This is a genomic window from Formosa agariphila KMM 3901 (assembly GCF_000723205.1).
Taxonomy (GTDB): domain Bacteria; phylum Bacteroidota; class Bacteroidia; order Flavobacteriales; family Flavobacteriaceae; genus Formosa; species Formosa agariphila.
This window is the reverse complement of the sequence record NZ_HG315671.1, coordinates 124012-181682: the sequence shown is the minus strand read 5'-3', so window position 1 is coordinate 181682 and position 57671 is coordinate 124012. Positions and strand designations below refer to the sequence as shown.

Below are 57671 nucleotides of genomic sequence, written 5' to 3'. Positions count from 1 at the left end.
TTGTAGTATTAAAATTATGTCCTATATCATATAAACTTTCATCATTTAAAGTGGTAGAAATAACCTGTTGCGTCTTTGTACTAAACTCATTGTCCCATGGATCATTTTCTATATCGTAGTATAATAATTCATCATTTCTATCTATAAAAACTAAAGTAATAGCCAAATCACGCTCGTAAACTTCATTTACACGGTTTATAGTAATAGCCATTTGTGCCTGAATGTTAGCTTTCTTTTGCGCATCTGTTCCTGATCCGGCAAATAAAGCACCATAAGATGCGTTACAAGACAAGGCCAAACGAAACGTTCTTAGCGTACTATCATCAGTATTAGAACGCGATGTGCTTTGCTCGACTTTCAGAGATTTTAAATCTATATTCTCGTCGGTTAAACATTCAAAATCCTGGTTTCCAATTCCTAAATCAGATCTATTATACACCATATATTTATTACCATCAACGGTATAAGGATCTATAAATAACGATGTTCTTTGTCCCGACAATGAAAACACATGTAAACCGTTTTGGGTAATACTAAAACGCATTGTTGCTGTTTTATCATCTACTCCAATCCCTTTATAGGTTTTTATCATTGGAAATTTAGCCGCTAATTTTGGAGCCAATATTGAAGACTCTGTAACTTCGAACAATTGAAATGTACCATCAGACATTGGGAATTCCATAATAATTCCTGACGTATTTCTATTTTTATCACTTAACGGAGCTTGAGTTAAAGCCGCTTTAAAAGCCTCTAATTCTAAATGAAAAACTTGATAATTTTCCGGGTGTGTTTTACGTTCTAATGTTTTATTTGCAACACGCTCATTAGAAACATTTCTCCAAAATTTTGAAGTACTTTGTGCAAAAATAAAATTGAATTGAAGAGACACTAATAAAAGCAAAAGAAGCTTTTTTGTATACAGGTTTTTCATAAATTTAAATCTTTTTCAACATCAATGTAAACCGCATTTTAATGTCACAAAATCATGGTGGTTGTAAAAACATGACGTAGTTTTGCTTTAAATTGCGTATTACTTTATAAACGTTTACTTTAAGGTGAGCTAAAATAAACTTTTTAAACAATTACTTAACGATTACTTATTTATTAAATGGAAAAAGTCAGAAATTTTAACAATCTAGACTCCAAGATTTCTACAGTGGTAACTATAGGCACTTTTGACGGTGTACATTTAGGACATCAAAAAATATTAAAACGGCTGATTAATACTGCTAAGGAAACGCATTTAAAATCGGTTGTACTTACCTTTTTCCCTCACCCAAGAATGGTGCTCCAAAAGGATGCTAATATTAAATTAATTAATACTATTGAAGAGCGCAGCACTATACTAGAGCAATCGGGTTTAGATTATTTGTGTGTTCAAAAATTTAGCAAAGAGTTTTCTAGATTAACTGCTGAAGATTTTGTAAAAAAAATTCTTGTGAATCAACTTAGAGCAAAACGTGTTATAATTGGCTACGACCATCATTTTGGAAGAAATCGTTCGGCGAATATCGACGACTTACGCAAGTTTGGAGAACAGTTTAATTTTGAAGTTGAAGAAATTTCGGCTGAAGACGTAAACGAAGTTGCTGTAAGTTCTACTAAAATTAGAAAAGCACTTGAGGCTGGAGATATAGATAAAGCCAATGCCTATTTAGGCAATCCGTTTTGTTTAAACGGAACTGTTATTACAGGTAAAAAAATTGGAAAACAACTACAATATCCTACCGCAAATTTAAAGATTGAAGAGACTTACAAGCTCATTCCTAAACATGGGGTTTACGTTGTTAAATCTGAAATTGAAAACAAAACTGTTTTTGGAATGATGAATATTGGAAATAACCCAACAATCTCTGATGATTCTGAACAACATATAGAAATTCATTTTTTCGATTTTGATGCCGATTTATATGGCCAATCGTTACAAATAGATATGTTACACCGACTTAGAGACGAGAAAAAATTCGACTCTGTAGCCGATTTAAAATTACAATTACAACAAGACGAAAAAGATTCTTTACGATACATTTCTGAAGTAAATGGTTAATAAATTTCTATTTAAACATATTGACAATTCTGCTTTAATTGTCTTCCGAATTATTTTCGGACTTCTATGTTTTTTAGAAACTGTAGGCGCCATTTTTACTGGTTGGATTAGACGTGTACTTATAGAACCCGATTTTACTTTTTCGTTTATTGGACTAGAATGGCTACAACCACTTCCAGGAAATGGTATGTATATTTATTATGCCCTAATGGGACTTCTGGGCCTTTTCATCATGGTGGGTTATAAATACCGTTTTAGCGCCATTTCGTTTACCATCCTTTGGACTGGTTGTTATTTTATGCAAAAATCGTCGTACAATAACCACTACTATTTATTGATACTTCTTAGCGGAATTATGGCCGTACAACCCGCACATAAATATTTTTCTGTAGACGCCAAATTACATCCTGAAATTCAAAAAATTTCTATGCCTAGTTGGTGTAGCTGGCTATTTATTATACAAATGCTTATTGTATATACGTACGGTTCTATTAATAAAATATACCCAGACTGGTTAGACACTACGGTAATGGCTCATTTAATGAAGAGTAAAGCCAATTACTTTCTGGTTGGCGATTTGCTGCAACAAAAGACTGTACATTACTTTTTAGCTTATGGCGGCATTTTATTCGACGGCTTAATTATCCCGTTATTTTTATATAAACCAACACGAAAGTTGGCGTTTATGGCCTCGATTTTCTTTCATCTATTTAACTCGTTTGTCTTTCAAGTTGGAATATTCCCTTATTTATCCTTAGCTTTTGCATTGTTTTTTTACGAGCCAAAAATTATACATAAGCTCTTTTTTAAAAACAAAAAACCGTTTTACGATAAAGGAGAAGTTATTATACCAGAACACAGAAACCTTAGTGTTGGCGTTATGTTGGTATACTTTATAATTCAGCTTGTATTACCTATTCGTCATCATTTTATACAAGACAATGTACTATGGACAGAAGAAGGGCATCGCTTATCGTGGCGAATGATGTTACGAGCAAAAAGTGGGCACGCCACCTACACTATTAAAAACCACACCCAAAATAAGACTGAAATTGTAAAATTAAACGATTATTTATCTAGAAAGCAAGTCCGCTTAGCATCGAATAAACCAGATGTAATGTGGCAATTTTCGCAACGTTTAAAATCGGTTTATGCAGCCAAAGGCGATTCTATTTCTGTATATATTAGATCGCGAGTTAGCGTTAACGGAAAACAGTCGAAGCCATTTACAAACCCAGAGGTAGATATCGCGAATACAGAATGGTCTGCATGGAAGCATACCGATTGGATTCTACCATCAAAATAGGTTTATATTTTATTTCTTTCAACATAAAATCTTATTACTTTTGTTTTTAATTAAATTTTCACCCTGCGTTAAGGATTGTAGCGGCATCCTTTTTTACTTGTTTTAATTTTAGTACTCATATTCTAGACATAAACTATAGATCTAGAATGGTAGAGCACACCTATTTAAACGTGTAAAAAAGATATAGCGAAAAGCCTGGTCTTGTTGAAAAACAAGAAACGCCCAAATAAAAAAAAGATGTTACAAATACCTTTTATAAGAGATAATAAAGACCGCATTATTGCAAATTTAGCAAAGCGAAACATTGATGCTACAGATATGATTTCTGAAGTGCTTGACCTTGATGAAGCACGTAGAAGTACACAAGCTCAATTGGATAATACTTTAGCAGAAGCCAATACATTATCGAAAGAAATAGGGAATTTATTTAAAAGTGGTGAAGTACAAAAAGCGAACATTTTAAAAGAAAAAAGTGGCGCTTTAAAAGAGTTGTCTAAGGAATTAACTGAAAAATTATCGGAAACATCTGATGGTTTAAACCAATTGTTATATAAAATCCCGAACGTACCTAACGATACGGTTCCTGCAGGAAACTCTGAAGATGATAATGAAGAAATTTTTAGAGCTGGAGATATTCCTACCTTATACGATGGCGCAATGCCTCACTGGGAATTAGCGAAAAAATACGACATTATAGATTTTGAATTAGGAAACAAAATTGCAGGTGCTGGTTTCCCCGTTTACAAAGGGAAAGGTGCCCGCTTGCAACGTGCCTTAATTGCATACTTTTTAGATAAAAACACGGCTGCTGGTTATACCGAATACCAATTACCGCATTTAGTAAACGAAGCGTCTGGATTTGGAACAGGACAATTGCCAGATAAAGAGGGACAAATGTACCACGTTACTGCAGATAATTTATATTTAATCCCAACTGCAGAAGTTCCAGGAACTAACATTTTTAGAGATGTGGTTTTAAACGAAAGCGATTTACCAATCGGGATTACAGGTTATACGCCATGTTTTAGACGTGAAGCTGGAAGTTACGGTGCACACGTTAGAGGTTTAAACCGTTTACACCAATTCGATAAAGTTGAAATTTTACGCGTCGAGCATCCAGACAATTCTTACAAGGCTTTAGATGGTATGGTAGCGCACGTAAAAACCATACTTGAAGATTTAAAATTACCATATAGAATTTTAAGATTATGCGGTGGTGATTTAGGGTTTACATCGGCATTAACTTTCGATTTCGAGGTTTTCTCTACGGCTCAAGATCGTTGGTTAGAAATTTCATCTGTATCTAACTTTGAAACTTTTCAAGCTAACCGTTTAAAATTACGTTTTAAAAATAAAGATGGGAAGAATGAATTGGCACATACATTAAACGGAAGTTCGTTAGCTTTACCTCGAGTTTTGGCTGGAATTTTAGAAAATTGCCAAACAGAAAAAGGTATTGTTATTCCAGAAGTATTAGTACCATATACAGGTTTTTCTATTATTGACTAATGGTTTTTAAAATCAAATTTTTGTACAAAACTTTACGGTAAAACCGTAGTAGTTTCGATGAAATACTAAAAAAACATGTCGTTTAACGATTTTATTCTTGTAAATTTTGAATATTAGATATTTATTAGGAAGTTAGTATCTTCAAATTAAGATTTACAAAAAGTTTGCATTAAAACAGAGTTTAAAAATTGAGTTTTTTACACGCAAACAAAAAATATACACAGTATAAAAGTATCCAACGGAGTAATTGAATCATATTGGGTTGACAGTAGATTAATAGCACTTTTATTTTGGTTGGTATAAATGCCTGATTTTATCAGGCATTTTTTATGCCCTAGTTTTTCTGTTGTTACTACCCACTTTCCTATCTTTACCAGAATCTAAAAAACTATGAAATTTATAATTGTTTGCTGTATGCTTTTAAGTGTTTGCGTGTATTCGCAACAGGACATTATGGCCAAACAATACTTTAAAAATGGAGATTTCGAGAAAGCTCTACTCTCCTACCAAAAGCTATACGATAAGAATCCCACCAACATAAATTACATTAAAGCACTTGCTGAAACACAAATACAATTACAGCAATACAATGAGGCCGAGTTACTTTTAAAAACATCTATTGAACAGATGAAATACCCCTCGTTTTATGTCGATTTAGGCCATAATTACCAACTACAAGACAAGCAAATTCTAGCCGACGAAAATTACGAGAAAGCAATACAAAGTTTAGAAGAAAATACAAGTTATGTATATTCTGTTGCTAGACAATTTCAAGACTATTCGTTATGTGAGATTATGCCATTCGTGCTTATAAAAAAGCAATGTCTTTAAACGAAAGCTTAGATTTTAGCATGCAGTTATCTCAAATTTATGGCGAGCAAGGAAATGTTGAAAAAATGTTTGTAAGTTACATCGACTTCCTGGATAAAAACCCCATCTATATTAACGACTTAAAACGTTTATTTAGCGATTTTTTAAATGAAAATCCGAGTAACGAAAACAATACAATTCTAAGAAAAACCATACTTAAAAAGATTCAACAAAATCCAGATTTAATTTGGAACGAATTATTGAGTTGGTTATTTATTCAGCAAAAAGAATTCAATAAAGCATTTACGCAAGAAAAAGCAATTTATAACAGACTTCCAGAAAGTTTAAACCGCATGGCCGAATTAGGCTCTATAGCCACCGATGAAAAGGATTTCGATACTGCAACAGCCGTTTACAATTACATTATAGAAACGTCTCAAGATACAGACACAAAACTAAGAGCACATTATAATGTATTACAACTTGAAACAGAATTAGCTTCAGAAAAAGATTATAAATCTATTCAGTCGGAATACCTAAAACTTTTCGAGAATTACGGAACACAAACGCAAACCTTAAAACTCCAAATTGCTTACGGACATTTCCTAGCCTTTAATTTACATGAAATTCGCGATGCTGAAGTGTTTTTAAAGCAAATGCTAAATTTAAATTTAAATGAGAACCAAATTGCTGAAGTAAAATTAGAATTAGGTGATATTTTAGTGTTGCAAGAAAAATTTAACGAGGCTTTAATTTATTACACCCAAATACAACGTAGCTTAAAAAACAGTACCATATCTCAAGAGGCTAGATTTAGAGTAGCAAGAACAAGTTATTATAAAGGCGATTTTAAATGGGCAGAATCGCAATTAAATATTTTAAAACAATCGACTTCGCAATTAATTGCTAACGATGCCTTAGATTTAAAACTTTTAATTTCTGATAACAAATATGAAGACTCAACTCAAACCGCATTAAAACTATACGCTAAAGCCGATTTATTAGCCTACCAAAACAAACCTAAAGAAGCGATAGTCGTTTTAGACACCTTATTAAAAAATCATGCGTCCGAACCTATTTCGGAACAAGCCTTATACAAACAAGCGCAATTATTCGAGACACAAAAAGTATACGATAAAGCAGAAAACAATTACCTACTGCTTATAGCAAATCATAAAGACGGATTATTAACAGACGATGCCTATATTGCTTTGGCACAATTATACAACACCACTCTAAATTTACCTGAAAAAGCAAAACCGCTTTACGAATACATTATTTTTAATTTTGAAGGTAGCATCTATTTTGTAGAATCACGAGCGCAATATAGAAAATTGCGTGGCGACGATTTAAATCAATAACTCATGTATATATCTGCAACCAAAAGATTATATTTTGAAGAATTAAACACGTCTGACGCACCATTTATTCTAGAACTCATGAACACGCCTCATTGGCTAGAGCATATTGGAGACCGTAATATAAAAACGTTAGAGGATGCAAAAAACGTAATTACAAACACGCATCTTAAAAGTTATCGCGAGCATGGTTTTGGGTTTTATAAATTACTTTTAAAATCTGAAAACCTATCACCTATTGGTGTTTGCGGATTGATAAAACGTCCAGAGCTTGATGGTGTAGATATTGGATTTGCATTTTTACCAGCATACGAGCGCCAAGGTTTGGGATCAGAATCGGCTCTAGAAATTATAAAGCTAGCTGAGACAAAATTCAATTTAAAAGAAGTATTAGCTATTGTCTCTCCAGAGAATTCTGCTTCCATTAAATTACTCGAAAAACTAGGATTAACGTATCAGAAAAACGTCACACCTTTTTCAGACGGGAAAGAATTGTTGTTATTTTCTAAAACACTTAAGCCTTAACTTCATTTTTATAAGATAGGCGTTACACCTTTTTTAAGAATAATATTACCATATTTTGCTGTTTCACCTGTAACCACCACAGCATACGCTTTGATTGTACGTTCGTAAAATGCGAAACGTTCTATATGCTTTATTTCGGGAGCTTCTGGATAAATATGGTGTATACTGTTAAGATAACTGTTTTGTACATTCGCATCTAATGTATCTCCAGGAACAGCATCCATCATAATTAAGGGTGACGGATCGTAACTATCTAGCATAAAAAGCGGTAAAACACCCAACAATAAATCTGGTATTTTAACGCCATCTAACCTCAACACTTTTGTGTTATAGGTATAGGCAGGAAAATGCGCATCGGCAAAGACAATTTCCTCACCATGTCCCATTTCGGCTAATACTTTTAATAATTCTGGACTAATTAAAGGAGAAATACCTCTTAACATTGGTTTATTTTTTAGTTATTTTGATTCCGCCTACTCTAGTTAAAATGGTCACATTACTGTAAATTTTCACCTTTATAAGAATCGCGGTAAAATTAATTAAAAATCAGCTTTAATTTATCTAAACATAAGAATTCGTTTACACCTCTCAAATTCATGCACAACAAATAGTGATTGCGTTAAATTTCTTAAAAAATTAGGACTAACTTACCAAAAAACAGGAATTCATTTTGTTCGTGGCGATGAGTTGTTGTTATTTGCAAAAAATTCAATTAAATATGTATATCTATAACGTAACCTCTAATGTAAGCGATGCCGTACACGACACTTGGATCACATGGATGAAACAAGAACATATCCCGCAAGTACTTTCAGTTGGCACTTTTTACGAAGCTAAACTAACTCGCGTACTTATAGAAGAAGAAATGGGAGGCAAAACCTATTCTGTACAATACCGTGCAGAAACACGCGAAGATTTAGATAGATATTACAGCCAATTTGCAGAATTACTTCGCAAAGAAGCCTTTAATAAATTCGGTGAAAACGTATTAGCTTTTAGAACAGAACTAGAAGTTGTAGATGTTTACAGCGTAACAAAACAGTAATATACATGACGGTAAAAGCAAAAAAACATTTAGGTCAGCATTTCCTTAACGACGAATCTATTGCCGAAAAAATAGCAAATTCGCTATCTTTCGAAGGGTATAAAAATGTTCTGGAAATTGGCCCTGGAATGGGGGTTTTAACCAAATATTTGCTTGACAAGCCTACAAAAACCTATGTGGTAGAAATTGATTCTGAATCGGTAGAGTACTTAAAAGCTAACTATTTAAACTTAGCAGATCGTGTTATCGAGAAAGATTTCTTAAAGTACGATATTAACGAGGTTTTTAAAGGCGAATCGTTTGCTGTTATAGGAAATTACCCGTATAATATTTCTACCCAAATTGTATTTAAAACTTTAGAAATGCGGGATCAAATTCCTGAATTTTCTGGAATGTTTCAAAAAGAAGTGGCGCAACGTATTTGTGAAAAAGAAGGTAGTAAAGCCTACGGTATTTTATCGGTACTTACTCAAGCTTTTTACGATGCAGAATACTTGTTTACCGTACCACCACATGTATTTAATCCGCCACCAAAAGTAGATTCTGGTGTGTTGCGATTAACACGAAAAGAAGACTATAGTTTAGACTGTGACGAAGCCATGCTATTTAAGGTTGTAAAAGCCGCTTTTCAGCAACGCAGAAAAACACTTCGTAACAGTTTAAAAACATTCAATCTATCCGATAGTTTAAGAGAAGATAGTATCTTTGGGCAACGTCCGGAACAACTTTCGGTAGCACAATTTATCGCGTTAACTAAACGTATAGAAATCGATTTAAAGACACAAGAATAGTGGAAGAAAACGAAGACAATATTCAGTTTAAAATAAGTGATGAACTTATTGAAAATGTGGAACAGTTAATTGAGTCTAAAGATGATGCAAACATCTTAGAACTTTTAAGTGATTATCACCACGCTGATATTGCCGAAATTCTAGAAGAAACAGATATTAATCACGCCACTTATGTGATTAAACTTTTAGATAGTGAAAAAACTTCGGAAGTATTAATGGAATTAGACGAGGATACTCGTGAAAAAATTCTAGATACACTCTCTGCAAAAGAAATTGCCGAAGAAATTGACGAACTGGATACCGATGATGCGGTAGACATGATTTCTGAATTATCAGACGATCGTCAGCAACTCGTAATCGACCACATTGAAGATCAAGAACACGCACAACACATTAAAGACCTATTGCGTTACGACGATAATGTGGCAGGTGGATTAATGGCCAAAGAACTTGTAAAAGTTAACGAGAACTGGACCGTTACCCAATGTGTAAAAGAAATGCGTGCACAGGCCGAAGAGGTCACTCGCGTACATTCTATTTATGTGGTAGACGATAATCAAAAGCTTATTGGTCGCTTATCGTTAAAAGATCTTTTAATAGCGTCTCCAAGAGCACATATTTCAGATGTTTACATTCCTAAAGTAGATTATGTGTATGTTACTGAAGATGTAGAGGAAGTCGCTAATATCATGCAAAAATACGACTTGGAAGCCATTCCTGTAGTCGATAAAAACTTCATTCTTTTAGGTCGTATTACCATCGATGATATTGTAGATGTTATTCGAGAAGAAGCCGAAAAAGACTACCAACTTGCTGCCGGTATTACTCGAGATGTCGAGGCCGACGATAGCATTTGGAAACTAACCAAAGCCCGCTTACCATGGTTACTAATTGGTATGTTTGGGGGTTTAGGAGCCGCAAGCATTATAAACAGTTTTAGCGGCGCCATGGGCGACTATATTATTCTGCTAAGTTTTGTGCCACTAATACAAGCAACCGCTGGAAATGTAGGTGTACAATCGTCTGCCATAGTCGTTCAGGGCTTAGCCAACAACACCATGGATAGCAGTTTAGTCAGGCAATTATTTAAAGAATTCACCCTAGGTTTAGTCAACGGTTTGGCCATTGCCCTAATCGCTTTATGCGTTACACATTTCGCTTTTGGCACACCATATACCGTATCTATAACCATTGGTTTAGCACTAATTGCTGTAATTGTAATGGCGGCACTCATAGGTACATTTATTCCTATTATTTTAGATAAACGCGGCATAGATCCTGCTGTAGCCACAGGACCATTTATTACCACGAGTAACGATGTGTTTGGTATTCTAATTTACTTCTTAATTGCTAAAGCCATGCTCGGGTTTTAATTGGGGCGTTCCCGAAATGGGGTCAGGCTTTCACAACTCTCTTTTTTAGATTGAAAAACCTAAAAATGAAGATAAACAAATCGCTCAATCGGTAACGCAAAAGTTCGTAAATTTGAACTCTAATTTTTTCAGCACTATGAACATTCTTCATCTGGATAGTAATCATCCGCTTTTAAAACAACAACTCATCGATTTTGGATTCACCAATCACGACGACTTTACATCAACAAAATCAGAGGTAGAAGCTAAAATTCATCAATACGATGGTATTATTATAAGAAGTCGTTTTACTATCGATAAGCAATTTTTAGATGCTGCAAAAAACTTAAAATTTATTGGCCGTGTAGGGGCTGGTTTAGAAAATATAGATTGCGATTATGCCCAATCTAAAGGTGTATATCTTATTTCTGCTCCCGAAGGCAATAGGAATGCGGTTGGCGAACATACATTAGGTATGTTGCTTTCACTATTCAACAAACTCAATAAAGCTGACCACGAAGTTCGCGAAGGCAACTGGTTACGCGAAGCTAATCGCGGCATAGAACTCGACGGAAAAACAGTTGGGATTATTGGTTACGGAAACATGGGAAATGCATTTTCTAAAAAATTACGCGGTTTCGATGTCAACGTATTGTGTTACGACATTAAAGCTGGTGTTGGTAACGAAAATGCAAAACAAGTAGACCTAGAAACGTTCCAAAACCAAGTTGATGTAGTGAGTTTACATGTGCCACAAACACCACTTACTCAAAACATGATTAATGCAGAATTTATTAACGGCTTCAAAAAACCATTCTGGTTTTTCAATACAGCCAGAGGTAAAAGTGTAGTGACAACCGATTTGGTTTCAGCATTAAAATCGGGTCACATTCTAGGTGCTGGATTAGATGTTTTAGAATACGAAAAAACATCTTTCGAAAATTTATTTACTGCAGATAATATGCCTGAAGCTTTCAACCATTTAATTCAGTCTGAGAATGTATTACTTACACCACATGTTGCAGGATGGACTATTGAAAGCAAAGAAAAATTAGCGCAAACAATAGTCGATAAAATTCAAGAAAAATTTATGTAACTTTAAGCTACCTTAACGATAGCTTAACAATAACTTAATGACTCACATTGCTAAAACTCCTGAAGATTATATTAACAATCTTCCAGAGAGGCGCAAAGCTCCCATATCTAGATTACGACAAGTAATTCTAGACCACTTACCTAGTGGCTTTCAAGAAACCATAAGTTATGGCATGATTGGATACGTAGTACCACATGAACTCTACCCAAATGGGTATCATACAAATCCAAAACTACCATTACCATTTATAAATATTGCTTCTCAAAAAAATTATATTGCACTGTATCATAACGGCATTTATGCCAATGAAGCGCTTTTAAAATGGTTTACAGCCCAATACCCAAAACACTCTAAATACAAACTAGACATGGGGAGAATCTGTATCCGATTTAAAAAAATAGACGATATTCCTTACGAGCTTATTGGTGAGTTGGTGACAAAAATGACGCCTCAGCAATGGATCATCACTTACCGTAACACTTTAAGATAGTCATCGCGTAAGAGCAAATTTACCTACATATTCAACAGCGTAATACTAAAAAACAATAACATATATAATCTCATGAAAAAACGTGTAACAGGACTTGGTGGCATCTTTTTTAAAACTCAAAACCCAGATGCTACAAAAGCATGGTACGGCAAACATCTAGGCTTGCCTGTAGATGATTATGGCTGTACATTTTGGTGGAAAGATAAAGAAGGAAACGACTGCTCCACACAATGGTCTCCATTTAAGAACGACACCACTTATTTTAGTCCGAGCGACAAACCATTTATGATGAATTTTCGTGTAGAAAACTTAGTCGAGTTATTAGAGACATTAAAAGACGAAGGCGTTACAATTGTTGGTGACATTGAAGTTTACGAATACGGAAAGTTTGGTTGGATCCTAGACCCCGAAGGCAATAAAATTGAATTGTGGGAACCTATAGATTCAGCCTTCTTATAATTCAATTCATTTTTTTACTACCTTTATTTTACTAACCTTTTAAACACTAACACCTTATGCCTGACGAAAAGAAAAATTTAAACGAAGATGTAAAGAAAAACACAGATAATGCTTCAGAGCATATAGACAAGAAATCTGATGCATTTACTGATGATATCAACAAAGGTTTCGAAGATGCTAAAACCTCAGCATCAGAATTGAATAAAGACATTAAAGAAGCCGTAGACGACCTTAAAAATGAAGCTTCGGAATTTTCAGACGATATGAAAAAGAAGGCCGACGAATTCTCTAAAGACACCAAGGCTAAAACTGATAAATTCTCGGAAGATTCTAAAAAGACATTCAATGAATTCTCTGAGGATAGCAAAAAATCTTTTGAAGAAGCCAAAGAAAAAGCTTCAGACTTTGCTGACGATTCTAAAAAGAAAGCTGATGATTTTTCTGAAGAAGCTAAGAAAAAATTTAATGAGTTTACCAAAGACAGAAAGCAGACTGCTAACGAGTTTGCCGAAGATGCTAAAAAAACACTGAGCGACGGAAAAACAGTAGCTATAATTGCACATCTACACTTTTTAGGATGGATAATAGCTTACTTCTTAAATCGTAATAACAAAACAGAATTAGGCTCATTTTACTTGAGACAAACATTTGGGATTTTCTTAGTAAGCTTACTGTTTTTTATTCCTGTAATTGGATTTTTTATTTCACTTTTTGCTCTTGCATTATGGATTATGAGTCTTGTAAATGCCCTAGGAGGAAATACAAAACCTGTATTTGCGGTTGGCGATAAATTTCAAGAATGGTTCGCTTCTTTATAACGAAACAAAAACGCTGAAGATCTAAAATCTTCAGCGTTTTTTTATTTAATAGTATTTCGATTATAAAAATAGATTACTCTCTAAAACCGTTACTCTTTTTTACTTCCAAATAATCCGTTTAATAGCTTATCGGCTGCTTTCTTAATATTATCTGTGGTTACAGAATCTTTAGATTGGGTAGCAGAATTTGTGCTTGTAGAATCTTTAGATGTATTGCCGCCTAGAAAACTATTCAAAGCATCTGTAACTTTCTTACTGCCTTCATTTAATAACTTGTCCTTTTGCATCTCTACCAGCTTATTAGTTAAAGCTGTTGCTGTGGCACTTAAATCTGTAGTAATAGAAGGACTACCAACACTACCGCCTATCTTCGCGCTTACAGGCACAGTAATATTTTTTGACTCAGCATCGTCTAACTTGGCTAATAAGTTTTGTGCTTCTTTACCAAGATATTTTGCCGGGACATCGAACATGGCATTATAATTTATAGACTGGTCGAACCCATGACTTCCAGACACCTCAACAGAGATGTCTTTTACTTTAAAATCGAAAGGTTTCACCTGGACTTGCCCGTCTTTAAACGTTAGCGTTGTATTTAATTTCTTAGTTTCACCGGCATCAAAATTTAAAAATTCTAAACGGTTTACCAACGTACTTAACACTTTACTTTCTTCTGTAATAAAATTAGTTACCAAAACTTCTGCCAATGCAGTTCCTGAAATAGTATTTAAATTAGGTGTAAAATCGTTGCCTAAATCACCATGTATTTCAAAATTCGAATTTAAAACACCTTGCATGGCTTTAGCCACTGGAGCTAAGGCTTGTAATAACTCTAAACCGTTAAAAGATTCTGCGATATCGAAACTTTTCATGCCTAATTTCACATCAAAGGTCGGTGTGTCTGCTTTGGTAGACACCGCACCGTTTAAAGCGATTTGACCGCCAAATATATTCGATTTAAAATCTTTTAAGGTCACCGTTTCATCTTTTACAAATAAGGTAGCAGAAGCATCTTTAAGTGTCAAATTATCGTACAGCACCGTATTTGCATTTGCAACAATTGTCGCATCTAGAAATGCTGGAATTTTAATTTGCTCTACAGTTGCAACTTCAGCTTTTGTATTCTCTGTAGGTTCTACAGATTCTGTATTATCGGGAGTTTCATTTTCCGTCATAAAGTCGTTTACAGCAAAGGTGTTAGAGTTCAATGTAAAGTTTCCTTTAAGCATTTGGTCGTTAAACATGAAACCTAATAAATTATCTATTGTTCCTTTTGCCGATAAGTCTGTACGACCAGTTTTAGCATCAAACGTATTTAAAGTTACATTCTGAGTATTGAAGGTTAGACCCGCTTTAGAAATTTGAATGGGACTCTTCATATCTTCAGAATTAAACTCAAATCCACTTAATCCTAACGAACCACTGTTTTTAGTATCCTGATATCTCCCATCTTCAATCGCTTTCATATCGAAAGCCGTAGCAATGTTAGCATCTAAAATTCCTTGTAATTGTTGTTCCACTTCAAAGGGATAGGCTTGCGACAGATTTCCTAAATTAATACGCCCTTTTAAGTTGGCATTCACTAACGGATTACCCATTAATTCTTTAATAGTCGCATTGGCACTAAACACGTCTTGTGCAATTTTAAACGTCAAGGTATTTATATTAACATAGGTGTGTTCTAAAATTCCCGTGTCGTTAGCAATCTTAGTATCTATGGTAATATTAGATACCGATTGCGGTAAATCTGGATATTTAAACGAGGCGTTATTAGAGGTAATTCCAATATTAAAAGCCGGAATATGTGCTTCATCTATAGTTCCGTTTACTGTACCTTGCACTACAAAATCGCCTGTGGTTTCTACGTTTTCTATGTCTTTAGAATATGCCTCGGGAATTAATGCTAAGAAGTTTTTAAAATCTGAAGACGGCGTTTTAAATGTAAGGTCTACATCTTGACTCACTTCGTTAAGTTTTACCGAACCATCGAAAACCAATTCTAATTGATTGATTATGGCTTTGTTTTCTAAAAAGGTATAACTGTTCTGTTCTAAATCGATTCCTAATTTAGCATCTAATTGAATTGGTGTGTCTTTAAAATAATTGGTTTCATCCATATCAAAAGAAATCAATCCGCTAGTTTTGGTATCCAATTCAGATTTTACAGCAGAAAGGTCTCCTGTACCAGAATGATTAAAATCGTTTAATTCGAAATACATTTTCCCTTGCTCGTCGTGGTATTTAATTTGAGAATTCGTGATTTCATACTTCTGAATAGATAAAGAGACGTTACTCGCAGGTGCTTCTGAAACAGCTTCTGTAGTCTTTGTTCCATCCTTCTTAGCTATGTCGTAATTTACATTCCCGTCTTTGTCGATAAGGACATTAACAATAGCACCGTCAATACTAAACGTATTTATAGTATAACTTTCGTCTGCACTATTAAAAATCTGCATAAACGGGACACTAACATTTGCATTTTTTGCTGATACTAGAGTTTCGCCAGCAAAGGTTCCTGTATTTAAAATACTCATGTCGTTTATAGAAACAGAGACTTCTGGAAAGTTTCGAATAAAACTCACATCTGCATCTGCAAAATCGAATTCTGCATCTATATTTTTATTAACTGTACTTTTTACTATATCTAGTATTTTTCCTTCGAATAAAAAGGGAGCAGCAATCAGGAATACTAATAGTATTCCAATAACTATTCCTATTATTTTAAGCGTTTTTTTCATATTAAATATATTTTCGATTTGGTGTAGAGCCTTGAATGGTATTACAAAAGTGGTACTAATTCTAAACAACTAAACACACTTTAATAAAAGTTTAATGTTTGTAAATTGTATACGGCTAAACCCTAAACATAGTGTTCTATTTCTAGAGTTCATTTCTCTGAATTAGCACCCACAAAAAAACTTAAATAAATATTGATTTCAGTTCTTTTTTACTTAGATTTTTAACGCTATCCGAAGCCATGATTTCTATAATCTTAACCGCATAAAAAAAGACCATTTTTTAAATGGTCTTTAATGTGTTTTTAGATATTCTGAATATATATTTCTAAATCTCGTCGGTAGCACTTGACTGCTCGCCGGTTCCGTTAGCAGAGAATTTACGTTCTAATTCTTCTTGAAACTCTTCCATAACAGGACGCACAGTACTTTCTGGTAAGTCTTCAATTTTTATATACATTAAACCATCTACAGCATTGTTAAATAACGGGTCGACATTAAACGCCACCAATCTGGCATTTTGCTTAATGTATTTTTTTAGTAATACAGGCAACCTTAAATTTCCAGGCTCAACCTCATCAATAATTTTATCGAATTTATTTAAATCGGCTTCTGTAGCATCGAAAACAAAGTCTTTATCGGCGTCTTTCAGCTTTACTTTAAATTCTTTTTTAGGATGTACATATTGTGCCACATACGGATCGTAATAATGAGATTTCATAAACTCAATCATTAACGACTTTGAAAAGTTAGAAAACTGATTACTAATGCTTACACCTCCAATTAAATATTTATGATTAGGAAAACGTAAGGTGGTATGCACAATGCCTCGCCATAACAAAAAGAGCGGCATTGGTTTTTGCTGAAATTCTTTAATGATAAATGCGCGTCCTAACTCTATAGACTCGCTCATCATTTTATGTAATTCTGGCTCAAAACGGAATAAATCCTGAAGATAAAATCCGTCGATACCATATTGTTTAAAAATTTGAGATCCTAAGCCCATTCTATAGGCACCAGCTATCTTTTTTTGTTCATCATCCCATAAAAACATATGGTGATAATACCCATCAAACTTATCTAAATCTATAGATTCGTTAGTTCCTTCTCCAATCTCACGGAAGGTAATTTCTCGTAAACGGCCTATTTCTCTAAGAATGGTAGGAATATCGCGAGAAGATGCTAAAAAGACTTCGTAGTTTTTACTTTGTAATAATCTATAATCTAAAGCGCGTAACTGCTTCACTTCTTCTTCCATTAAGGCAGAATCTCCAGGAGTTACAATACGCTTTGGTGTTTTATTGGCTTTTAAATTTAATGTTGATGATAAACTGCTTAAAATTTTAGATTTCTCTTCGAAAGCATTGGCCAACATATATGTTTTCCGTCTTAAAAACTCTGAAAACTCAGGTAAAGTTGCATGTTCTTTTTGGTCTGCAACAGGAATTGGTTTTCCTATTCTAACCTTAATAACACGTCTTTTCTGAGTTAAAACTTCTGAAGGTAACTTCGCTGTTCTTATTGTATCACTAAGTTTAGAAAGCTCGTAAAACAACTTACTATTTTTAGCATGAAAGTAAATTGGAACAACAGGAACCTCTGCCCGCTTAACAAGTTTTAAAGCTGCTGCTTCCCATGGTTTATCGACCACTAATTTTCCTTCGCGATAGGTAGACACCTCTCCAGCCGGAAAAACCCCTAACGGATGACCTTCTTTTAAATGCATTAATGCATTTTTAAACGCGGCCACGCTCGATTTTACATCCTTTCTGTCTTCAAACGGATTGACAGGCATTATGTAGGGCTGTAAAGGTTCTATACGATTCAATAAAAAATTAGCCATGATTTTATAATCATCGCGCTGCTCAAGCATTAATTTTAATAACAAGACACCATCTATACCTCCAAGCGGATGATTAGATACCGTTATAAATGCGCCGCTTTTAGGAAGACGTTTTAAATCTTCTTCGGGAATTTCGAACTTAATTTCGTACTCTTCTAAGATTCGATTTAAAAAATCAAGGTCTTTCAAATGTTTATTGTCAAGATAAAAGTCATTGATTTTAGAAATTTTTAAAATCTTCATTAAACTCCACCCTACAAACGTACCTAGAAAACCTAATTTCTCTAGATTTATAGCACTTGCTACTTCGCCCGGTGTTACTAATCCCTTTTCGTCCTTTTTCGCCATGGTCGCAAATGTAGTGATTTGTTTATTTAGTTACTATTTGTAAAGTATCTTGAGTACGTTGTTGCACCAAAATGTGTTTACTCTTTTCGATTAAATGTATAGCTTCATCAGTATAGTGTCTAACCGTATATAATGAAACGTTGGGTATATAAGATATCTTATATTCGGCTTGAAATTGTTCTAAAATAGAGTTTAAATTACCAAATATATCTTCTACACAGATTGAAAAACTAATTGCAGAATTTTGAATTAGATTAACTTTCATCTTAGAGAGATGTAAAATATTAAATATTTCACTAATATTCTCTTCTACAATGTATGAAAAATCTAAAGAAGAAATATGTATTAAAATCTGATTCTTCTTTACAATAAAACAAGGTGTTTGCGGAACCATTATCTGTTCTGCACTAATTCTTGTCCCTTTTGCTACTGGATTTATAAAGGATTTTACAAACAGTGTAATCCCTTTTTGTTGTAGCGGCTGTAATGTTTTTGGATGAATAACACTTGCGCCATAAAACGCCAATTCGATAGCTTCTCTATAAGACAACTGCTCTAGCAATTGCGTTTCTTCAAAATAACGCGGGTCGGCATTAAGAACACCAGAAACATCTTTCCAGATAGTTACACTTTCGGCATCTAAAGCGTATGCAAAGATAGCTGCTGTATAATCACTTCCTTCGCGACCAAGTGTGGTTGTACAATTTGAATTGCTTGCTAAAAATCCTTGCGTTATATAAAGCGATGGATTATGTTTTAATGGTGTTATTAAAGTTTCGGTAGTGAGCCAATCTACATTAGCACGCCTATAATTAGAGTCGGTTTTAATGTATTCACGAACATCTAACCACGTGTTCTTCAATCCTGAATAATTTAAAAACTGACTTACAATTGTTGTGGATAGCAATTCCCCAAAACCTATAATTTGATCGTAAACAAAATTATAATCTGTAGCGGTATTTGTTTTTATAAGCAATTTTAAATCGTTGAAAAGGCTTTCGACAATTTTAAAAACAGGATGACTAATATCTAAAAACAGTTCAGAAATGATGCTAGTGTGGTAATCTTCAATAAAACCAATAGACGCATTTAAATCTGTTGGATTGTACAAATAGTTATGCACAACAGCTTCAAAAGCATTAGTCATTTTTCCCATCGCGGAAACAACCACTACAGTATCGTCCTCTGAAAATTGTTTTAAAATCTGAGTCAGATTTATAACACCTTCAGCATCTTTTACAGAAGCACCACCAAACTTAAAAACTTTCATTTACAGTTTTGCGATATAATTTTTTATACCAGCTTCGTCTAATTGCACAACATCCCAATCGCGTAATACGTTTGCACCTTTACTTTCGTAAAATGCAATTGCATGCTCGTTCCAATCTATCACTTCCCAATTAATGCGTTTTGCACCTTTACTGTGGCCATATTTTATAACCTCGTCTAGTAAAGCTGTTCCAACACCTGTTCCTCGATAAGCTTTATTTACAATTAAATCTTCAAGATGAATTATAGGACCTTTCCACGTAGAATATCGGTTATAAACCAAAGCAATACCTTTTATTCCGCCTTCAATTTCGGCTACAAAACATTTAAATAAAGGTGTGTCTCCAAACCCATCTCGTTCCAAATCGCTAACAGTAACTTCTACAGCTTCTGGCTCCTTTTCGTAAATAGCTAATTCATAAATTAACTCGAGTACGGCTGACATATCTTCAATTTTTGCCGGTCTTATTTTAATATCCATAATATTTTTTTGAGAGTTCAAATATATGGAAATTGAATGGATTATAATTTTGACTCAAACGTTATAGTTTAACAAAAAGTACGATATTTGTAAAAACAAACATTACTTTTAAATGTCAGGACAGAACAAAACATTAGGTGAATTTATTATCGAAAACCAAACCGCTTTTAAATACACCACAGGAGAATTAACCAGATTACTAAATTCATTACGATTAGCCGCTAAAGTTGTAAACCACGAAGTAAACAAAGCTGGATTGGTAGACATCATTGGAGCAGCAGGAGATGTAAACATACAAGGTGAAGACCAACAAAAATTAGATGTTTATGCGAACGAAGTATTTATACAGACACTTAAAAAACGAAATATTGTTTGTGGTATTGCTAGTGAAGAGGAAGATGATTTTATTTCAATTAACAGCCAGGATTCTAACCATCAAAACAAATACGTCGTTTTAATTGATCCTTTAGATGGGTCATCAAACATTGATGTAAATGTATCTGTAGGAACTATTTTCTCTGTATACAGACGTATTACACCTGTTGGATCTCCTGTTACTATTGAAGATTTCTTACAAGAAGGTCACCAACAAGTTGCCGCTGGATATATTGTTTACGGAACCTCAACTATGTTAGTATATACTACTGGAGCTGGTGTAAATGGATTTACATTAAACCCAGCAATTGGAACGTTCTATTTATCTCACCCTGACATGTCTTTCCCTGAAGATGGTCAAATTTACTCATGTAACGAAGGAAACTATATTCATTTCCCTCAAGGTATAAAAGACTATATTAAATATTGCCAGAAGGAAGAAGGCGACAGACCGTATACATCGAGATACATTGGATCTTTAGTTTCAGATTTCCATAGAAACATGATTAAAGGAGGTATTTATTTATACCCAAAAAGTTCTAAAAACGAAAAAGGAAAACTGCGTTTATTATACGAATGTAATCCTATGGCATTTTTAGCAGAACAAGCTAACGGAAAAGCAAGTGACGGTTTCCAACGTATTTTAGATATTAAACCTACAGAATTACACGAACGTGTTCCTTTTATCTGCGGTAGTAAAAATATGGTAGAAAAAGCTGAAGAGTTTGAACGAAACGCACTAAAAAAATAATATTAAAAACTAAAAAAGCGATCATTTAAAATGATCGCTTTTTTTTATTGTAAGACTACAAGGAAGGCTAATTATTAATCGACCTTCTTCATCATAGCATCTACAAAGTCATCCAAATCTACGCCTTCAGAAACTAAAGCTAAAGCCTTTTCTACTACAGCCGTTAAAACACCTGAAGAAAATCCTAAGCCTAAACATATTTTCCTTAGCAAAATAACTTCACTTTCGCCATTTATATGATCTAAATTTACCATACGCGCTAAATCGTATAAACGCTCTAGACGACGCGTATTTTCGTGAGGAGGATTTATTGGGTGCGATTTATAATCCAATAAAATCTGCTCATAATCGTGTTCGTTAATTTGTAAATTTCTAGCTAATCGATCTAAAAACGCTTTCTCATCTTCAGAGATTACACCATCATCCATAGCAACACGTACAATAGAAGCAAAATGATCTTTGTTACGTTCTTTAAATCCGTTATCGAACAATTTTGAATAAGACATATCTATTTTTTTTAAGGCGACTAATATAATCAAAGTTTAACTGTTAATTAATTTAATTATCAGTATTTTTCATTCTTAAATTTAGTAAAAATTCAATTATTATTGATTTTTAAATTCATAAATCGTTAACATTATTTATAAAGACATACCTTATATTTGCACAAAATAAATTGTCTTGAGCAAAAACAATCTCTTGCAAACATTTGCACAAACCTTGCAAACGCAAAGTTTGCAACTTGCCATTTCCGAAAGTGAAAGTAAAACGGTTTTAAAAGGTCTTGTTGGATCTTCGTTTTCTTTAGTTATCGCCGAAGTTTTTAAATATGCCGAAAAACCCTTCCTCCTTATTTTTAACGATAAAGAAGAAGCCGCTTATTATTTAAACGATTTAGAACAACTTTTAAACACTAAAGATGTACTGTTCTACCCTGGAAGTTATCGTAGACCATATCAAATTGAAGAAACCGATAATGCCAATGTATTATTACGTGCCGAAGTTTTAAACCGTATTAATTCGCGTAAAAAACCAGCCATAATAGTAACTTATACAGATGCTTTATTCGAGAAGGTAGTAACTAAAAAAGAACTTGAACGCAACACGCTTAAAGTTACAGTTAACGATAATTTATCTATAGATTTTGTAAACGAAATTTTATTCGAATACAAGTTTAAACGTGTCGATTTCGTTACAGAACCCGGCGAGTTTTCTGTCCGTGGAGGTATTGTAGATGTATTCTCCTTCTCTCACGACGAACCCTACAGAATTGAGTTTTTTGGAGACGATGTAGACAGCATTAGAACTTTCGATGTAGAAACGCAACTCTCTACAGAGCAAATCAAGAAAATTAGCATTATACCAAATGTAGAGAATAAATTTTTAGACGAAAGCCGTGAAAGTTTTCTAAAATACATGTCGTCTAAAACCGTGATTTTTTCTAAAAATAGTCAGTTACTATTTTCTGGTAGCGATATTCTTTTTGGCAAAGCTGTAGAGGCTTTCGAAAATTTAAATTCCGATTTAAAACACAATGCCCCAAGCGAATTATTTTGTAATGCTGAGCTGCTTAAAAAGCAACTTTTAAAATTTACTGTAGTCGAATTTGGAAGTGGTTACTATTTTACTAAAAGTATAGATACTGGCATTGTATTTAATACCACACCTCAGCCTTCATTTAATAAACAATTCGACCTTTTAATAGACGATTTAAATAGTAATCACAATAAAGGTTTTACAAATTATATTGCTTGCGTAAGTGAACAACAAGCTAAACGTTTTCACGATATATTCAACGATATTGAGCAAGGTGTTTCCTATCAAACCATAGTACTGTCTTTACATCAAGGATTTATAGACCACACCAACAAAGTGCTGTGCTACACCGATCATCAAATCTTTGAGCGTTATCATAAATTCAGTCTTAAAAACGGGTATGCTAAAAAGCAATCTATCACGCTAAAAGAGCTTACTAATCTGGAAATTGGAGATTATGTAACACATATCGATCATGGAGTTGGACGTTTTGGTGGTCTGCAAAAAATAGACGTAGAAGGCAAAAAACAAGAAGCAATAAAACTAATTTATGGCGAACGCGATATTTTATATTTAAGCATACACGCGCTACATAAAATTACCAAGTTTAATGGTAAAGATGGTAAGCCGCCTAAAATTCATAAACTGGGAAGTAACGCCTGGAAAGTTTTAAAACAAAAAACAAAAACGAGAGTTAAAGAAGTTGCCTTTAACTTGATAAAATTATACGCTAAAAGAAAGCTTGAAAAAGGATATCAATACAATCCAGATAGCCATTTACAGCACGAATTAGAAGCATCCTTTATTTACGAAGATACGCCAGACCAAAGTACTTCGACTGCCGATATTAAAAACGACATGGAAAGCGAGCGCCCCATGGACCGATTGGTTTGTGGAGACGTTGGATTCGGGAAAACAGAAGTTGCTATTCGTGCCGCCTTTAAAGCGGTAGATAACGGTAAACAAGTGGCCGTTTTGGTGCCTACAACCATTTTAGCCTATCAGCATCATAAAACCTTTAGCGAACGTTTAAAAGATTTTCCTGTCACGGTCGATTATGTGAACCGATTTAGAACAGCAAAGGAAAAACGTGACACTTTAGAACGTTTAGAAAAAGGGCATGTCGATATTATTATTGGGACGCATCAGCTCGCCAACAAAAGTGTAGTATTTAAAAATTTAGGATTATTAATTGTCGATGAAGAACAGAAATTTGGAGTCGCAGTGAAAGAAAAACTAAAGACCTTAAAAGATAATGTAGACGTGCTTACATTAACCGCTACACCTATCCCGAGAACGCTTCAATTTAGCTTAATGGCAGCGCGAGATTTATCGGTCATTACCACGCCACCGCCAAACCGTTATCCTATTGAAAGTAATGTAATTCGCTTTGAAGAAGAAACCATACGTGATGCTGTGAGTTACGAAATTCAGCGTGGCGGACAGATATATTTCATTCATAATCGTATTGAAAATATTAAGGAGGTTGCTGGTTTAATTCAGCGTCTAGTTCCCGATGCCAAAGTAGGTATTGGTCACGGACAAATGGATGGTAAAAAACTAGAAAATTTGATGTTAGCTTTTATGAATGGTGACTTCGATGTACTAGTCAGCACAACCATTGTGGAAAGCGGATTAGACGTACCAAATGCCAATACTATTTTTATAAATAACGCCAATAATTTTGGGTTGAGCGACTTGCACCAAATGCGTGGCCGTGTGGGTAGAAGTAATAAAAAAGCATTCTGTTATTTTATAACCCCTGATTATTCTGCCATGACTGCCGATGCGAGAAAACGTATTACAGCTCTGGAACAATTTACAGAATTAGGAAGCGGATTTAACATCGCGATGAAAGATTTAGAAATTCGTGGCGCTGGAGATTTATTAGGAGGAGAACAAAGTGGCTTTATAAACGATATTGGATTCGACACCTATCAGAAAATTTTAAATGAAGCGATTGAAGAACTTAAAGAAAATGAGTTTAAAGATTTATATCCAGACACGGAAGGCAAGCCTAAGGAATACGTTAAAGACATCACTATAGATACCGATTTCGAGTTGCTATTCCCTGACGATTATGTAAACAATATTGCCGAACGTTTAAACCTATATACACAACTAAATCAGTTAAAAACCGAAGACGAATTAAAAACTTTCGAAAAAGAATTAATCGACCGCTTTGGGGAATTACCAACACAAGTTGTAGATTTATTAAATAGTGTTCGCGTAAAATGGTTAGCGACAACTATTGGATTAGAAAAGCTAGTCATGAAACAAGGCAAAATGATTGGTTATTTTGTTAGCGACCAACAAAGCTCGTTCTACCAAAGTGCCAATTTTACAAACGTATTAAAGTTTGTACAATCTAATCCAAAAGCCTGTAAAATGAAAGAAAAACAAACACGTGCAGGATTGCGTTTACTTTTAACTTTCGACCACATTAAAACTGTAAAACAAGCCTTACTTGCTTTACAACCTATTTTAACATAAAACACATGAAAAATTTATTAATTGCCTTTTTTTTACTTCCAACGTTACTGTTGGCCCAACATAAAATATCGGGAACATTTTCACCCGCAGACCAATTTAAAGCTGCTATTTTGTACAAACTGGAGCCATCGAACAGCTTGTATATAGACAATGCAGATATTGTTAATGGTCATTTCGAATTAAATCTAGACGCATCATTAAAGCCAGGCATGTATCAATTAGTATATGCTTTACCACAAGACCAATACAACTTTAATTTTATTTACAATAACGAAGATATTGTATTTAAATACGACCTAGAACATGGAGCAACTTACAATCTTTCGAAGGAAAACAAACTGCTAAGCAATTACAGACGTGAGATGCTTGCAGCTAAAAATAAAATCAATACGTTTTATGGCAAATCTAACCAAGATAAAGCGGAATATGCAGAATGTATTTCTGAATTAAAAGCGATTCAAGATAAAGCCGAAGCAGATTCTAAAGGAATGTTAGCATATGAGTTTATTAAAGCTGAGAAACCATATATTCCAACCTCTTATGAAGATGCTCAAACATATTTCAACAATTATAAATCAAAGTATTTTGACTCCATCAATTTTAGTAATCCAACATTACAAAATTCTGATCTCTTAATAGATTCTGCTTTAAAATACATCTTCATTTTTGTTGATAAACGCAATGAAAACGCATCGTACAAAAGAAATATAGATGATGTTGTTCGTGTTACATCAAAAGAAAAGATGATTCAAAAATCCATTTTGGAAGTGTCATGGAATCAATTTAAAAACCGCAACAATGAAGAGGTTGCTAATTATATTGCTTCAGAATATTTAGAACAATTGCTAGACCCTGTAAAGGATGAGTTGTTAATATCAGATATGAAAGCATTTCAAAATACTGCAATTGGCGCTGTAGCTCCAGATTTCTCTTGGCCTTCTAAACTTGGTAGCACAAAACTTAGCCAGCTTAAAGGAAAGGATTATTATATAGTTACATTTTGGAGCAGCACGTGTTCGCACTGTTTAACAGAACTTCCTGTATTGAAATCGTATATGAGTGACAAAAACAACATACAAGTGCTAGCAATTGGACTGGAAGACGAACGCCCAAATTGGGAAAAAACAATAGCAGATTACCCAGAATTTACTCAGATTTACGGGTATGGGAAATGGGAAAATCCAATTCCAATTGCTTACGGTGTTGCAGGAACACCTTCGTTTTTTGTGTTAGATAAAGACAAAAAAATAATAGCGAAACCAGACGATGTTGAAGAATTGATTTCGTTTTTAAAAACTAAAAAATAAGAGAGTTATCTTTTAAATGTTGTGTCTAATTTAAGACACAACATTTACCAATTCGCCTTTTAAAAAGGCTTCAACATTATTTACAGCAATCTGCATACATCGTGTTCGTGCTTCAAGAGGAGCCCAAGCAATATGTGGAGTAATAATACAGTTTTTAGCTCCTAAAAGCGGATTATCTTTTGCAATAGGTTCGGCAGAAACAACATCTACTGCTGCACCAGCAATTTTATCAGAATTTAAAGCTTCAGCTAAATCTGCTTCCACAACCAATCCGCCACGAGATGTGTTAATGATAAATGCACTCGATTTCATTTTAGAAATTGTTTCAGCATCAATAAGTCCAGCTGTATCATCCGTCATAGGGCAATGTAAACTAACAACATCGGAGGTTTTCAATAATTCATTTAATTCAACAAACCGACAGGTTTCTGTTTCGTATTCCGGATAAACAGTTCTGTTAAAAACCAGGATATTTAAGCCAAAAGCCTGAGCTAAAGCGGCAGTTGCTTTTCCAATTTGCCCAAATCCGATGATACCCATAGTTTTTCCTTCTAATTCAATTAACGGACTATTCCAAAATGTAAAATCTTTAGAGTTTTGCCACTGTCCGGAATGCACAGCGGTACTGTGGTCTCCCACATGATGACAAAGCTCTAACAATAAAGCCATAGTAAATTGTGCAACAGAAGCTGTGCTATACGCAGGAACATTAGTAACTGTTACGTCCTGGTTTTTGGCTGCTTCTATATCTATAATATTATAACCTGTGGCAGTAACACCAATATATTTTAATTGAGGTAATTGATCAAGAACCGCCTTTTGTATTGGTACTTTGTTAGTAATTACAGCCTCGGCATCTCCTATGGCTTTAACTATCGCGTCTGTATCTGTGTCTGTGCGGTCGTAAATCGTTACATCTGTTAAGGCTTTTAATGCATCCCAACTTAAATCGCCAGGGTTTAACGTATATCCGTCTAATACAACAAGTTTCATATTTAATATTTTTTTTTATGAGCTAAATAATCTAATATATTTCATTGAATTTTATACTGAAGAATACACTTAAAAATGATAAAAAGCATCTTCTAAATGTTCAATTTTCAATCCATCTTTCGAGTTTATAATGGCTATAATATCGAAACGTACATCAACATCTAAGTTGTTCGACGTTACATAAGCATCTACTGCAGTAACCAAGCGCTGAATCTGTTTTGGTTTCACAAAATCTTGTGGATTTCCGAACACAGACGTTGATCGGGTTTTAACCTCAACTACAGCAAGTATATTTTCCTTCATCGCCAAGATATCAACCTCAGCTCTTTGGTAGCGGTAATTACGCTCTAAAATGTGATACCCTTTTTTCAACAAATAATGTACAGCTTCTTCCTCGCCTAACGTTCCTAATCTATTGTGGTCTGCCATGATAAAATTTTCTAATAGATTTCATCTTACAAGTTAATAATTTATCCTTTTGAATTATAATTTGCAAGAAGCAATCTATAATTTTAGTATTTCAAACATTAAGTAATACAACAGAGTAATCAGCAATACTATTATAGGTGAATCCATGCACTTTATATAAATTTAAGAGGTGAAACAGCCCTAAATCAGTATCTTTGGAGGTCTTAATTAGCAGTAAATGAAAAAAATAATTTTAATCTTATTAGTCTTGATTACAAGTAACTCATCAATTGCTCAGCAAGTCATGAACCCTGAATTACTGTGGAGCGTAAAACGTATTGGCGTTATAGGAATTTCTGAAGATGCCTCTCAAATTTTTTATAGTGTAAAAATTCCGAATATCGAAAACAATAATTTCGACACTACATATTATAAATTACCAATTAACGGCGGAACTGCAGTTAAAATTGAAAAAGATGATGTGGCTGTTTTAGATAAAAATATCTCGGCAGATGGTGCTTTTAAATTATTTCATAAGGCCGAGCATTTAGAAGATGTAAAAGCTAAAGATATATACAAAAATCTAGATAAAGCTGATGCTTATGTATTTACAGATTTAGACAATCGCCATTGGGATACTTGGAGCGATGGGACTTACGAACATGTATTTTATAAGAAAGTAGATACCGATGATGACACCGCAATCGACATTATGCCTAACGAACCTTATTATTCTCCACAACGTCCATTTGGTGGCGACGAAGATTATATCTGGGCACCAGACAGCAAAAGCATTTACTACGTTAGTAAAAAATTAAAAGGAAAAGCATACGCGACAAGTACCAATACCGATATTTACAAATACGATATTGCAACTAAAACCACAACAAATATTACTGAAGGAAACAAGGGATACGACACCAATCCTGCATTTGCAAAAACAGGAGGTTTAGCCTGGTTGCAAATGAAAACCGATGGTTACGAAAGCGACAAAAACGATATTATTGTTTTAGAACATGGCGTTAAACAAAATTTAACGCAACAATGGGACGGTACTGTAAATAGTTTTACTTGGAGTAACGATGGCTCTAGATTATATTTTACAGCTGCAGTAGATGGAACGATTCAGTTATTTACAGTGAATTATCCAGGTAAAAAACGAATTGCTCCACGAGTACAACAATTATCTGAAGGTGAATTTGATATCCGTGGCATTGTTGCCGAACTAGATGACAAACTTATTGTAACGCGTGGCGATATGAATCACGCTAGTGAAATTTATGAATTTCAGTTAAAAGACAAATCTTTTAAACAATTATCTACCGTAAACGATGATTTTTACAACAGTTTAGATTTACCGAAAGTTGAAAAACGTTACGTTACAACTACCGATAATAAGCAAATGTTAGTTTGGGTAATTTTACCTCCAAATTTCGATGCGACTAAAAAATATCCAACATTATTATACGCTCAAGGCGGACCACAATCTCCATTATCACAATTTTACTCGTACCGTTGGAATTTCCAACTTATGGCGTCTCAAGGCTATATTATTGTAGCGCCTAACCGAAGAGGAATGCCAGGACACGGTGTAGCATGGAACGAAGCCATTAGTAAAGATTGGGGTGGACAAGTTATGGACGATTACCTTTCGGCTATAGACGATGTTGCCAAAGAATCGTATGTAGATAATGATAGACTTGGCGCTATTGGTGCAAGTTATGGTGGCTATTCGGTGTTTTATTTAGCCGGAATTCACAACAAACGCTTTAAATCTTTTATCGCTCACGACGGTGTTTTCGACACACGATCAATGGCAGGAACTACAGAAGAATTATTCTTTGTAAACCATGATTTTGGTGGAAACTATTGGGACAAATCAAACACAACAGCTCAAAAAGCATTTAACGAATTTAACCCAGTAACGCATGTAGATAAATGGGACACGCCTATTTTAATTATCCAAGGTGGTAAAGATTACCGTGTACCAATCGAACAAGGTTTAGCAGCATTTCAAGCGGCGCAAATGAGAGATATTAAGAGTAAATTATTGTATTTGCCAGAAGAAAACCATTGGGTGTTACAACCTCAGAATGCTTTAGTTTGGCAACATGAGTTTTTTAAATGGCTAAAAGAAACACTATAAATTAAAACAAAATTATATGGGTGGTACTGTTCAAATAAAATGTCCGAATTGTGGTATATACAATACCAATGCAGACCATTGTTCGAACTGTGGCACCCTATTGTCTTATAAAAAACGTCGCGAACTGGCTCATGAAGCACAAGAAAAGAAACGAACAGAACGGGAAGAAACACGAAAGCAAACGTCGCCATCTTGGATAGAATCTGGTAAAAAGAGTGAAAACCCGTTAGTACGGGTAGGGGCTCATATTTCGAGTTCAATAGTTATAATTGTTATGGCAATTGGTGCATTTTTCGCTTGGTTATTTACGTTCCTAGCCGCATGAAAATAATAAAACATCCTGTGTTTTTAATGTTTTTGGCTGTTGCGAGTTTTATCTACCTCTCAAGCCTCTTCGACTTACACCTCCCAAAATGGATTCGTTTTTATGTGAATGATGCTTTGTGTATGCCGCTCGTTTTATCCTTTTGCTTGATTGGTGTTCGCTTTATAAAAGCAGATCAAAACATATACCTTCCAGTATTATCTATTGTTTTATTAACACTTTTCTATGCCGTAATATTTGAATGGTGGCTACCTCAATCAAACCCGAGATACACTGCAGATTGGATTGATGTTGGACTATATGTACTGGGGAGTTTTGTATTCTCTATTTTTCAGCGAAAGCTCTATTAACTATTCAAAGTGCTTTAGGAATGGAATGCGTTTGGGTTATCCAGAACCAAGTTAGTGAAAGAAACATGTTCTGAATCTTCTATAGCTGTTTTATTCATTCCGCTATCGGTCACCTCGTATATCGTTACTTCTAGATATACCATTAACATGGGAGAATACGTTGCAATAATAAATTGAGAATTGAATTTTGTATTTCTTTTCTAGAAATTATTTATATTTTTCAATACGTCATTCTGAACTCGTTTCAGAATCACATTAAAATTAGAAACAACTCTCTCGCATGAGATACCGAAAACCAATGCGGCATGACGACACCAATACATTCTAATTAAAGACTCAACCTAAGTGACGCTATAAGCTAGTTTCAAACCTATTCCTTAAACACTAAAGTCGATCCACTTTTTTCGACTTTTAATGTTACTGTACTTCCAAAAATTAAAGCACGGTTATCTTTTTCATGTCCAGCAGGCATATTAAACGCTACAGGAAAATCATATTCGGCAACCACATCAAGAATAATTTCATCAATTGTTCGTCCGAATTCGGTCGTGTTTTTTCGCACTTTACTCATATCTCCAACAACAATTCCCTTACAATGTTCAAAATATCCAGCACGTTTTAAACTTTGTAACATGCGATCTATATGGTAGGCATATTCTCCAATTTCTTCAATAAAGAGTATTTCTCCAGACGTATCAATACTCGTTTCTGAACCAAGCATCGTATGCAATAATGTTAAATTACCTCCAGCCATTGGAGCAGTAACCATCCCAGGTTTATTATAACTTGACCCTTTTAAAGTATAAGACAATGGTTTTCCGAAAATTGCATCTTTAAATGTCGAGATGGTTTCAGGAATATCCGATAAATTTTGAGGTAAACTCACGCACATCATGGCATGCATAGATTCGTAACCTAAATTATGAATCTGATTATGAATTGCTGTAATATCGGAATACCCAATTACCCATTTCGGATTTAATTTAAATTTCGAATAATCTAACAAATCAATCATTCTAACCGTACCGTAACCACCTCGTGCACACCAAATGGCTTTAATTTTAGGATCATCTAAAGCGATTTGAAAATCTGAAGCACGTTGTTTATCGGTACCTGCAAAATGTCCGTTTTGTGCAAATACATTTTCACCTACCACAGTATGCAAACCCCAACTTTCTAATAATTCTTTAGAACGTTCCAATTCGTCGTACCTGTTTTTTAAGACTCCCGAAGGCGCAACAATAGCTACAGTATCACCAGCTTTTAAAAATGGTGGTTTAATATATGTTTTAGGAGATTTCACTAAGGATTGACTTATAGATTTTTGAGCCATTACAGGACTAATATTTAAACTGAAAATAATAAAAGATAAGACTAAAAATACTCTGATATTCGACATAAAATGCGCTTTTTGTAAAAATACATTTTTTTTCTAAATGGTTAATGAAATGCGTACTTTTGTGCCTTTAAAACAAAAACGAAACATGTCTAAAAGATATACCATTACAGCAGCGTTGCCTTACACCAACGGACCAATACACATTGGCCATTTAGCCGGTGTTTATGTACCTGCCGATATTTACGCTCGATATTTACGATTAACAGGAAACGACGTTCTTTTTATTTGTGGAAGTGACGAACATGGTGTTCCAATCACTATTAAAGCGAAAAAAGAAGGTGTAACCCCTCAGGATATTGTAGATAAATATCATGCGATTATAAAAACATCGTTCGAAGATTTTGGTGTCTCTTTCGATAATTACTCTCGAACTTCAGCTAAAATTCATCACGATACCGCTTCAGAATTCTTTACTACCTTATATGATAAAGGTGAATTTACCGAAGAAATCACCGAGCAGTTATACGACGAAGAAGCGAATCAGTTTCTAGCAGACCGTTTTGTTACGGGTACTTGCCCAAAATGTGGCAACGAAGAAGCGTATGGCGATCAATGCGAAAAATGTGGAAGCAGCTTAAATGCAACAGATTTGATTAATCCGAAATCGGCTATTACAGGAAATGTACCGACTTTAAAACAAACGAAGCACTGGTTTTTACCTTTAGATAAGCACGAAGACTTTTTAAAAGAATGGATTTTAAAAGGTCATAAAAAAGATTGGAAACCTAATGTTTACGGTCAAGTAAAATCTTGGATCGACGATGGTTTACGTCCGCGTGCCGTAACTCGTGATTTAGATTGGGGTATTCCTGTTCCTGTAGAAGGTGCCGATGGAAAAGTACTTTACGTTTGGTTCGATGCTCCGATTGGATACATATCTTCAACCAAAGAATGGGCCGCTCGCGAGGGCAAAGATTGGGAACCGTATTGGAAAGATGAAGACACTACTTTAGTGCATTTTATTGGTAAAGATAATATTGTGTTTCACTGTATTATTTTCCCTGCAATGTTAAAAGCTGAAGGCTCATATATTCTTCCAGAAAATGTACCAGCAAACGAATTTTTAAACTTAGAGGGTAATAAATTATCGACTTCTAAAAACTGGGCCGTTTGGTTACCAGAGTATTTAGAAGATTTCCCTGGGCAGCAAGATGTGTTGCGTTATGCGTTAACAGCAAATGCTCCAGAAACTAAAGATAACGACTTTACATGGAAAGATTTCCAAGCTAGAAATAACAATGAATTGGTTGCTATTTTTGGAAATTTTATTAACCGCGTAGTTGTTTTAACTAATAAATATTACAACGGTGTGATTCCAACACCAGGCGAATTCTCTCAAGTAGACGAAGAAACATTAGCCGCGTTAAAAGCATATCCTTCTGTAATTTCAAGTTCTATAGAACGTTACAGATTCCGTGAAGGAAGTCAGGAATTAATGAATTTAGCTCGACTTGGAAACAAATATTTAGCCGACGAAGAGCCTTGGAAAATGATAAAGGTAGACGAAGCTCGTACACAAACCATTATGTTCGTTGCGCTTCAAATTGCTTCAGGATTAGCAACACTTTGCGAACCGTATTTACCATTTACTTCAGCTAAATTAAAGGGGATTTTAAATATTTCAGATGAAAATACTTGGGATAGTATTGCTACTAAAGAGGTATTACTTCCTGCTAATCATCAAATTGGAAAAGCTGAATTATTATTTGCTAAAATTGAAGACGACACCATACAGAAACAATTAGATAAATTAATCGCAAGTAAAAAAGCTAACGAAGCGGCAAACAAAGTCACTGAACCTCAAAAAGATACTATTACATTCGATGACTTCTCTAAATTAGATTTACGCGTTGGCACGATTTTAGAAGCAGAGAAAATGCCGAAAGCTAAAAAACTACTGGTTTTAAAAGTTGATACCGGTTTAGACGTAAGAACAATTGTTTCTGGAATTGCTGAAAGTTTTACCCCAGAAGAAGTTATTGGAAAACGTGTGACTGTATTGGTAAACTTAGCACCAAGAGCACTACGTGGTGTGGATAGTGAAGGTATGATTTTAATGACTGAAACTGCCGAAGGCAAATTAGTATTTGTTAATCCAGATGAAAAAGGAGTAACTAACGGATTACAAATTAGCTAGTTTTTTTCAGTATCGAACACTTTTAAATTTGAATAAAATGATGAAAAAAATATTACCAATAGTAATGATTGCGGTTCTAATTGTAAGTTGTAAAAGCAACAAAGAAACGTCTGTTAACGGGGATAATAGTATGACGAGTTTAGATTGGAATGGTACGTATGTAGGAACAACACCATGTGCAGATTGCGAAGGTATTAAAACCGTAATTTCCCTAAACGACGATTTAACCTTTACGAAGAAAACGCAGTATCTAGGTAAATCGACAGATGTTTACACCGAAAACGGTTCCTTTTCTTGGAATAAAGCGGGAAATACGGTGTCTTTAAAAACGGACGAAGCATCTCAGGATTATTTTGTTGGAGAACATACGCTTACACATTTAGATTTGAGTGGAAAGAAAATCACCGGAGATTTAGCCGATAAATACATTTTAAAACAACAAGGCGTAGACACTTTAAAAAACTTGCCTTGGAAGTTAGTTGAACTTAGAGGTAAATCTATTGAAAATGCACCTAAACAACCTTATTTAATATTGGGCACAGCAGACAATCGTGTTAGCGGAAACACAAGCTGTAATGGTTTTGGAGGCGAGTTCGAACTGTTAGAAGGTAACAGAATTAAATTCTCTAAAATGATGCACACCATGATGGCTTGTCCAAATATGGCTATTGAAAATGAATTTATGCAAGTTCTAGAAGTGGCAGATAATTACTCTGTAGTAAATGGCGTTCTAAATTTAAACAAAGGTCGTATGGCGACTATGGCAAAATTTGAAGTTGACTATTTTGTGAACTAAGCTTTTTTGTCCTAAATTATATTGTAAAAGACCTCTCAAGTTTATATTTGAGAGGTCTTTTTATTTCTAGTTATGACTCCCTTTTTCTAACGAACATCCTTATATTTACAATCCTTTTTAAAATCTAAACATGTCTATTTTACAATACATCATCTCCCAAACCCGACTTCCTGAAACTGCTATAAAAAACACTTTAAAACTGTTACAAGAAGATTGTACCATTCCGTTTATTTCGCGTTATAGAAAAGAACTCACCGGGAATTTAGATGAAGTACAAATTGCAGATATTGTAAAATATAAAGAGGTTTTCGAAACACTCGAAAAACGAAAAATAACCATTCTAAAAGCGCTTGAAGACCAAGCCGTTTTAACGTCTGAACTTCAGAAAAAAATTGAATCGACTACCGATTTAATTACACTCGAAGATATCTATCTACCATTCAAAAAAAGCAGAAAAACCAAAGCTGAAAAAGCAAGACAATTGGGCTTAGAACCTTTGGCTAAAATTATCATGAGCCAGAATGCGAACGATGTGGAATCTATCGCATTTAAGTATGTAAAAGGTGATGTAGTTTCTGTAGAAGATGCTCTGGAAGGCGCACGTCATATTATTGCTGAATGGATTAATGAACGTAGCGAAATTAGAAATAATATTCGTTATCAACTAGAACGCTATGCAACCATTTCAACGAAAGTTGTAAAAACAAAGGCTGATGCCTCGACTTCGCTCAGCACAAATGAAAAAGCTCAAAAGTATAAAGACTATTTTGACTGGACCGAAGCCTTAAGCCGTATTCCATCACACCGCTTATTAGCCATTTTAAGAGCTGAAAAAGAAGGTTTTATTCGTGTAAAAATTGCAATTGATGATGAAGCCGCTTTAAACAAAATGGAAGACCGTATTATACGTTCTAATAATGCTTGCTCAACTGAAATTGCTACAGCTATAAAAGATGCTTACAAGCGTTTATTGTTACCTGCATTAACTAATGAAGCACTTCAAAAAGCAAAAGATAAAGCAGACGAATCGGCTATACAGGTATTTGCAAAAAACTTAAAACAATTGCTTTTAGGTTCGCCTTTAGGACAAAAACGGGTATTAGCCATAGACCCGGGTTTTAGAACCGGTTGTAAAATTGTGTGTTTAGATGCTCAAGGTGATTTAAAATATAACGAAACCATTTATCCGCATCCGCCTAAAAACGATGCCGCTGGAGCTATAAAGAAAATCAGCACTATGGTTGAAGCCTATAAAATTGAAGCCATTGCGATTGGGAACGGAACAGCTTCTAGAGAAACAGAAACCTTAATTCGTCGTATTCATTTTAAAACCGATATTCAAGTGTTTGTAGTTAGCGAAGCTGGAGCCTCTATCTATTCCGCTTCTAAAATTGCACGAGACGAATTTCCAAATTACGATGTCACGGTAAGAGGTTCGGTTTCTATTGGTAGGCGTTTACAAGACCCTTTAGCCGAACTCGTTAAAATTGATGCTAAATCTATTGGTGTAGGGCAATATCAGCACGATGTCGACCAATCTAAACTAAAAAGTAGTTTAGATTTAGTGGTTGAAAACTGTGTGAATTCAGTTGGAGTAAATGTCAATACAGCAAGTACGTCCCTATTGAGTTATGTTTCAGGAATCGGACCAAAATTAGCCGAAAATATCGTGAATTATAGGACGGAACACGGTGCATTTTCAACACGAACAGCCATTAAAAAAGTACCGCGCTTAGGCGACAAAGCATTTGAACAAGGTGCTGGGTTTTTAAGAATTAAAGATGCTAAAAACCCGTTAGACGATTCTGCTGTACATCCAGAACGCTATGCTTTAATTCAGAACATGGCAAAAGATTCTGGTAAAAGCATTTCAGAATTAATTGGGAACTCGGCATTACTTCAAAAAATTAATCTTAAAAAATACTGTTCTGAAACTGTTGGTTTACCAACCTTACAAGACATTATTAAAGAATTAGAAAAACCTGGACTAGACATCAGGCAACAAGCCAAAGTCTTTACGTTTAATCAAGATATTAAAACCATTGCCGATGTAAGCGAAGGGCAATTACTTCCTGGAATTGTAAATAACATTACCAATTTCGGATGTTTTGTAGACATCGGAATTAAAGAAAGTGGCTTGATTCATATTTCGAATTTAGCCGATGCCTTTGTGAGCGATGTGAGTGAGCATGTTAGTTTGCATCAGCAAATTATAGTCAAGGTTCTAGAGGTTGATGTTTCAAGAAAACGCATACAATTAAAGCTTCATAAATAGTATGCTAAAGATTGCTTATCATCCGTATTACAATCATCCACTAAAAAAAGGGCATCGTTTTCCTATGGAAAAATATGAACTTTTACAATTGCAGTTAGTGTATGAAGGGACGTGTACAGCAGAAAATTTCTTTGAACCAGAACTATTGCAAAATCACAAGCAAATCTTAGAGGTTCATGATGCGGAATATTTTTACGATTTATTAAACCTAACACTCAATCATCAGGCTGCGCTTAAAATTGGTTTTTTATTAAGCAAACGTTTAATAGCACGTGAAATTTGTATTGCCTCGGGTACAATACAAGCCACAGCATATGCATTACAATATGGTATTGCCATGAACATTGCTGGAGGTACACATCACGCCTACTCGAATCGAGGCGAAGGCTTTTGCATGCTAAACGACCAAGCTATTGCTGCCAAACACTTATTGGACAAAAATTTAGCTAAACGTATATTAATTGTAGATTTAGATGTGCATCAAGGTAACGGAACTGCAGAAATTTTTCGAGACGAACCCCGTGTATTTACTTTTTCTATGCATGCCAAAAACAATTATCCGTTTGAGAAGGAACACAGCGATTTGGATATTGAATTAGAAGATAACACAAATGATTCTACCTATTTAAAAATTCTAAGACAAACGTTACCCAAACTGATTACTGAGCATCGACCAGATTTCATTTTTTATTTGTGTGGCGTAGATGTTATAGCTTCAGATAAATTAGGAAAACTAGCACTTACAACTGAAGGCTGTAAAACACGAGACCGCTTTGTATTAGAAACCTGTAAACACCATGCAATTCCTGTTATGTGTAGTATGGGTGGCGGATATTCGCCAGAAATTAAAACAATAGTAGAAGCACATACCAACACGTTTAGACTAGCGCAGGAACTTTATTTTTAGGAAAATTATTTAAGAGGTTATTTATATCCTTTTTCAATCCATTAATTGCCTATTTTTGCCGGTTTTTAAACTTGTTTTCATATGACAAAACCTAGAATTGCTCTCGTTGTAGGCATCATTTGTATTTCTATTTTCCCTGTTTTAGTGCGTTTAAGTTTAACTCCTGGGTTAATCTCTGCGTTTTATAGAATGGCCATTGCTTCAGCAATTATCTTGCCTTATGTTTTAATTACTAAACAGCTAAAAATTCCGTCTACCAAAATGCTATTATTAGCATCGCTCTGTGGTGTAGTTTTTGGCTTAGATGTGGGTGTTTGGAATATTGCTATTCAAGAATCAACGGCCACACAAGCAACACTTCTTACAAACTTATCGCCTGTTTGGGTAGGCATTGGAGCCTTTTTATTTTTGAAAGACAAACCCAGACGTAATTTTTGGATTGGAACAATAATCGCTATAATTGGAATGGTAACCTTAGTGGGCTTTCAATTTTTTATTAATCTCGATTTCGATATCGCCTTCTTTTTTGCTATCCTGTCAGGTATGCTGTATGCCGTATATATGCTAACCAGTAAGTTTGTTTTAGAAGAAACCGATGTATTAACGTTTATGACTATTAGTGTGGTGTCCTCTGCAATTGCATTAGGAATAATTAGTTTTGCTATGGGAGAACCTTTTTCTGGTTTTTCTAGTATGGGTTGGTTAGTTTTAGTGATTCAAGGCTTAGTGTGTCAACTTCTTGCTTGGTTACTTATTAGTTTCGCGACAAAGCATATGCGAGCAACTAGAGTATCGGTTAGTTTATTAGGTCAAGCCATTTTGGCTTCAATTTTAGCTTGGGTTTTTCTAGATGAAACCATTACACTACAGATGGTAATTGGCGGTATTATTTTACTATTTGGAATTCGTATAACCTTTTACACCAAGCAAATCAGCTTATTTAGAATGCCTAAAAAAGCAAAATATTAAGAATTTTAATTTAAAAATGACTTCATTTATCTATAACTTTGATAAAAAACAGAAAGCATATGTTATCAAAAAAAATAGAAGAAGTACTAAATAAGCAAATACGAATTGAAGCAGAATCTTCTCAAATATATTTAGCCATGGCTTGTTGGGCTGAAGTAAAAGGTTTAGAAGGAATATCTAATTTTATGTATAAGCAGTCTGATGAAGAGCGCGAACACATGCTAAAATTAGTCAAGTTTATTAACGAACGTGGTGGACACGCGTTTATCTCAGAACTGAAAGCACCTAATGTAACCTTCACATCATTTAAAGAAATGTTCGAAATGTTATTTAAGCATGAAGTTTTTGTAAGTGAAAGTATCAACGAACTTGTGCACATCTCTTTAGAACAAAAAGATTACGCAACTCACAACTTCTTACAATGGTATGTGTCTGAACAAATTGAGGAAGAAGCAATGGCTAGAACCATTTTAGATAAGATTAACTTAATTGGCGACGATAAAGGTGGTTTATATTTATTCGATAGAGATATAAATCAATTAACTGTAAGTACAGCCTCGACTATTAGTCCTGAGTAAATTTTAACAATTAATCTTATTTAGATTAAGTAAAAATAATTATTTTTGAAGCCTAAACCATTAGTTACATTTGTTTTGGGCAAGAAAAAAGACAAAAAATATAAAAAGAAAGAAGACAAAAAAGCAAAATCTATTTTGCTTAACTCAGGAATTAAAGTATCCAACAAGTGTAAAACCAAATGTTGCGATAAATATTTAAAGTCTGAAAAGAAACGCTGTAGTAAGTGTCCGTGTTTCGATTTACTTCAGAAAGTTGCATAATGGATATTAAAATATAAGAAAAGCCTCAAAATTAAAATTTTGAGGCTTTTCTGTTTTATATATAACAAAGCTTTTTAAGCCGAGTTTCTACTTGCATTAATATTTCCAAATAAAGAACGTGTTACTAAACTTTCGTAAATTTTAATTTGCTCTTCGTCTCTTACTTCTGCTTTTTCTAACTCTTGAATTTTTCTTAAAGCGAACTGCTGAATGGTTAATAAAGGCAATACCATAGATTCTCTAATTTCAATAGAAGCCTTACCTGCTGGCTCTTCTTGCATTAGTTTTTCATATCCAGTAAGCTGTAATAATAAACGTTTAGTTAGTAAATATTCAGCATGAATAATTTCCCAGAATTCTCCAAACTCAGGATCTTCTGCCATGTATTTAGTTAAATCGAAGAACGATTTAGATAAAGACATCATACTGTTTTCTATTAATGTTTTAAAGAAACTAGAAGAATTATAAAGTGCTTTTACTTTATCAAATTCACCTGCTTCGTCGTATTTCTTTAATGCTGTACCTACACCAAAAAATCCAGGAACATTTTGTTTTAACTGACTCCAAGATCCAACAAATGGAATGGCTCTTAAATCTTCAAAAACTAATCCCTCTGCTTTACCTCGTTTAGAAGGTCGGCTACCAATATTTGTTTTGGCGTAATATTTTAACGTACTCATACGTTCTAAATAAGGCACAAACATGGGGTGATTCTTAAAGTCTACATAAGTATTATAACTAATTTCGGCTAAATCGTCCATAACTTCTCTACAGTCAGACGTCATTGCTGTATTTGTATCGTTTAAGCGATTATAAATTCCTGAACTAATTAATTGTTCTAAATTATATTGAGAGGAATCTAAAGTTCCAAAATTAGAACTGATAGTTTGTCCTTGAACAGTAAGTTGAACTTCTTTATCTTCGATTGTTGGCCCTAGAGATGCATAAAACTGGTGTGTTTTTCCACCACCACGTGCAGGAGGTCCACCACGTCCATCAAAGAACAATACGGTTACATCATATTTTCTAGATATTTCTGTTAAACGTTCTTTTGCTTTAAAAATAGCCCAGTTTGCCATTAAGTATCCACCATCTTTAGTTCCGTCTGAGAACCCTAACATAATGGTTTGTTTATTTCCTCTAGATTTTAAGTGTGCACTGTACGCTGGATTTGTATATAACTCTTCCATTACTAAATGCGCATTTTCTAAATCTGTAATCGTTTCAAATAATGGACCGATATCTACTGTTAACTTATCATGGAAAGCCACAAGCTTTAACATGGCAAACAACTGCATAACGTTTAACGTTGTTTGGTTGTTACTAATAATGTAACGGTTAGCAGCAAGCTCTCCATTCGTTTCTTGGATATGCTTTATCGCTACCATAGAATTTAGCGTTTTCAAGACATCTTCCCCTTGGAAAATAGACATATCTACAGCGCCCTCAACTTTAGATAAAATTGCGACTTGTTCTGCTTCAGATAATTCGTTGTAATTCTTCGGAAAAATATCGCTTCCAGAAGCAATTAATGTATCTACCATATCTGTGAACACTTGATCGTGTGCACGACTATCTTGCCTGATATCTAAAGATGCAAAGTGGAATCCGAATAATTTTATCTTGTTAATAAAGCTCTTAACTTCTGTAGCATATAGAGATTGGTGCTTCTCTTCTAAGATTGATTTAATTGCTTCTAATTCCGATTTAAGCTCGTCTACAGTAATAATTGTATTGTCTGTTACATTTATCATGTGTCTGTATAGTTTTTCTTCTATAGAAGAAATACGTTCTTCAACACCAACAAATGTTAATCGACGTTTTAATCGACGGGCATCACGGTAATAATTTTTTAATACGGCTTGCTTTAAACGCTCAGACACTTTAAGTGTAATTTCTGGTGTTACAAAAGGGTTTCCGTCACGGTCTCCTCCTGGCCAAAATCCTATATTTAAAATATCGTTATCTATTTCTTTATTGTCGAATATATTTTGCTGAATATAATCGTAAATAGATCCAAAAGAATAATAAAACACATTTTCTAAATACCATATTAAGCTAATGGCTTCATCGTAAGGTGATGGTTTAGTATGTTTAAAAAACGGTGTTTTTCCTAACTGTGCTAACAAATCGTTTATTAACAACAAATCGTTTTCTTGGATTGCTTTTGTTAAATCGGTAATAATTCCTAATACAGAACCTGGGTAAAACTGTGTTGGGTGAGCAGTAAGTACAATACGTACTTTAAACTCTTCAAGATATTGTTTTAAAAGTTCTGTTCGGTTTTCTGAACTCGCTGTTTCTTTTAAACTACGGAGTGTTCCAATCCCGTCCATATTATTAACAACTGGGAAGGCTGCATCTTCAATAGCATCAAATAATACAACTTGTCTTTCTATATACTGAATGAATCTGAATAATAAATTCATTTGACTTTCATCTGAACGTCTGGCTTGATATTTTTCAAAAAACGACTCAACAATCGTTGTGGGATTATCACCATTCTGAAAACCTTTCTCACAAGTTTCATGAAAAAGAGGTAATAACACTCCCGTTTTCGTAATTGAATCAAACGGTAACGTCATGAAAATACTATTGTATATCTGATACTTAGATAATACATTTTGATTAAATCTGGTTAATTTAGGTTGTACTGACATGGTTTTCTAACTTCTATATTTTTCATAAAAATACTAAAGGTTAGCCAAAAGGCTATCATAGTTATACATATTTTGTGTAAATTTAAATTAAACGAATATTTAGGACCTTTTTTATGAAAGAATCAACTGTTTGTTCATTTTATTTAATATTTCATTAATTTAATGAATTTTATCTGCTAGATTATTCTATAATTTAAGACGCCTAGAAGTAGTAAAGTATAGTCATTACAATTGTAACAACGTGTTAAACACCATTACTAAAAACATAAATCATGAAAAAAAAATCATCTAAAATAATACTAGGTATATGTTGGCTTGCCTTTATTATATGGGAAATAATGGTCATGAATTGGGCGAGTACTCAAGAAGATGCATTTACTAGAATTGATTTAGTAATTATTCTACCCATTCTTATTTTGTTTACCATATACATGCTATTTCAAATTTATCGTGTGAAACGAAAAAAACGTAAGAAAAACATAAAATAAAAAAGAGGATGACCACTTAAATCATCCTCTTTGAAATATGTTTTATTTACTTAACATCACGATTTCGTTACAAACAACTTCTGTAATAAATCGTTTTTCTCCTTGTTTAGTATCGTAACTTTTAGAGGTTAGCTTTCCTTCTAAGGCCACTTCTTTTCCTTTGGTTAAATAATTCTCTACAACTTTAGCGGTTTTGCCCCAAGCTACAATATAATGCCATTGCGTATCGGTGACTTTTTCACCAGCCTTATTTCTATAACTTTCATTTGTGGCTAGAGTAAATTTTGCCAGCGTGTTCCCGGATTCTAAATTAATAATTTCTGGGTCATTTCCTAAATTACCAATCAACTGTACTTTGTTTCTAAGTGTGCTCATAATATTATATTTTAATGTTAAACAGTTAATACATGTCTTAGTGTTTTTAAGACGTTACAAAGTTGCATAAGCACTTAAATTACTGTCGGTTATTAACTATTTAAACACACTTACAACCGATTGTAGTCGTTTAAAAACGGTTATATTTGCGGTTAGATGATAAAAAATTAGTGCCTTTTTAGGATTGCACATTCAAATAATAGTTAACTTTATTCCAAAATCAACCAACCATGAAAAATATATTATTCTTTTTAATTCTTCTACAATTCGCAACATATAGCACTTACGCACAAGAACATGAAGCTGAGCACGAAACGGAGTTAGAATCTGAAGAAGGGGAATTTAAACATCATCAAATTGGAGCCATGATTGGACATGCTCATATTTACCAAGGCAGTCATGCAGAAGGTAAAAAATGGCTTGTTGTACCTATGGCAAGTTTAAATTATAATTATTGGATAAATAAAAAATGGGGTGTTGGTCTTCACACCGATTTTATCTTAGAATCTTATGAAGTACATGAAGAAACTGAAGATGGAGAAATAGAAATTTTAGAACGTGAATTACCAATTGCACCGGCATTAATGGCATTGTACAAGCCAGGAGAGCACTTTACATTTATGCTTGGAATTGGTGAAGAATTTGCAGCAGAAGAGGATTTATTTTTAATTAGAGGAGAAGTGGAATATGGTTTAGAGTTACCTAAAGAATTTGAGCTTGGTGCAGCTATAGGCTATGATCTTCGTTTTGATGCTTACGATTCTTGGGTATTAGCTATTGGAGTTTCAAAAGTATTTTAATTATGATGTATGGATAAAACGTGTTTAGAATGTGGTGAGAAAATTATAGGCCGATCGGACAAAAAATTTTGTGACGATTATTGCAGAAATGCCTATAATAACCAGATTAATAAAGATTCTAAAAACCTTATCCGGAATACAAATAATAAATTACGTAAGAATTGGCGGATTTTAGAACAACTAAATCCTGAACAAAAAACAAAAACCACTAAATTAAAGCTAGTTAATTTAGGGTTCGATTTTAATTTATTTACAAGTATATATGTTACAAAAGCGGGCACGACATATTACTTTGTTTACAATCAAGGGTATTTGCCTTTAGAAGGCGATTATTATGCTTTAGTAAAACGAGATGACTAAGCAATTTTTTATTTCCAATTATGCCCTTTTAATGTAAGTGCAGCTTTTAAAATATCTTTTTGACTAATTTGCCCAGCTAATTTACCATCTATTACGATTGGAAAACGACGACGTTTAGATTCTAAAAACTTGTTAGCAGCATCAAAAATATTCATATTACCATCTATGGTTTCAACATCTCTAATCATTCGTGTTTCCACTTTGTGTTGCTCCATTGGCATGTTGTAATATCTGCTATCACTAATTTGTTTCAAACAATCTCCTTCAGATATAATTCCAATTAATTCAAAATTGTCATTAACTACTGGACCTCCAGAAATCTTATGTGTAATTAATTTATCAATTACATCTTCTACTGTTTGCTCTGGTTTAAATGTAATTAATTCACGGCTCATGTAATCACTCACCCGAACTGCTACGTTTTCCACTTCTAGACTCTGCCTCTTTCGAGACCCTACAAAACTTTTAATACCCATAATAAATAATTTTAGATTAAACTTAAAGCTACTGAAAAATAACTAGTTAACCTAACTAAAATTTACAGATGTGATAATTTTAACGTTAAATATGTAAGAAATCGAAAACAAGATTTAAAGTAGACTATCTTGTAAATGCTTCACCAATTCTAAAATACACACCCCAATCGTCTCGACCAATTGCAGCATCGAAGCCAATATTAATATTCGCTTTTGGTATGGCCAAGTAACGTAACCCTGCGCCTATTGCAGGCAATGTATTATCTAAACTTATATCGCTAGCCGTATTTATGGCAGTCGCAACACCAGCAAAAGCAACATAACCCCACTTTTTATTTAGAGCATGTCTGTACTCGGTTTGCACATCGTAAACTTGATCTGCTCTAAATTTTCCGTTAGAATACCCTCTTAAATCGTCGCGACCAACAACATTCTGACCAGAAAATGGTACATCTCCAATTGCAATTTGCGCATACCCTCTTAACAATAATGTATTTGTTTCCTGCATAGGGTAATACTTATTATACTCCATGTTAATATTAGAATAATTAGCAGTACTTCCTAAACTTGTTAGAAAATGCATGGTATTCAGTTTTGCATTCATCCCGTTTAAGGGTCGCATTTGGTTATCTCGAGTATCGTAAACCGATGCTAAACCAAAACCAAATAGATTATTTTCTTCATCTTCTTTTAAGGGCACATCAAAATCTGTAAGATTATGAGAATACAATAAATGCCCTCCTACATATATTTTTTTATAAACTTCGGTGACAAACTCAGCAAAAGCAAACTGAAACGAATTATTATACCCTACAAATTCACCTTCAGGATTTATAGCATTAAAAATATCATCTGGTAAAAATTCTAAATAGTCACCCCAATCTACATAAGTTTGAAAATTTACAGATCCCACTCCCAATACAAATTTTAAACGCTGTTTATCTTCATTTAAATAAAAGGTATTTGGCATAATGGCCATCCAGGTTTTATTTGTACTATAAGTACCAATAAACATAGATTTCGAGATTGGAGAAATCGTGTCGGTGGCTTTCAATTTATAAAAACCAGATGCCATAGCTCCAAACATAGTTCCGAAACTATTATTATATGTAATGGTAGGAATAACTACAGTCTTAACTTTTTTATCTGCCTTAGATTTTTCTTCTAATTCAACTTCAGAATCTTGTGCATACAATGAGAATGACAGAAAAAATAGAATGAAAATAAAAGAAAAGTATTTCATGTAACTACTGTTAAGTTTTAAAATTAATCGGTAAACGATTTAATAATTTTGGCATCTTCAAGCGCTTTTAAAGGCACAACAGCATTCATTTTTTCGTTAGGAATTGTAGCAGACAATACATAATGAGCCACTTTCCATGTTCCATCCTCAAATCTCATTACACCAGAACCTCTACAAACTCCCATTTGGGTATTTAATAATTCATCGAACCAAGCTATCGAGTCGTTACCAATATAAATATGACGCTCTAAAGCCGAAAAACTCCACGCTTTACCAGCATCAAAATGAGGTTTACTATATGCCTTAAAATCTTCAAGTCTCCAATTTTCTGAAGCATCTGTACCAATAAATACAGCATCTGAAGTCATTAAATTAAAATACGTATTAAATTGGGCTTCAGAGGCAGCTTTATGCCAAGCATCCAGATTAGCGATTATATTTTTTTCAGCATCTTTATTTTGGGCTTGTATATTATTAATACTTCCAAAACATATAATTATAGCAACAACAAACTGTTTAAAGTACATCATGGTTTTTGAATATTTTGAGAGTCTTTTTCATACTTCTTATTAATTTGTAAATTCAAATTTGAATACGCAATTAACGTCTCTTTTATATTTTGTAATTGTTCTTCTTCAGGAATATTACGCATACTTAATACACTTTGTAATTTTAGCATTTTTGTTTCTAGTGTTACAAAACGAGCCTGTATAGACGGAGAGTTAACAGCATCTGGAATATTGCTTAAAATTTCTCGCATTAAAACCTCGATAGTTTTAGCATCCCCAAGAAAATAAGACATATCTCCAGTTTTTAATTTAGAGATAACAAATATTAATTCGGCATATTTATCCCAAGAATCAATATCGGCTTGTGCATCACTATCTAAAGTATAATCTGTATATTTTAGTTTAGAAATAGCATCTTTAAAGAGGTAAGGAGATACTTCTTCTTCTACAACTTCTTCTACTTTTTTTTCAGACGAGTTACATGTCCACAGACACAAACAAACGAGTATGATACTTATTTTTTTCATGTTTAATCTAATCTCAATTTTATAAAGAAAGGATAATCTATTCTAACCAAAAACGGAATGTAACTTCAATGTATTAATCGGTTTAAATGAGTTTAAACCGATAAAAAGATTACTACAGACAGAATTGGTTTAGTTAAACTAGTCTATAATTAATACAAAACTTATCAACTTAAAACAAATATATGGCGATGCTAACATAATTACTAACGTTATTAATCTTAATAATACCGAAAGTATAAATTATAGTATAAGATACTAGACATTATTTCTAGTAGGTTTATAATAACAAATGTGCTAGTACTAGTAGTCTAACTCTTATGTATTAGACACCGTAAACTCCCAAAAATTCATAATTAGTTGCCTTTTCCATTTAATAATCTTAATTTTAATCTTAAAACAACGATTAAATCGTTTAGAAAAATTAAAACTATGAAACATATTATAGCATTATTTTGCTTAGCCTTAGTATTTACCGCTTGTGAAGGCGATCAAGGACCAACAGGACCTCCAGGACAGGATGGTTTAGATGGTGAGGTGGGAGCTGCATTCGAAATTGAAGTCGATTTTAACGCAGCTAATAATTATACCATTTCCCAATTTTATGGATTCGACATTGTCCCTTCGGATGCTGTCTTAGTATACATTTCTTGGGAAACTATAGACGGACAAGAATATTGGAGATTAGTACCTCAAACACATTACTTTGAAAATGGAGGTATTTTAACCTATAACTACGATTTTACCGATGAAGATTTTGCTATTTTCTTAACTTCTCCTAATGTGGATTTAAACACCTTGGATAACGAATTTACGCAAAATCAACTTTTTAGAGTTGTTATTGTCCCTGCAGATTATATTGGAGGTGTAGATACAAGTAACTTAGACGCTGTTATTGAAGCTTCTAAAATTGAAAGCTTTGAGAGTCTTGAAACCATGTAAGTCACATAAATTCTTACTATATTAACTTCTTATAAAATCGGTTTGGATGATATTCAAACCGATTTTATTTTTTTACTGAATTACACTTGATATTATGAACGTAAAATTTAAAATATTTAAAGAAGTAGCTCTAAACTTAAGCTTCACAAAATCTGCAGAAATTTTAAATCTGTCTCAGCCTGCTGTCTCTAAAACCATCCGTACTCTAGAAGATACTTACAAGAAAACTTTCTTTATTCGTTTGGGAAATAATATTGAACTTACACCAGATGGACTAGACTTTTTAGAATATGCTGAGAAAATTCTAGCGCTTCATGCCGAATTAGACAATCATTTTTTAACGCTAGAACAAGACGAACAAAAACTCATAAAATTTGGAGCAAGTACCACACTCGCCGATTATATACTTCCGCAAATTTTAGCTAAATCTGAGAAAAACACCCCGAATACAACAGTTCAACTTATTAGTGGAAATACCGATTATATAGAGCATTTAATTACGGGTTTACAATTAGATTTTGGAATTATAGAAGGTAGTAGCCATAATAAACAATTACAATATGAAAAATTTATAAAAGATGAAATCGTATTGGTTACAAGTGCTAACAATCCTAAATTTAAAACCGGTATGTTACAACTAAAAGATTTAGAGCATTTACCCATGGTAGAACGTGAACATGGTTCTGGAACCCGAGAAATTATTTATAAAAAACTGAACGAATATGGTATAAAACAACTAAAATCGAATGTAACACTCCATAGTACAGTGGCGATTAAAAATTATTTATATCATTCTAAAAGTTATGCCCTACTCTCTATCCATTCGATTAGCGACGATTTACTAAACAATAAATTAAAAGTGATAGATATTCAGAATTTTAATTTCGAACGTTGGTTTTACTTTGTGTCGCGTCAAGGTTTTCAATCTAAAACTAAAGACTTTTTTGAAAAATTAATCAAACTTAACCATAACTAAAAGTTATTACGTATAACTTTTTTCGTTTCAAATTAATTATAACTGCGCTGTATATTTGTTTCAAAGTTAGAAACAATGAAAGCACATCTATCTAAAATATATTTTTTCTCAGTTATCGCACTAGCGTTAGCTGGACAAATTTCTAGTCCTCTAGCATTAGGTTTGGGTTTTGTTTTTACTTTATTTTTTAAACACCCATTTCTAGAAAAGAGTCAGAAAAGCATTCATTTTCTTCTAAAAATCGCTGTAATCGGTTTAGGTTTTGGAATGGCCATAGTAGAAACCATACAAACCAGTATTTCAAGTTTTGGACTTACTTTATTCTGTGTATTTTTAACCGTGAGTTTCGGGTTAATTTTATCTAAATATTTACATTTAGATAAATCGCTCGGACATTTAATAACCTCGGGGACTTCAATTTGTGGCGGAAGTGCCATTGCTGCCATCTCTCCAATAATAAAAGCAGATACCAAAACAATAACCATGTCTTTAGGTGTCGTTTTCTTTTTAAATGCTGTAGCATTAATTGTATTCCCTTACTTAGGTCATTTTTTTGGTTTAAATCAACATCAATTTGGGTTGTGGTGTGCAGTTGCAATTCACGATACAAGTTCTGTAGTTGGTGCTGCTCTTAATTATGGCGAGGAAGCCTTAAATATTGCTACCACTGTTAAACTATCTAGAACATTATGGATTATACCAATGTCTATACTATCTATGTTTTTATTTAAAAATAGTGGTCAGAAAATTAAATTCCCAATGTTTATCATCTTATTTATTGCAGCTATTTTAATACATAGTGCCAATCTGTTACCAGAAACCATAACCACATCTTTTGTTGCTATATCTAAACATTTATTAGTTGTGACTTTATTTTTAGTAGGAACTACAATGTCTATTTCAGATTTAAAAACAACAGGTTGGAAACCTATGGCTTTTGCTACTACATTATGGATATTTGTTTCCGCAATATCGCTATGCTATATTCTATATTTTTCAGTTTAAATTAACCAATTAGCTATTTATTAAGATTAAACTATTTCTCTTTATGAACAAAAAACTAAACCAACGTAAAACCTATCGCAAAGCAAAACTTATGGTTGTAAAACAAACCATAATAGATCCTATAGATCATTTATGGTCGTTTATTGGAGCCTTTACTGGTATTGCTTTAATTGGAAGCTTACAAACTTTAACCTTAACATCTTTAGACAATACGTTTCTAATTGGTTCGTTTGGTGCATCGGCTGTACTTATTTATGGAGAAACAAGTAGTCCGTTAGCACAACCTAGAAATTTAGTTGGCGGACATCTATTTAGTGCAATTATTGGGGTGTGTATTGCTAAATTAATTCCTAACCCGGACCTGAGTTGGTTAGCATGTGCTTTGGCAGTATCTATTGCTATTGTTGCCATGCAAATTACAAAAACAATGCATCCGCCTGGAGGAGCTACTGCACTTATTGCTGTAATAGGAAGTACTCAAATTAAAAATTTAGGATTTTTATATGTAATAAATCCTGTTTTTGTTGGCGTTTTAATTTTACTAGTTACGGCATACTTTACAAACAGATTTGCACGGCATAGGCAATACCCTTTTAAATCTAACTTGAAATAAGCTGTTGGATTAGAATTAATCTGTATTTTCGTTGCTGTAAATAGATTCATCTTTTTGAAAGCCCCATCAACTATAAAATTAATTGCTTTTCGAGGTATTATTCTTGCCATGGCATGTTGTTACATCATATCGCCTTTAAAGCATTCGCTTTTCGATATGATTCATGTTGTATCCCATTATGTTGAAGATCATATTCTATTAACGCATAAAAAGGATGCTTCAATTTTTAAAGTACATACTCAAAATTCTTATCAATATACAAATACACTTCCATTAGTAAATCATTCACATACAGCTACAGGAAAGGTTATTCCAAATCATTCGCATCAAGTCCTTGCCGTTTTAGATTACATTATTTCTACTTCTGAAGAACAAAACGATCATCAGAAATCAATTTTTAAAGCTGAAATAGATAAGCATCTCTTAACATCCGAATGCCGTTTCAAAAGCAAAATTATACACTTAACTACAAAAAAACGTGGTATACATCTTTATCGACTTACGCGTTAAAGTTACCAACGTACACGCCGCCTCCACAACACATTTCATAATTTATTCTAGTCAATTTAAAACCCTAATAGGATGTTTTGCGTAAGTATTCGTAAACCGTCTAAAATTAGAGTGCTTTTATATTTAAGAGTACCAATATATTGACTACAACCAAATATTAATTCCTCTTTACTAGAGGACCATTAAATTATGAAATAAATGAAATATTTTTTAACAGCAGGTTTAGTTCTGCTTACAGGTATTATTTATGCACAACAGATTTCGGGAAAAATAATTGATTCTAATAACACTCCCTTAGAAGATGTTAGCATATATAACAAAAACACAGAAACACATACACATTCCGCATTAACAGGAACGTTTACAATAAATAAAACACAAGAAAACGACACTTTATACATATCCCGTTTAGGATATACTCCTAAAACGATTCGTTTATCTCAAACCGATGTAAATGTACCTTTAACCATAACCTTAAATGAGGCTAATATTTCGCTAGATCAAGTAAGAATTGTAGCTGAAGTTGATGCCTTAAGTAAGTTTGTCGATGTAGATGTACAAGTAAGTCCAGTAAAAACATCGCAAGAAATTTTAAGGAAAGTTCCTGGGCTTATTATTGGTCAGCATGCAGGTGGAGGAAAGGCCGAACAAATTTTCCTCAGAGGTTTCGATATTGATCATGGAACAGATGTAAATTTAACCGTAGACGGATTACCTGTTAATATGGTATCGCATGCTCATGGTCAAGGCTATTCAGATTTGCACTTTGTTATTCCTGAAACTATAGACAATATTAACTTTGGAAAAGGACCATATTATGCAGATCAAGGAAATTTCACCACTGCAGGCTATGTAAGTTTAGGACTTAGAGAGAGGCTAAATAATAACTACATCTCATTAGAAGCGGGGCAGTTTAACACCAACCGACTTATGGGAATGTTTAATGTTTTAAAAACCGATAAAAGTAGTGCCTATATTGCTTCAGAACTCTCTTTAACAGACGGACCTTTTGATTCGCCACAAAATTTTAGCAGAATTAACGTCATGGGACGTTACAATTATAAAATAGCTGGTGATCAAGAGTTGAGCTTAACTTTGTCTCATTTTCAAAGTAAATGGGATGCTTCAGGGCAAATTCCACAACGTGCCATAGACGATGGTAGCATTGATCGTTTTGGTGCCATAGACGATACAGAAGGTGGTGAAACAAGCAGAACGAACTTGTTAATAAATCATACAAAAGTGATAGATAATGATAAGTCTTTTAAAACATCTGCTTATGTGTCGCAATATAATTTTGAACTCTTTTCTAATTTTACATTTTATTTAGACGACCCTGTAAATGGTGATCAAATAAGACAATTTGAAAACCGTTTAACAACTGGAGCGAATACGGTTTACGAACATAGAAATATTGAATTAGGAAATAACACGATGTTTAAATATCAAGCAGGGGTTGGGTTTAGATATGATAATGTAGATGATGTTGAATTATCACATACGGTAAATAGAAAAACAATTTTAGATTATAAAGCTTTAGGTGATGTAGATGAAGTAAATACCTACGCATTTTTAAACACAGAATTTAAAACTGGTAAATGGACGTTTAATCCGTCTGCACGTTTAGATTATTTTAAATTTCAATATCAAGATAAATTATCGGAAACCTATAGCGATATAGCTGAAACTAAAATGCGTATAAGTCCTAAACTGAACACAATCTATTCTGTAAATAAGGATGTTCAATTATTTTTAAAAGCAGGTATGGGATTTCACTCTAACGATACACGCGTTGTAGTTGCTAACAACGGAGAATCTATTTTACCTGCGGCTTATGGTGCAGACTTAGGGACGCTTTTAAAACCTTCAGAACGTTTAGCAATAAACGCAAGTTTGTGGTATTTATTCTTAGAACAAGAGTTTGTATATGTAGGAGATGCTGCTATTGTAGAACCTAGCGGAAAAACTCAACGTTTAGGTGTCGATTTAGGAGCACGTTATCAAGCTTTAGATTGGCTGTATCTTTATGCAGATATTAATTATTCGCATGCAAGAAGTGTAGACGATCCAAGTGGTGAAAACTACATCCCATTAGCGCCAAACCTTACTTCTGCTGGAGGAATTTTAGTCGATAATTTAGGTCGATTTTCAGGAGGACTTAATTACAGATATATAGATGATAGACCCGCTAATGAAGATGACTCTATAGTCGCTGAAGGATATTTTGTAACAGATTTTAATGTGAATTATTCATGGAAAAATTGGACTTACAGTATCATTATTGAAAATCTATTTAACACAGAATGGAATGAAACACAATTTGCAACAGAAAGTAGATTGTTTGACGAACCTGAAGCTGTAGAAGAAATACACTTTACTCCAGGAACACCATTTTATATCCGTGGAAAAATAGCATTAATATTTTAATCTTCGGTATCACCAATTTAATATTTAATGGCTGTCTATTTAGATGGCCATTTTTATTTTATTAATAATCTATAATCTAATAATTTAGGGACTGAAAAATTGATACTTTTATTGTATATTTAAAACACATTTTTTTTATAAAACTAATTTTAAAACTTTTAATATGAAAACTTTAAATGTAGATTACGAAGGATTATCAATAAACTTCAAGGATAGTAATCATCATGATGCTGATATTTTATGGGAACCAACTGCAGATGTAGAAGTTGATGGGAAGCTATATAAAGCAGGAGATCAAATACATGTTATGTCTGTAGAATACGACGCGCCAGACAACAATTATTCTTTGTTAAATAAATTTTTCTCTACGACACATTTAGAAATGTCTTCTGGAGATTTTGAAGCGCTTAAACAAGCTATATTGTCTCATCAAAATGATGCCACCAAACTGTTTTTTAACGACCGTTTGATTAAAGTGAACTAAAAACACAAAAAAACCTTCAGCTTAATACAAGTAATAAGCTGAAGGTTAAAAAAAAATAGTAATCAAAAAATTGTCAATTATTCTTAGGTTAATCGATTCCTAAAAAACACATTTCAAAGATACTTCTTACCTTCTTTACATTATATGACAATTGTTAGCTAATGTAATTATCTATAATTTTTTTCTGCAATTAATATACATACAAAACGTATTATTAATTATATAGTCTACCTATACAGCTAAATCCTAGGCTTTACTATTACTAAACCATTATACATTTCCTTAATTAAAATTTAAGCGTTTTAAATAGTCTTAATTATACAAAAAATAGAATAAGGTATTCTCAGTCAATTTTTAATTAATCTATCTTTAAACCCACTCATAAGAAGTATTAGAATAGAGAGTGAATATAAAGTATGTGGTTATTGAAAGTTTCAAGATGGATTTAAAGCAAAAAAATCCTCAACAAATAAATGTTGAGGATTTAGTATAAAAAAGGCGACGACCTACTCTCCCACAATGCAGTACCATCGGCGCTAATGGGCTTAACTTCTCTGTTCGGAATGGTAAGAGGTGAGCCCCATTGCAATAATCACCTTAAATTGTTGATTGTTAATTTCCACTTAGAAAACTAATCAACCGCGCTTTAGCGCAAATATCTTAACATATTGAAAAATACCCGAAGGTGACATACATATAAATCCTAATAATAATTCTTGTACTCTTATAAAAAAACAGGCGTACAATAAGCCTATGGGTTATTAGTACTACTCGGCTATGACATTACTGCCTTTACACCTATAGCCTATCAACGTGGTCATCTCCCACGACCCTTTAAAGAAATCTCATCTTGTGGTGGGTTTCGCGCTTATATGCTTTCAGCGCTTATCCCTTCCCAACGTAGCTACTCTGCAATGCTCCTGGCGGAACAACAGATACACCAGAGGTTGGTCCAACTCGGTCCTCTCGTACTAGAGTCAGATCCACTCAAATTTCTAACGCCCACTGTAGATAGAGACCGAACTGTCTCACGACGTTCTGAACCCAGCTCGCGTGCCACTTTAATGGGCGAACAGCCCAACCCTTGGGACCTTCTCCAGCCCCAGGATGTGACGAGCCGACATCGAGGTGCCAAACCCCCCCGTCGATATGAGCTCTTGGGGGAGATCAGCCTGTTATCCCCGGCGTACCTTTTATCCTTTGAGCGATGGCCCTTCCATACGGAACCACCGGATCACTATGCTCTACTTTCGTACCTGATCGACTTGTAGGTCTCTCAGTCAAGCTCCCTTATGCCATTGCACTCTACGTACGATTACCAACCGTACTGAGGGAACCTTTAGAAGCCTCCGTTACTCTTTTGGAGGCGACCACCCCAGTCAAACTACCCACCAAGCACTGTCCCTTCGAATGAAGGTTAGACTCTAGATAAGCAAAGGGTGGTATTTCAACAATGACTCCACAACACCTAGCGATGCCGCTTCAAAGTCTCCCACCTATCCTACACATTACTTATCCAAAACCAATACTAAGCTATAGTAAAGGTGCACGGGGTCTTTTCGTCCCACAGCGGGTAATCGGCATCTTCACCGATACTACAATTTCACCGAGCTCATGGTTGAGACAGTGTCCAGATCGTTGCACCATTCGTGCAGGTCGGAACTTACCCGACAAGGAATTTCGCTACCTTAGGACCGTTATAGTTACGGCCGCCGTTTACTGGGGCTTCATTTTAGACCTTCGAGGTAAACCTCTAAGCCCACCACTTAACCTTCCAGCACCGGGCAGGTGTCAGGCCATATACGTCATCTTTCAATTTAGCATAGCCCTGTGTTTTTGATAAACAGTCGCCTGGACCTTTTCACTGCGGCCCCACCGAAGTGGGGCGACCCTTCTCCCGAAGTTACGGGTCTATTTTGCCTAGTTCCTTAACCATGAATCTCTCGAGCTCCTTAGAATTCTCATCCCAACTACCTGTGTCGGTTTAGGGTACGGGCTGCTTCACTTGCTTTTCTTGGAAGTCGATTTGCTAGATTATCACCTTGACCGTAGTCTCAGTGTACTATCGCGGTGTTACCACTCGCTTCAACGTACTATTCCGTCAGTACGCACTAACTTTTCGCCTCCGTCACTTTTAGTGTGAGCAGGTACAGGAATATTAACCTGTTGTCCATCCACTACCCCTTTCGGGTTCGCGTTAGGTCCCGACTAACCCTCAGCTGATTAGCATAGCTGAGGAAACCTTAGTCTTTCGGAGTGCGGGTTTCTCGCCCGCATTATCGTTACTTATGCCTACATTTTCTTTTCTATACGTTCCAGCATACCTCACAGTACACCTTCTACACCTATAGAATGCTCCCCTACCAGTTATAATAAATTATAAATCCATAGCTTCGGTAATATGTTTATGCCCGATTATTATCCATGCCGAACCGCTCGACTAGTGAGCTGTTACGCACTCTTTAAATGAATGGCTGCTTCCAAGCCAACATCCTAGCTGTCAAAGCAGTTCAACCGCGTTTTTTCAACTTAACATATATTTGGGGACCTTAGCTGATGGTCTGGGTTCTTTCCCTCTCGGACATGGACCTTAGCACCCATGCCCTCACTGCTGATCAACATTTTATAGCATTCGGAGTTTGTCAGGAATTGGTAGGCGGTGAAGCCCCCGCATCCAATCAGTAGCTCTACCTCTATAAAACTATAAATCAACGCTGCACCTAAATGCATTTCGGGGAGTACGAGCTATTTCCGAGTTTGATTGGCCTTTCACCCCTACCCACAGGTCATCCGAAGACTTTTCAACGTCAACCGGTTCGGTCCTCCACTGTATGTTACTACAGCTTCAACCTGCCCATGGGTAGATCACACGGTTTCGCGTCTACCACTACTAACTAAAGCGCCCTATTCAGACTCGCTTTCGCTACGGGATCCGTGACTTAATCACTTAACCTTGCTAGCAACGGTAACTCGTAGGCTCATTATGCAAAA

General features: G+C 34.3%; 51 protein-coding genes and 2 rRNA genes (1 of these 53 running past the window's edge). 35 read left to right on the top strand and 18 right to left on the bottom strand.

Annotated features, from left to right (window positions below; all coding sequences use genetic code 11):
• On the bottom strand, positions 1-931 hold the 5' end (the start) of the coding sequence (locus BN863_RS00730; protein ID WP_038526231.1) for a reprolysin-like metallopeptidase. 2405 nt of this gene lie to the left of the window's left edge; the window shows 931 of its 3336 coding nt (coding positions 1-931); the start codon lies at positions 929-931; its stop codon lies off the left edge, out of view.
• A 177-nt stretch (positions 932-1108) separates the two neighbouring features.
• Here BN863_RS00730 and BN863_RS00725 point away from each other — a divergent pair, with 177 nt between their 5' ends.
• From BN863_RS00725 to BN863_RS00705, 6 genes are all read left to right on the top strand, one after another.
• Entirely contained in the window at positions 1109-2047 is a 939-nt protein-coding gene (locus BN863_RS00725) for a bifunctional riboflavin kinase/FAD synthetase (protein ID WP_038526228.1), read from the top strand.
• Positions 2040-3353 carry an HTTM domain-containing protein gene (locus BN863_RS00720; RefSeq protein WP_038526225.1) on the top strand — a complete coding sequence of 438 codons (1314 nt, stop codon included), beginning with the start codon at positions 2040-2042 and terminating at the stop codon, positions 3351-3353. Before BN863_RS00725 ends, BN863_RS00720 begins: the two co-directional genes overlap by 8 nt.
• Before the next feature lie 237 nt (positions 3354-3590).
• A complete protein-coding gene (gene serS, locus BN863_RS00715; protein WP_038526223.1) occupies positions 3591-4862 on the top strand; it encodes a serine--tRNA ligase in 1272 nt (423 codons plus the stop codon).
• Positions 4863-5252: 390 nt separating this feature from the next.
• A complete protein-coding gene (locus BN863_RS18710) occupies positions 5253-5693 on the top strand; it encodes a tetratricopeptide repeat protein (RefSeq protein WP_242404058.1) in 441 nt (146 codons plus the stop codon).
• Positions 5684-7033, top strand: a complete 1350-nt coding sequence (locus tag BN863_RS00710) for a tetratricopeptide repeat protein (protein WP_242404057.1) — start codon at positions 5684-5686, stop codon at positions 7031-7033. The genes BN863_RS18710 and BN863_RS00710 overlap by 10 nt, the downstream gene beginning before the upstream one ends.
• A 3-nt stretch (positions 7034-7036) precedes the next feature.
• A complete protein-coding gene (locus tag BN863_RS00705) occupies positions 7037-7555 on the top strand; it encodes a GNAT family N-acetyltransferase (protein ID WP_038526220.1) in 519 nt (172 codons plus the stop codon).
• An 8-nt stretch (positions 7556-7563) separates the two neighbouring features.
• Here the strand turns inward: BN863_RS00705 and fucU are convergent, their stop codons facing one another.
• Positions 7564-7998, bottom strand: a complete 435-nt coding sequence (fucU, locus tag BN863_RS00700) for an L-fucose mutarotase (protein ID WP_038526217.1) — start codon at positions 7996-7998, stop codon at positions 7564-7566.
• Positions 7999-8273: 275 nt separating this feature from the next.
• Here fucU and BN863_RS00695 point away from each other — a divergent pair, with 275 nt between their 5' ends.
• From BN863_RS00695 to BN863_RS18640, 7 genes are all read left to right on the top strand, one after another.
• A complete protein-coding gene (locus BN863_RS00695; RefSeq protein WP_038526214.1) occupies positions 8274-8600 on the top strand; it encodes a DUF4286 family protein in 327 nt (108 codons plus the stop codon).
• Between the two features lie 5 nt (positions 8601-8605).
• The gene (gene rsmA, locus BN863_RS00690) at positions 8606-9391 is read left to right on the top strand and encodes a 16S rRNA (adenine(1518)-N(6)/adenine(1519)-N(6))-dimethyltransferase RsmA (RefSeq protein ID WP_038526211.1); all 786 of its coding nucleotides are present in this window, start codon (positions 8606-8608) and stop codon (positions 9389-9391) included.
• The gene (gene mgtE / locus BN863_RS00685) at positions 9391-10764 is read left to right on the top strand and encodes a magnesium transporter (protein WP_084817440.1); all 1374 of its coding nucleotides are present in this window, start codon (positions 9391-9393) and stop codon (positions 10762-10764) included. The genes rsmA and mgtE overlap by 1 nt, the downstream gene beginning before the upstream one ends.
• A 136-nt stretch (positions 10765-10900) precedes the next feature.
• Positions 10901-11839, top strand: coding sequence for a 2-hydroxyacid dehydrogenase (locus BN863_RS00680; protein ID WP_038526208.1), 939 nt, complete (start codon positions 10901-10903; stop codon positions 11837-11839).
• 37 nt (positions 11840-11876) lie between these two features.
• Positions 11877-12329 carry a DUF1801 domain-containing protein gene (locus BN863_RS00675; protein WP_038526206.1) on the top strand — a complete coding sequence of 151 codons (453 nt, stop codon included), beginning with the start codon at positions 11877-11879 and terminating at the stop codon, positions 12327-12329.
• 72 nt (positions 12330-12401) lie between these two features.
• Entirely contained in the window at positions 12402-12788 is a 387-nt protein-coding gene (locus BN863_RS00670) for a VOC family protein (protein WP_038526203.1), read from the top strand.
• A 56-nt stretch (positions 12789-12844) separates the two neighbouring features.
• On the top strand, positions 12845-13606 hold the full coding sequence (locus BN863_RS18640; RefSeq protein ID WP_193363887.1) for a DUF4870 domain-containing protein: 762 nt from the start codon (positions 12845-12847) through the stop codon (positions 13604-13606).
• An 89-nt stretch (positions 13607-13695) separates the two neighbouring features.
• Here BN863_RS18640 and BN863_RS00660 read toward each other — a convergent pair whose 3' ends face one another.
• From BN863_RS00660 to BN863_RS00645, 4 genes are all read right to left on the bottom strand, one after another.
• On the bottom strand, positions 13696-16344 hold the full coding sequence (locus tag BN863_RS00660; RefSeq protein ID WP_038526200.1) for an AsmA-like C-terminal region-containing protein: 2649 nt from the start codon (positions 16342-16344) through the stop codon (positions 13696-13698).
• Positions 16345-16669: 325 nt separating this feature from the next.
• Positions 16670-18532, bottom strand: coding sequence for a GNAT family N-acyltransferase (locus BN863_RS00655; RefSeq protein ID WP_038526196.1), 1863 nt, complete (start codon positions 18530-18532; stop codon positions 16670-16672).
• Between the two features lie 22 nt (positions 18533-18554).
• Positions 18555-19802, bottom strand: coding sequence for an aspartate kinase (locus BN863_RS00650; protein WP_038526193.1), 1248 nt, complete (start codon positions 19800-19802; stop codon positions 18555-18557).
• Positions 19803-20282, bottom strand: a complete 480-nt coding sequence (locus BN863_RS00645; protein WP_038526190.1) for a GNAT family N-acetyltransferase — start codon at positions 20280-20282, stop codon at positions 19803-19805.
• A gap of 112 nt (positions 20283-20394) precedes the next feature.
• Here BN863_RS00645 and fbp point away from each other — a divergent pair, with 112 nt between their 5' ends.
• A complete protein-coding gene (fbp, locus tag BN863_RS00640; RefSeq protein ID WP_038526187.1) occupies positions 20395-21408 on the top strand; it encodes a class 1 fructose-bisphosphatase in 1014 nt (337 codons plus the stop codon).
• Positions 21409-21482: 74 nt separating this feature from the next.
• Here the strand turns inward: fbp and BN863_RS00635 are convergent, their stop codons facing one another.
• Entirely contained in the window at positions 21483-21914 is a 432-nt protein-coding gene (locus BN863_RS00635) for a tellurite resistance TerB family protein (RefSeq protein ID WP_038526185.1), read from the bottom strand.
• A gap of 193 nt (positions 21915-22107) precedes the next feature.
• Between BN863_RS00635 and mfd the strand changes: the two genes are divergently transcribed.
• Both mfd and BN863_RS00625 read left to right on the top strand, forming a co-directional pair.
• Entirely contained in the window at positions 22108-25437 is a 3330-nt protein-coding gene (gene mfd / locus BN863_RS00630; protein ID WP_394331982.1) for a transcription-repair coupling factor, read from the top strand.
• A gap of 5 nt (positions 25438-25442) precedes the next feature.
• On the top strand, positions 25443-26744 hold the full coding sequence (locus tag BN863_RS00625) for a TlpA disulfide reductase family protein (RefSeq protein WP_038526179.1): 1302 nt from the start codon (positions 25443-25445) through the stop codon (positions 26742-26744).
• A gap of 30 nt (positions 26745-26774) precedes the next feature.
• Here BN863_RS00625 and BN863_RS00620 read toward each other — a convergent pair whose 3' ends face one another.
• Both BN863_RS00620 and BN863_RS00615 read right to left on the bottom strand, forming a co-directional pair.
• Complete coding sequence (locus tag BN863_RS00620) at positions 26775-27737, bottom strand: D-2-hydroxyacid dehydrogenase (protein ID WP_038526176.1); 963 nt, start codon at positions 27735-27737, stop codon at positions 26775-26777.
• A 69-nt stretch (positions 27738-27806) separates the two neighbouring features.
• Positions 27807-28166 (bottom strand): YraN family protein, encoded by a 360-nt coding sequence (locus BN863_RS00615; RefSeq protein WP_038526173.1) that lies wholly within the window; start codon positions 28164-28166, stop codon positions 27807-27809.
• A gap of 217 nt (positions 28167-28383) precedes the next feature.
• On the opposite strand from BN863_RS00615, the gene BN863_RS00610 reads away from it, so the two are divergent.
• From BN863_RS00610 to BN863_RS00600, 3 genes are read left to right on the top strand one after another with little or no spacing between them, the layout of a single operon-like run.
• Positions 28384-30291 carry a dipeptidyl-peptidase 5 gene (locus tag BN863_RS00610; RefSeq protein WP_038526170.1) on the top strand — a complete coding sequence of 636 codons (1908 nt, stop codon included), beginning with the start codon at positions 28384-28386 and terminating at the stop codon, positions 30289-30291.
• A gap of 16 nt (positions 30292-30307) precedes the next feature.
• Entirely contained in the window at positions 30308-30616 is a 309-nt protein-coding gene (locus BN863_RS00605; protein ID WP_038526168.1) for a hypothetical protein, read from the top strand.
• A gap of 26 nt (positions 30617-30642) precedes the next feature.
• The gene (locus BN863_RS00600; RefSeq protein ID WP_242404056.1) at positions 30643-30966 is read left to right on the top strand and encodes a hypothetical protein; all 324 of its coding nucleotides are present in this window, start codon (positions 30643-30645) and stop codon (positions 30964-30966) included.
• A gap of 370 nt (positions 30967-31336) precedes the next feature.
• Here BN863_RS00600 and BN863_RS00595 read toward each other — a convergent pair whose 3' ends face one another.
• On the bottom strand, positions 31337-32365 hold the full coding sequence (locus BN863_RS00595) for a S66 peptidase family protein (protein WP_084817439.1): 1029 nt from the start codon (positions 32363-32365) through the stop codon (positions 31337-31339).
• Between the two features lie 49 nt (positions 32366-32414).
• Here BN863_RS00595 and metG point away from each other — a divergent pair, with 49 nt between their 5' ends.
• From metG to BN863_RS18190, 7 genes are all read left to right on the top strand, one after another.
• A complete protein-coding gene (gene metG / locus BN863_RS00590; RefSeq protein WP_084817577.1) occupies positions 32415-34502 on the top strand; it encodes a methionine--tRNA ligase in 2088 nt (695 codons plus the stop codon).
• Positions 34503-34539: 37 nt separating this feature from the next.
• Entirely contained in the window at positions 34540-35298 is a 759-nt protein-coding gene (locus tag BN863_RS00585) for a copper resistance protein NlpE N-terminal domain-containing protein (protein ID WP_084817438.1), read from the top strand.
• A gap of 130 nt (positions 35299-35428) precedes the next feature.
• Positions 35429-37573: a Tex family protein gene (locus BN863_RS00580; protein WP_038526162.1), complete on the top strand. Its 2145-nt coding sequence runs from the start codon at positions 35429-35431 to the stop codon at positions 37571-37573.
• Position 37574: 1 nt separating this feature from the next.
• Positions 37575-38480: a histone deacetylase family protein gene (locus tag BN863_RS00575; RefSeq protein WP_038526160.1), complete on the top strand. Its 906-nt coding sequence runs from the start codon at positions 37575-37577 to the stop codon at positions 38478-38480.
• 81 nt (positions 38481-38561) lie between these two features.
• Positions 38562-39449 (top strand): DMT family transporter, encoded by an 888-nt coding sequence (locus BN863_RS00570; protein WP_038526157.1) that lies wholly within the window; start codon positions 38562-38564, stop codon positions 39447-39449.
• A gap of 59 nt (positions 39450-39508) precedes the next feature.
• Complete coding sequence (locus BN863_RS00565; RefSeq protein WP_038526154.1) at positions 39509-40027, top strand: ferritin; 519 nt, start codon at positions 39509-39511, stop codon at positions 40025-40027.
• A gap of 45 nt (positions 40028-40072) precedes the next feature.
• A complete protein-coding gene (locus BN863_RS18190) occupies positions 40073-40288 on the top strand; it encodes a hypothetical protein (protein WP_242404055.1) in 216 nt (71 codons plus the stop codon).
• A gap of 74 nt (positions 40289-40362) precedes the next feature.
• Here BN863_RS18190 and BN863_RS00560 read toward each other — a convergent pair whose 3' ends face one another.
• Positions 40363-42948, bottom strand: a complete 2586-nt coding sequence (locus BN863_RS00560; RefSeq protein ID WP_038526150.1) for a phosphoenolpyruvate carboxylase — start codon at positions 42946-42948, stop codon at positions 40363-40365.
• Positions 42949-43478: 530 nt separating this feature from the next.
• Positions 43479-43811 carry a single-stranded DNA-binding protein gene (locus BN863_RS00550; protein ID WP_038526144.1) on the bottom strand — a complete coding sequence of 111 codons (333 nt, stop codon included), beginning with the start codon at positions 43809-43811 and terminating at the stop codon, positions 43479-43481.
• A 230-nt stretch (positions 43812-44041) separates the two neighbouring features.
• Here BN863_RS00550 and BN863_RS00545 point away from each other — a divergent pair, with 230 nt between their 5' ends.
• Positions 44042-44611: a hypothetical protein gene (locus BN863_RS00545; RefSeq protein WP_038526141.1), complete on the top strand. Its 570-nt coding sequence runs from the start codon at positions 44042-44044 to the stop codon at positions 44609-44611.
• A gap of 9 nt (positions 44612-44620) precedes the next feature.
• A complete protein-coding gene (locus BN863_RS00540) occupies positions 44621-44971 on the top strand; it encodes a hypothetical protein (RefSeq protein ID WP_038526138.1) in 351 nt (116 codons plus the stop codon).
• Between the two features lie 8 nt (positions 44972-44979).
• Here the strand turns inward: BN863_RS00540 and BN863_RS00535 are convergent, their stop codons facing one another.
• The 4 genes from BN863_RS00535 to BN863_RS00520 all read right to left on the bottom strand — a co-directional run bounded on the left by BN863_RS00535 (position 44980) and on the right by BN863_RS00520 (position 47726).
• Positions 44980-45447: a CBS domain-containing protein gene (locus tag BN863_RS00535; protein ID WP_038526135.1), complete on the bottom strand. Its 468-nt coding sequence runs from the start codon at positions 45445-45447 to the stop codon at positions 44980-44982.
• 124 nt (positions 45448-45571) lie between these two features.
• A complete protein-coding gene (locus BN863_RS00530) occupies positions 45572-46690 on the bottom strand; it encodes a BamA/TamA family outer membrane protein (protein WP_084817436.1) in 1119 nt (372 codons plus the stop codon).
• Positions 46691-46713: 23 nt separating this feature from the next.
• Positions 46714-47220: a nuclear transport factor 2 family protein gene (locus BN863_RS00525; protein ID WP_242404054.1), complete on the bottom strand. Its 507-nt coding sequence runs from the start codon at positions 47218-47220 to the stop codon at positions 46714-46716.
• Entirely contained in the window at positions 47217-47726 is a 510-nt protein-coding gene (locus BN863_RS00520; protein ID WP_038526129.1) for a hypothetical protein, read from the bottom strand. Before BN863_RS00520 ends, BN863_RS00525 begins: the two co-directional genes overlap by 4 nt.
• Positions 47727-48155: 429 nt before the next feature.
• Between BN863_RS00520 and BN863_RS00515 the strand changes: the two genes are divergently transcribed.
• From BN863_RS00515 to BN863_RS00485, 7 genes are all read left to right on the top strand, one after another.
• Positions 48156-48665 (top strand): hypothetical protein, encoded by a 510-nt coding sequence (locus tag BN863_RS00515; RefSeq protein WP_038526126.1) that lies wholly within the window; start codon positions 48156-48158, stop codon positions 48663-48665.
• Between the two features lie 94 nt (positions 48666-48759).
• Positions 48760-49641 carry a LysR family transcriptional regulator gene (locus BN863_RS00510; RefSeq protein ID WP_038526124.1) on the top strand — a complete coding sequence of 294 codons (882 nt, stop codon included), beginning with the start codon at positions 48760-48762 and terminating at the stop codon, positions 49639-49641.
• Between the two features lie 75 nt (positions 49642-49716).
• Positions 49717-50646, top strand: a complete 930-nt coding sequence (locus BN863_RS00505) for a YeiH family protein (protein WP_038526121.1) — start codon at positions 49717-49719, stop codon at positions 50644-50646.
• A gap of 43 nt (positions 50647-50689) precedes the next feature.
• A complete protein-coding gene (locus tag BN863_RS00500; RefSeq protein WP_038526118.1) occupies positions 50690-51259 on the top strand; it encodes an HPP family protein in 570 nt (189 codons plus the stop codon).
• Positions 51260-51313: 54 nt separating this feature from the next.
• Positions 51314-51769, top strand: a complete 456-nt coding sequence (locus tag BN863_RS00495) for a hypothetical protein (RefSeq protein ID WP_038526116.1) — start codon at positions 51314-51316, stop codon at positions 51767-51769.
• A gap of 198 nt (positions 51770-51967) precedes the next feature.
• Positions 51968-54196: a TonB-dependent receptor gene (locus tag BN863_RS00490; RefSeq protein WP_038526113.1), complete on the top strand. Its 2229-nt coding sequence runs from the start codon at positions 51968-51970 to the stop codon at positions 54194-54196.
• 163 nt (positions 54197-54359) lie between these two features.
• Positions 54360-54680, top strand: coding sequence for a hypothetical protein (locus BN863_RS00485; protein ID WP_038526110.1), 321 nt, complete (start codon positions 54360-54362; stop codon positions 54678-54680).
• A 493-nt stretch (positions 54681-55173) separates the two neighbouring features.
• Here BN863_RS00485 and rrf read toward each other — a convergent pair.
• Together rrf and BN863_RS18185 are read right to left on the bottom strand one after the other, a co-directional pair.
• Positions 55174-55280 (bottom strand): 5S ribosomal RNA (gene rrf, locus BN863_RS00480).
• Positions 55281-55420: 140 nt separating this feature from the next.
• Positions 55421-57671 (bottom strand): 23S ribosomal RNA (locus BN863_RS18185).

Excerpts from the sequence above, each read along its gene's own strand:
- BN863_RS00605 (WP_038526168.1), top strand. The coding sequence starts at position 30,308 with ATGGGTGGTACTGTTCAAATAAAATGTCCGAATTGTGGTATATACAAT.
- BN863_RS00520 (WP_038526129.1), bottom strand. The coding sequence starts at position 47,726 with ATGAAAAAAATAAGTATCATACTCGTTTGTTTGTGTCTGTGGACATGT.
- BN863_RS00570 (WP_038526157.1), top strand. The coding sequence starts at position 38,562 with ATGACAAAACCTAGAATTGCTCTCGTTGTAGGCATCATTTGTATTTCT.
- BN863_RS00615 (WP_038526173.1), bottom strand. The coding sequence starts at position 28,166 with ATGGCAGACCACAATAGATTAGGAACGTTAGGCGAGGAAGAAGCTGTA.
- BN863_RS00580 (WP_038526162.1), top strand. The coding sequence starts at position 35,429 with ATGTCTATTTTACAATACATCATCTCCCAAACCCGACTTCCTGAAACT.
- BN863_RS18640 (WP_193363887.1), top strand. The coding sequence starts at position 12,845 with ATGCCTGACGAAAAGAAAAATTTAAACGAAGATGTAAAGAAAAACACA.
- BN863_RS00680 (WP_038526208.1), top strand. The coding sequence starts at position 10,901 with ATGAACATTCTTCATCTGGATAGTAATCATCCGCTTTTAAAACAACAA.
- BN863_RS00645 (WP_038526190.1), bottom strand. The coding sequence starts at position 20,282 with ATGGATATTAAAATAAGACCGGCAAAAATTGAAGATATGTCAGCCGTA.
- BN863_RS00530 (WP_084817436.1), bottom strand. The coding sequence starts at position 46,690 with ATGAAATACTTTTCTTTTATTTTCATTCTATTTTTTCTGTCATTCTCA.
- BN863_RS00720 (WP_038526225.1), top strand. The coding sequence starts at position 2,040 with ATGGTTAATAAATTTCTATTTAAACATATTGACAATTCTGCTTTAATT.
- BN863_RS00660 (WP_038526200.1), bottom strand. The coding sequence starts at position 16,344 with ATGAAAAAAACGCTTAAAATAATAGGAATAGTTATTGGAATACTATTA.
- BN863_RS00535 (WP_038526135.1), bottom strand. The coding sequence starts at position 45,447 with ATGGGTATTAAAAGTTTTGTAGGGTCTCGAAAGAGGCAGAGTCTAGAA.
- BN863_RS00600 (WP_242404056.1), top strand. The coding sequence starts at position 30,643 with ATGTTTTTGGCTGTTGCGAGTTTTATCTACCTCTCAAGCCTCTTCGAC.
- BN863_RS00500 (WP_038526118.1), top strand. The coding sequence starts at position 50,690 with ATGAACAAAAAACTAAACCAACGTAAAACCTATCGCAAAGCAAAACTT.
- BN863_RS00525 (WP_242404054.1), bottom strand. The coding sequence starts at position 47,220 with ATGATGTACTTTAAACAGTTTGTTGTTGCTATAATTATATGTTTTGGA.
- BN863_RS00565 (WP_038526154.1), top strand. The coding sequence starts at position 39,509 with ATGTTATCAAAAAAAATAGAAGAAGTACTAAATAAGCAAATACGAATT.
- BN863_RS00675 (WP_038526206.1), top strand. The coding sequence starts at position 11,877 with ATGACTCACATTGCTAAAACTCCTGAAGATTATATTAACAATCTTCCA.
- BN863_RS00655 (WP_038526196.1), bottom strand. The coding sequence starts at position 18,532 with ATGGCGAAAAAGGACGAAAAGGGATTAGTAACACCGGGCGAAGTAGCA.
- BN863_RS00635 (WP_038526185.1), bottom strand. The coding sequence starts at position 21,914 with ATGTCTTATTCAAAATTGTTCGATAACGGATTTAAAGAACGTAACAAA.
- rsmA (WP_038526211.1), top strand. The coding sequence starts at position 8,606 with ATGACGGTAAAAGCAAAAAAACATTTAGGTCAGCATTTCCTTAACGAC.
- BN863_RS00650 (WP_038526193.1), bottom strand. The coding sequence starts at position 19,802 with ATGAAAGTTTTTAAGTTTGGTGGTGCTTCTGTAAAAGATGCTGAAGGT.
- BN863_RS00610 (WP_038526170.1), top strand. The coding sequence starts at position 28,384 with ATGAAAAAAATAATTTTAATCTTATTAGTCTTGATTACAAGTAACTCA.
- BN863_RS00595 (WP_084817439.1), bottom strand. The coding sequence starts at position 32,365 with ATGTCGAATATCAGAGTATTTTTAGTCTTATCTTTTATTATTTTCAGT.
- BN863_RS00585 (WP_084817438.1), top strand. The coding sequence starts at position 34,540 with ATGATGAAAAAAATATTACCAATAGTAATGATTGCGGTTCTAATTGTA.
- BN863_RS00550 (WP_038526144.1), bottom strand. The coding sequence starts at position 43,811 with ATGAGCACACTTAGAAACAAAGTACAGTTGATTGGTAATTTAGGAAAT.
- BN863_RS00490 (WP_038526113.1), top strand. The coding sequence starts at position 51,968 with ATGAAATATTTTTTAACAGCAGGTTTAGTTCTGCTTACAGGTATTATT.
- fucU (WP_038526217.1), bottom strand. The coding sequence starts at position 7,998 with ATGTTAAGAGGTATTTCTCCTTTAATTAGTCCAGAATTATTAAAAGTA.
- BN863_RS00695 (WP_038526214.1), top strand. The coding sequence starts at position 8,274 with ATGTATATCTATAACGTAACCTCTAATGTAAGCGATGCCGTACACGAC.
- fbp (WP_038526187.1), top strand. The coding sequence starts at position 20,395 with ATGTCAGGACAGAACAAAACATTAGGTGAATTTATTATCGAAAACCAA.
- BN863_RS00725 (WP_038526228.1), top strand. The coding sequence starts at position 1,109 with ATGGAAAAAGTCAGAAATTTTAACAATCTAGACTCCAAGATTTCTACA.
- metG (WP_084817577.1), top strand. The coding sequence starts at position 32,415 with ATGCGTACTTTTGTGCCTTTAAAACAAAAACGAAACATGTCTAAAAGA.
- BN863_RS00705 (WP_038526220.1), top strand. The coding sequence starts at position 7,037 with ATGTATATATCTGCAACCAAAAGATTATATTTTGAAGAATTAAACACG.
- BN863_RS00670 (WP_038526203.1), top strand. The coding sequence starts at position 12,402 with ATGAAAAAACGTGTAACAGGACTTGGTGGCATCTTTTTTAAAACTCAA.
- BN863_RS00515 (WP_038526126.1), top strand. The coding sequence starts at position 48,156 with ATGAAACATATTATAGCATTATTTTGCTTAGCCTTAGTATTTACCGCT.
- BN863_RS00545 (WP_038526141.1), top strand. The coding sequence starts at position 44,042 with ATGAAAAATATATTATTCTTTTTAATTCTTCTACAATTCGCAACATAT.
- BN863_RS18710 (WP_242404058.1), top strand. The coding sequence starts at position 5,253 with ATGAAATTTATAATTGTTTGCTGTATGCTTTTAAGTGTTTGCGTGTAT.
- BN863_RS00710 (WP_242404057.1), top strand. The coding sequence starts at position 5,684 with ATGTCTTTAAACGAAAGCTTAGATTTTAGCATGCAGTTATCTCAAATT.
- BN863_RS00485 (WP_038526110.1), top strand. The coding sequence starts at position 54,360 with ATGAAAACTTTAAATGTAGATTACGAAGGATTATCAATAAACTTCAAG.
- BN863_RS00505 (WP_038526121.1), top strand. The coding sequence starts at position 49,717 with ATGAAAGCACATCTATCTAAAATATATTTTTTCTCAGTTATCGCACTA.
- serS (WP_038526223.1), top strand. The coding sequence starts at position 3,591 with ATGTTACAAATACCTTTTATAAGAGATAATAAAGACCGCATTATTGCA.
- BN863_RS00540 (WP_038526138.1), top strand. The coding sequence starts at position 44,621 with ATGGATAAAACGTGTTTAGAATGTGGTGAGAAAATTATAGGCCGATCG.
- BN863_RS00625 (WP_038526179.1), top strand. The coding sequence starts at position 25,443 with ATGAAAAATTTATTAATTGCCTTTTTTTTACTTCCAACGTTACTGTTG.
- BN863_RS00560 (WP_038526150.1), bottom strand. The coding sequence starts at position 42,948 with ATGTCAGTACAACCTAAATTAACCAGATTTAATCAAAATGTATTATCT.
- BN863_RS00510 (WP_038526124.1), top strand. The coding sequence starts at position 48,760 with ATGAACGTAAAATTTAAAATATTTAAAGAAGTAGCTCTAAACTTAAGC.
- BN863_RS00620 (WP_038526176.1), bottom strand. The coding sequence starts at position 27,737 with ATGAAACTTGTTGTATTAGACGGATATACGTTAAACCCTGGCGATTTA.
- BN863_RS00575 (WP_038526160.1), top strand. The coding sequence starts at position 37,575 with ATGCTAAAGATTGCTTATCATCCGTATTACAATCATCCACTAAAAAAA.